Below are 57,671 nucleotides of genomic sequence, written 5' to 3' on the forward strand. Positions count from 1 at the left end.
CCCACCGACTCCCCAGCCTGTAATAGCGATGTATCGTTCTGAGGGATGGACAAACTTTTTAGTAAATATTCTGTAAAACTGGCTGACAGGTTCAGAATGAATCCCCCGCTGCGTATCGGTGTACCAGAGCTCACCTTCACAGTCCCAGCCTTTCAGTTCGAGATAACGATGGTCATCAAAGCGATAAACCACCTGCGTCGGCGGCTCTTTCGCCTGACAGCCTGAAGCCATCAGCAATATAGCCAAGACTGTTCCTGCTGCATTTTTCATTTCCATTAACTTCCCTGTTTTACTCAATAAGGGCGAATATCGAGTGCCGATATATGATTTTGTAAACCCAGTTCACGGTCACTTTTTGCTTTGGGCATATCCCATTGCAGATTTGCAACCTCCTGGTTACCTACTGCTAGATCGCGTGATAGCTTTACCTTAGTTGCATTGTTAAATTCATTTACCACGCCAAAATTCCCTTTAGGTAAAATGTCATCAGGTCTGTTCATAAACCATTTTGTAGTTTCATCAGGCAGTATCCCTGAACGGTAATACTCCACTGCCTGCAAATTTGTATTCAGCGGATCCCGCCAGTCCGCACGGTGCAGCAGGTCTTCCCAGAATTTGCCTGCCTTATAATCAAAGGACCGGCACTGGCCGATGGCCAGGTCAAAAGCCATCGCATGGGACGGGGCATATTCACTCATCACGATTGACGAGTGCTGGCTGTAACTTACTGGGTCGGATTTCGCCCATTCCTTTTCCAGCTCTTCGCGCGGGCGAAGCCAGGTTAATGTCACGGTCGGAAAATCCTTTGAACCTGCCACCACGCCGTTAATCACCTGGACACCGCGCTCATAGCTTTCCATTTTCAGCTCATCGGGCGTCAAGACATGGCCGGGACGCCAACTGAGGCTTTGGTATCTGCTAACACCGTATGTGGCGCTTTGCGTCCGTTTGATGGCGTAGGCTTTTGCTGAGTAGGAGATATAGGCGTCCGGGCTGTCCGGATCGATGGAGGCGGTATACGGCTTATTTCTCGTTTTTGGATCGTCGCCTTTATAATTATTTGCCCCCTGCAATGTGAATATAAACTTCACCGGTAGCTCTTCACCGTTCACCATCACGTCATGCGCGGTGTAAGAGGCGTTACCGACTGAACTGTAATCCGCATCACCCGTTCTCACGGGCGGCAGGCTAAACGGTTTCCCGTCCGGCGTCGTTCCCACCTCTCCATGTTGATAAAATACCCGCTGATACAGGTTTGGAATATGGCTGGCAATATCTTCAGGAATACCGCGCCAGCCGAACCCCTGTATGTTCTTGAGGGAGACGGTGCCGTCATTCGGACAAAAATAGTTATAGACCCGGCCGTTATTATCACGTCTGTATCTTGTATCCGTCCTTAACGGGTTGTCGGACGGTTTACGCAGCGTGCAGGCCGCTTCCATTGCCAGAATATCGGCTTCTGTTATCTCACCACCTTTGTAATGCGTCGCCATCAGTGCGCAAAAGTTCTTAAACGTCTGCACCCGCGCATCGGATGTCTGATGATGACCCGGTTGAATATCTTCAGCCAGCCGACTTTCGAGCGAGTAAGGGGAGTGATTGAGAATGACGCAGTTAACCGGTTCATATCCCGCCTGCTTTACCAGCATGTTTGCCAGCATGGTGATAATCGTCCCCTGACTGTGGGCCACGATATTTATGACATCATTTTCTGTTACCGGCTCACGCCGGATTGTGAGGATTAAATCCGCCAGGCGCTGTGCGGCAAAGAACTGGTAAATCCGGTGAGGATTAGAAAAAATAGGATGGGTAAAATCACCATCATTCGCATGCAACGTTATAATCCCTGCTGCGGACGTTGCTAAACCTCCCGCGCCTGGCCCCAGCATATCCGGAATATTGGTTGTCGCATTCGCAAAGGTGACGCCGCCCTTGGCATAGTTCACATCAAGCGCGTTACCAAAATTGTCGTTCTGGTATTTAAACGCCCCCTGGCCGTCATTACCCAAATCCGCTTTTTTCTTCGCATCATCCTCCTGGTAAGCGTCGAACGGCAGATGTGCCTCCGCCTTAAGCTTGCTGACTTCATTGCGATAGCGCAGCTGATCTGCGCGGTATTCTTCATGCGTTACGGGCTTATAGCCCCAGTAAAACGGGATAACAGGCGAGCGGCCCGGCGCCGCGATTTTCTTTTGCGCCTCTTCATTGTGCGTCATGATGAAGTGATTCCATTCATGCGCGTACATATCTGTCCGGTTAAGCCGTTTATTTAACCCGGCGATAATGCCTTTCTCCTGATTCTGATAAGCTTCACCCACATCGTTTACCCCATGAACCAGAATCACGATCCCCGGCATCGGACGAGGAATGCCCACCCTGCATGTCTGCGCCGTCAGGCTTAATGATTTGGGGACGGGGATATCGTTCTCAGAGACCACGCGCGGGCAATACGGGCTTTTCTTCTCATCAGCCATCAGAGTACCTCCAGTTTGTACGAATCAAGGTCGGCCGCATCCAGCAGCGGGGAACAGCCATTGCTGTCGGTCACGCCTTCAATCATTTGGCCCGCCGAGCTTTTAAGGCGGAACGCGCGGTTAGCGAGGATCTGCTCCGGGTCGTCAGACGCATGCAGCTGATAGCGCTGTGCAAACGCGCCCTTGTTAAATGCAGGCGGTTGCGTTTGCACGCTTTCCGCCCCTTTATAGGCAAAATTCGGCGCTTTAATGTCCACGCCGGTTGGCGAGAAAATTTCAACCAGCCCGCTGGGACTAATACGGATGCCACCACCACCGCATACCAGCTGTATTCCCTGCTTCGCACTGCCGTTAATTTTGCCTGCCGTGCTCGTGACGGTGAAATCATCCTGAGAAAGCATGTGCAGGGCTCCGCGCTGCGCCTCCGTTTTGATATCACCGGCACTGGCAATCAGCTGTATGCCAAGTTTGCGGGCGAACAGAGAGAGCCTTTCCCCTACGGCCAGCGAGAATTTTTTCACCACGTTTACGCTGCCGTTGCGGCCAGCGGTTGCAATCAGATCCTGACCTGCCGAAAGCTGCAGGCTTTGCGGCGTGACGTGGGCCTGTCCTTCTCCGGCATAGGTCAGCAGGCCCGAGCCCGAAAGCTTATTCAGCGTCTTAAGCAGGGCATTTTGTCGTTCGGTATCCACCTCATCGGCACCGGCCGTCATTGTGCACTGCTGCAGCGTTATGGCCAGCGAGAGTGCTTTTTCGAGCTGCGCGATGGCCGCCGTCATATCCAGCTGTTGTCCCTGGGCGCGCGGCTGCGCTTCAGTGCTGATCATTACGCCTTTTGCCGCTCGCAGCGCCATCCAGTCATCTGTTCGCGCTTCAAGACCTTCCCCGCGCGGCTTTCCTTCCGCATCGACAAGATGGCCCACGCTGAGCTGTCCCTTTCCGCGCTCTGTTGAAATCTTGATATGTTCCTGGCCCCGCTTGTCTTCCAGACGGATTTTATTCAGGCCTGCAGTACGGATGATGTTGCGGGTATCATTGCGGTTTGTGACTAAATCAGTGTGCGCGCCGTTATGCATGGAATGGGCGATGAACGGACGATCCGGATCGCCGCCTTCAAACGCAATGGCGACCTCCGTACCTTCGAGCAGTGGAAAATGAAAACCGTAAACATCTCCGGCGTACGGTCTGGCAAGGCGCACCAGCGCACTTTCAAAGCCTGAACGTTTCTCATCGAGATCAAAATCGAACTTCACCCGGTAGCGTCCGGTGGCATCAATCCCCGCATAGATTTTATTGCTGCCTATCGCCATTACCCGTGCGGGAACGGTACCTGCAATTTGTGGTCGGGGAAGAAATTCTGGCCTGAAACTATACTCATGCCGGCAAGGGATGCCTGACAGCAGGGCTTGATAATGCTCTGCGCGACTGCCCGTTATCGTCATTGACGTAACGAAAAAACCTTTCTTAAAGCCATCAGGAATTTGACCGGTTATATCGAACTTTATTCCCGGCTGCAGTTCCGCTGCGCTGGTTGTGGCACCGAGTACACACTGGGTATTTAGCAGGCGCTCATAGCGCAAACGTGCATAGAACGCAGCGGTTTCGCTTTCTTTTCCATAAAAATCCCCGCCCTCAAGAAAATGATCTGAATGGTGATACTCTCTGCCTGCCGTCATGCCACCGGGAATGTCGGTACTTACAATAGTTTTGTCCGCCTGTGGAGAGAGGGGGGCGCGGTAGTTATAGGCCCTCACCATTATATTTTCGGGTATTAACGCGTGTCGTTCTTCCAGTTTTGTCACGTACTCATCATGACTGGTCATCCCGGAGCGACGAACAAAGGGGAATTTCTTTTCGCTAATGATATAGCGACTGGCAGAGTCGCCAAATATAACCACTGTTTCCGTCGGCGTGGTGCTGTGATTTTCAAGACGGAACCATATTCCTACTTCGGCCAACAGGCGGCGAATAAACTGCAGGTCGGTCTCTTTCCACTGAATAATCATTTCCCTGCGGGGATAGCTACAGCTGAGGTTGTCGAAATCAATATTGAAGCCTTCAAAATAACGGCTCTCTTTCATCAACTGCGTGACGACCTCCGGCACGGAGACATCGGTGTACACTGCCGAACGGAAGTTTCTGTTCAGTAACGCAAGTTCATGTTCAAGCACGCATTCATAGAGCGCTTCATCTGAAGATGACTTAAGGCGGGAAAACGCAGTAATGGTTCCATTGATCTGGCGCACTGGCAGCCAGGTTGGCTGACCATGCCATGACGCCTCAGGGTTAGGAGCGCGAAGAAGAAATTCCGCCTTCTGATTCAAAACGGCGTCAGGTGAAATATTTGCATTGGGGCTGGTAAATCGGATGGTATAGCGATAGGGCTGGCTGAGTGCTTCTTCGCCTGTAAAGGAATGTACGTCGTTTAACGCGTTAGCGTTACGTGGGAAAAAAAGTAAATAGCGATTTAGCGTGTCATTTTGCTGAAAGTTTCCTGGGCGCACTGCCATGACAATATCCCTTTCAAGAGCAGTAAAATCATAAAATAATACTCTCTTAGCAAAGAAACGTAAGGGTAAAAATCATGTTGATGTATTTATTTTTGCCTGATGTATTTATTTTTCGTATATATAAAACATATTAATTCATAAATAAAATGTGATTTAAAATAATAATGAAAAAGTTCGATTTATTATTTTTCAGGATCGTCGGTTGCCAAACAGGGTTATATGCGCTCTGACTTTTCATTCAGAGCGACATTCGGCTATGGACTTGCAGTAGGGGTTTTCATCACTTTTGAAAAAATGGCGGAGGATTTATTCGTCCTCTGAGTGAAGGGGAGGGCATCAGACTGCCCTGATGCCCAGCAGTGAAGACGCGGTAGCTTTCCCCTTCAGCAATTCTTCTGTCTTCCCATCCCACGCAATTCGCCCTTCGGCAATCACCACCGATCGCGGCGCAATCCGTGCGGCATCCTCAATACTGTGCGACACCATCAGCATCGTCAGTTGCTGGCGCTGACAGACGTCCTGCACCAGCGCCAGCATCTCCTGGCGAAGCGCGGGATCGAGCGCAGAGAAGGGCTCATCCAGCAGCAGTACTGGCTGCTCTCGCACCAGACAACGCGCCAGCGCCACGCGCTGACGCTGGCCGCCGGAAAGCTCGCCCGGCAGCCTGTCGATGAACCCGGTGATCCCCATCTGTGCGGCAATGATCTCCAGCTTCTGGCGCTGGGCGTCGTTCAGCCTGAGCCCCGGATGCATTCCCAGAGCGATGTTTTGCCGCACCGTCAGATGGGTAAACAGGTTGTTTTCCTGGAACAGCATTGAGACCGGACGTTTTGCGGGCGGCGTGTGGGTATGATCGTGATTTTCAATGACGATCGCGCCGCTTGCCGGCTGAAGAAAACCCGCAATCAAATTAAGCAGCGTGCTTTTTCCCGCGCCGCTTGGGCCAAGTACGGCGATCATCTCCCCCTGGCGCACGGAGAGCGTGAAGCGCATCGGCAGATGCTGGTAAAGCCAGGTTACATCAGTCAGTGTTAACATCGCGCCCCGGAAGTTTTTCGATAACGGTAAATAAGGCAAAGCACAGCAGCAGCAGTAACAGTGCTGTGACCGCGCCATCATGACTGCGATAAGAGCCGATTTGCTGATAGAGCCAGAACGGCAGCGTGCGGAAATCTTCGTTGCCAAAGAGGGCTACCACGCCAAAATCGCCAATCGACAGCACGCAAGCAAACGCCAGCGCCTGGGCGAGCGGCCGTTTTAGCGCGCGGAGTTCGACCACCTTCAGTCGCTGCCAGCCCTGCATGCCCAGCGACTGGCACAGTAAACCGTAACGGCTGTTGACGTCGCGCATCGGGTTTTCCAGCACCTTAAGCGCGTAAGGGATGGCCATTAAGGCGTTGGTAAAAATGACGATGCCGTCGGCGCTTTCCGGCAGGCCGATGGTGCTATTGAACAGTAAAAAGAAGCCCGTCGCCAGCACGATGCCCGGCATCGCCAGAATCAGCATGCCCGTCAGCTCCAGCGCCTGTCCGGTTTTACGAGCATGACGCGCGTAGAGTTCACGGCTGCTCCAGAGCAGCATCATGGTCAGAAGTACACAGACCAGCCCGGCAGCCAGCGCGATGCGCAGCGAGGTCCACGTTGCTTCCCAGAGGACGGGCTGCTGCAGGACGGACGTGAGATTGAGGTTCAGTCCGTCAACGATAACGGCCAGCAGCGGCGGCAGCAGCAGCATGAGCGCCAGCGTAATCAGGATAAAATCGGCGACGCGGCTGTGCAGGCTGTCCTGCGGGTCGCGCCAGCCGGTTATTTGATTACTGCCAGCGGGAATGGCTTTACTCAGTCGCTGGCTCAGCAGCACCAGCACCAGACAGCACGCCATCTGCACCATAGCCAGCAGCGCGGCGCGGCCCGGATCGTAGTCGTAACTTAAGGCCTGATAAATCGCCAGCTCGATGGTGGTGGCCTGCGGCCCGCCGCCGAGCGAAAGCACGGTGGCAAAGCTGGCGAAGCAGAGCATAAAGATTAGCGCGGCCACCGGGGCAATCTGACGTCGCAGCCACGGCCATTCGACAAAGCGGAAGAACGACCAGCCGCGCATGCCGAGCTGAGCCGCAATCTGGCGTTGCTCGCCGGGAATGTTTTCCAGCGCCTGTAAAAAGAGGCGCGTCGCCATCGGCATATTGAAGAAAATGTGCGCCAGCAGGATGCCCTTCAGCCCGTAAGGGGAAAAGGTCCACTCCAGCCCCAAAGATGCAAAGAGCGAAGCCAGCCAGCCCTGACGACCGTAGACGCTCAGAATGCCAAAAACGGCCACCAGAACCGGCAGGATCAGCGTCATGGCGCACAGGCGCAGCAGAGCCTGCCTGCCGGGAAAACGCCGGCGGTACAGCGCTCGCGCGAGGAAAATGGCCGGGATCGCTGACAGCAGCGCAGAAAGAAACGCCTGCCAGAAAGAGAACCGGATAACGTGCCAGAGATAGCTGTCGTGCCAGAGCGCGAGCAGATCGCTCTCTGGCGCATTAAACCACAACGCAAGGAATGCCCCCAGGCTGACCACCACCATCAGCATGGCGGCGAGCAGGCCGGGAATTAACCAGCCGGGAATTAACGGCTGACGGCGCGTTGCCATTCACTTACCCATGCTGCACGCTGCGCGGCGACCTGCTGCGGCGTAAATTCCAGTGAGGTTGTTGGTTTGGTCAACTGCTCGAAACCTGCGGGCAGCGCAACGCTGGTGACCGGATACATCCAGTTCCCTGCGGGAATCGCATTCTGGAACGCCGGTGAAACCATGAACTTCAGGAACTTCTCGGCCAGCTCCGGCTGTTTGCTGGCGGCGGTACGCGCTGCCACTTCCACCTGCAGATAGTGCCCTTCAGCAAAATTCGCGGCGGCGTAGTTGTCTTTCTTCTCTGCGATGATGTGGTAGGCCGGAGAGGTGGTGTAGCTCAGCACCAGGTCGCTTTCCCCTTTCAGGAACAGGCCGTAGGCTTCGCTCCAGCCCTTGGTCACGGTGACGGTTTTGGCGGCCAGTTTCTGCCACGCTTCCGGCGCTTTATCTCCATAGACTTTCTGCATCCACAGCAGCAGGCCCAGACCCGGCGTGCTGGTACGCGGATCTTCATAGATCACGCGCCACTTCTGGTCACTTTCCACCAGCTCTTTCAGGCTTTTCGGCGGGTTTTTCAGCTTATTTTTGTCGTAAACAAAAGCAAAATAGCCGTAATCGAACGGCACAAAGGTGTCGTTTTTCCAGCCGCCCGGCACGTTGACGGCATCTGCCGCCACGCCGCTTTTGGCAAACAGTTTGGTTTGCGTCGCGGCTTCCAGCAGGTTGTTATCCAGCCCGAGCACCACGTCGGCCTTGCTGTTTTTCCCTTCCATGCGCAGACGGTTGAGCAGCGACACGCCATCTTCCAGCGCCACGAACTTCAGCTCACAGTTGCAGTCGGCTTCAAAGGCTTTTTTTACCACCGGGCCAGGGCCCCAGTCGGCGGAGAAGGAGTCGTAGGTGTAGACCGTCAGGACGGGTTTCGCGAAAGCAGGCAGCGCAAACAGCGCCAGCAGGGGGAAAACTTTTTTTAACACTTTGCACCTCAGAGTTGAGTGGCAAAGGATTTTGAGCGACAGCCTCAAATCCCTTCGCCGGCGTTATCCGGATCAGGTTCGACGGGTATTATCTCAGCGCACATCTGTGATGCAGCACCCCGTTGAGAACGGCGCTATTGTAATGATTTGGTGAATATTACGAAAGCGTTATGGTTCCGGCGGCGCAAACCAGGCGGATTTAAAATCAAACCAGCCCAGGGTGTTCATCCGCAGGCCGCGCATGCTGCGTTGTCCCTGGATCAGCAGCCAGTGGTGGATCAACGGTACGATCGTCTGCCCGGCCAGCAGCTCCTGGCACCATGCGGCCAGATCCATTTCGCCTGCCCGCCACTTCGCGGCGTCCTGCTGCCAGTCCCGGTTGATACAGTGCTGAATGAGGGGCACTTCATACAGGTGAGAAAAGAGCGAGAAATCAAGCGGCAGCGTGAAGTTGGCGCTATTGAGCCAGATATCGCTGACGACATCCCCGCGGTGCCATTCATCATAATCGACTTCCTGTATCGCCAGCGTTACGCCTTCGGCCGCCAGCAGCTTGCTCATAATCTTCGCGATAAAACGGTGCTCAATGTGATCGCGATAGTAGCTGAGGGTGATGGTCTCCAGCCCGGCAGGTTTTCCACTGCGCACCGGCTGAGCATGGTGCCAGCGCGGAAGCAGGCCATATGCCGGGAACCACCAGGTCTGGTATTGCTCCTCTGCGTGATAAATCAGGTTAGCCGGGGCCAGAACATGGCTGATCCACGTGCGGACGTCGTGGTTTGCTCCGCGGTGGCTGCGGCTGTCAAAGAGCAGGTAGTAACAGCCCTCCTCCAGGCGACTTTCGAACGCCTTTTCGCTTGTTGTGGGGCCTTCCAGCGTCAGGCCTGCGCTCAGCTCTTCGTTGAGATCCGGTAATACCCAGACGTTCACTTCGTCGATCAGCGCCCGATAGCCAAAATAGTCATCAAAGGCGCGGATCTTGAGCTGGTTGTTGGTATTGCGCGTCACGGAGTAGGGGCCCGTGCCAATCGGCAGGCTGGCAAAATTGTTCAGCGATCGCCATTCGCCGGGCAGGATCATTGAGGGCACATAGCCCAGCAGCCACGGCAGCCATCTGTCCGGCTGCGACAGTTCAATGTCCAGCGTCCAGGCCGTGGGGGAGTGGATCCGCGAGACGTGCGAATAGAGCGGAAGCGTGCGGGCGCGTTCCAGAGAGGCGATGACGTCACTCATCTCCAGCTCGCGTCCGTGGTGGAAGTGAATGCCCGGGCGTAAAAAGAAACGCCAGTGCAGGGGGGAAAGCTGCTGCCAGTGGTGCGCGATGTCCGCTTCCAGTTCCCCGTTTTCCTCATTTATTTTCGTCAGGCCGCTGAATATCTGCCGGGCCATATGGGTTTCAGAACGACGCAACGCGGTGCCGGGCAACAGGTTTTTCATTGGCCGATAGTAGAGCACCCGCATAATGTGGCGGCCCTGACGAAAGCTGCGCCCCAGATGCGAGACCAGCATCTGGCGCACGGCGGCCTTGTCGCCCACCAGCTGGACCAGCTGATCGATGCGATCCTGCTCCAGCAGATCCTCCGCCCGCTGTTGCTGCAGCGCCAGACCAGTATAGAGGAAGGTTAAGCGAGAGCGCTTGCCGCGTCCGGCCTCGGCCTCCCAGCTTAGCCAGCCCTGCTGCTGCATGGTGTTGAGCAACGTGCGCATATGGCGGCGAGAGCAGTTGAGAAGTTCTGCCAGCTCGTTAAGCGTGGTCTCCTGCGATTGACCCTCGCAGCACTGCCACAGGCGGATAAATTGTTGTTGCAGTCGACCGGATGGCATAAAAGAGGAACTCCTGACAAAAAATCAGCAATTTATTAATCCCTATATTAGGCCAATAATGCTTTCCGATGAAGTGAGGAGGTAAATTATGAAGAGGTCTACCGCACGTCAGTTTTATCAGCAGTACTTTTCAGCGACAAAAGGATCGTCCTGGCTGGCCCGCCAGTGTGCAGAGCAACGGCTGAAAATATTGGAAGAACTGATGCAGTGGGACGTTACGAAACCGACCTCTTCCCGCTAACTCGCCTCGATCATGTGTGACTGAGTATTGGTGTTTATCACCCGCCAGCAAAATGTTTTTGCTGGCTTTTTTCGTTTATTCTTTCACCCAATTTCGATTCGCTTTCACAAGGACTTGCGCATGCTGTGGTTGATGACGATGGGGCGCCGCCTGAATGGCGTATATGCCGCTTTTATGCTGGTGGCCTTTATGATGGGCGTGGCGGGGGCCCTACAGGCGCCGACGCTGAGCCTGTTCCTCAGCCGCGAGGTGGGCGCACAGCCGTTTTGGGTTGGCCTGTTTTATACCGTCAACGCCATTGCCGGGATCCTCGTTAGCCTGGGGCTGGCGAAACGATCGGACAGCCAGGGCGATCGCCGCAGGCTGATCCTCTTTTGCTGCGCGATGGCCGTGGGCAACGCGCTGCTTTTTGCCTTTAACCGTCACTACCTGACGCTCATCACCTGCGGCGTGCTGCTGGCCTCTCTTGCCAATACCGCCATGCCGCAGCTGTTCGCGCTGGCCCGTGAATACGCCGACAGCTCGGCGCGGGAGGTGGTGATGTTCAGCTCGGTGATGCGCGCGCAGCTCTCTCTTGCATGGGTCATCGGCCCGCCGCTGGCCTTCATGCTGGCGCTGAACTATGGCTTCACGGTCATGTTTTCGATCGCGGCAGGCATTTTTATTATTAGCCTGGCGCTGATTGCCTTTGCGCTGCCGTCCGTCGCTCGGATTGAGCAGACGACGGATAAGCCCATCACGCAGGTGAGCGGCTGGCAGGATAAAAACGTCCGCATGCTGTTTATCGCCTCCACGCTGATGTGGACCTGTAACACCATGTACATCATCGATATGCCGCTGTGGATCAGCAGCGATCTGGGCCTGCCGGACAAGCTTGCCGGGATCTTAATGGGCACAGCTGCCGGGCTGGAAATTCCAGCGATGATTCTTGCGGGGTATTACGTGAAGCGCTTCGGAAAGCGTCGGATGATGATCGTCGCCGTGGCGGCCGGGGTGCTGTTTTACGCGGGACTGATCCTTTTCCATTCGCGTGAAGCGCTGCTTGCGCTGCAGCTGTTTAACGCTGTGTTTATTGGTATCGTTGCCGGGATCGGCATGCTCTGGTTCCAGGATCTTATGCCCGGACGCGCAGGCTCTGCGACCACGCTTTTTACCAACAGCATTTCGACGGGCGTTATTCTGGCGGGGGTGATTCAGGGGGCGCTGGCGCAAAGCTATGGCCATGCCTCGGTTTACTGGGTGATTGCGGCGATTTCGGTGGTTACGCTTGGGCTGACCTGCCGGGTCAAGGATGTTTGATTCCGGGAGGTGGCTTCACGAAATGAGACGATTGTCTGACCGTTCTGGGAGGTAAGCCGTGGCCCGCCTCCTGCGGGCCACTGCTTTTAGCCCATAAACGCAGGCTGTTTTTTCTCGTACGCGGAGATGGCGTCCTCGTGCTGGAGCGTCAGGCCAATGCTGTCCAGACCGTTGAGCATGCAGTGGCGACGGAAGGCATCGATGCTGAAGCTGTAGGTCTTATCCCCGGCTTTCACCACTTCCCCTTCCAGATCCACCTCAAACGCCATGCCCGGGTTCGCCTTAACCAGCGCGAACAATTCATCGACCTGCTCGTCGCTCAGCGTCACCGGCAGCAGCTGATTGTTGAAGCTGTTGCCGTAAAAGATATCCGCGAAGCTCGGGGCGATAACTACCTTAAAGCCATAGTCGGTCAACGCCCATGGCGCATGCTCACGCGATGAGCCGCAGCCGAAGTTTTCCCGCGCCAGCAGAATGGAGGCACCTTTGTATTCCGGGAAGTTCAGGACGAATTCCGGGTTCGGCACTTCGCCTTTGTCGTCCAGAAAACGCCAGTCGTTAAACAGGTGTGCGCCAAAACCGGTGCGGGTCACTTTCTGCAAAAACTGCTTAGGAATGATCGCGTCCGTATCGACGTTAGCGGCGTCCAGCGGGACAACACGGCCCGTATGTTGGGTAAATTTTTCTGCCATGATTGTCTCCTTATTTCAGACTGCGAATATCGGCGAAATGGCCGGTAACTGCCGCGGCGGCGGCCATTGCCGGGCTGACCAGATGGGTGCGTCCACCGCGGCCCTGACGGCCTTCAAAGTTACGGTTGCTGGTAGAGGCGCAGCGCTCGCCCGGATTCAGGCGGTCGTTGTTCATCGCCAGACACATTGAGCAGCCCGGCAGGCGCCACTCGAAGCCTGCTTCGATGAAGATCTTATCCAGACCTTCCGCTTCCGCCTGGGCTTTCACCGGACCGGAGCCTGGAACCACCAGCGCCTGCACGCCCGGCGCCACTTTACGGCCTTTGGCAATCTCTGCCGCCGCGCGTAAATCCTCGATACGTGAGTTGGTGCAGGAACCGATAAAGACTTTATCAATGGCGACATCGGTCAACGGTACGCCTGGCTTCAGTCCCATATAGGCCAGCGCTTTTTCCGCACTGGCGCGCTCGACCGGATCGGCGAAGGACGCCGGGTCCGGGATGCTGTCGTTGACGGAAATCACCTGGCCCGGATTGGTGCCCCAGGTCACCTGAGGGGCGATCTCTTCCGCCTGCAGCGTGACAACGGTATCGAAGGTCGCGCCGTCGTCGGTTTTCAGGGTTTTCCAGTACGCCACCGCGTCGTCAAAATCCTGACCCTTCGGCGCATGCAGACGGCCTTTCACATAGTTGAAGGTGGTTTCGTCCGGCGCGACCAGGCCAGCTTTTGCGCCCATCTCAATAGCCATGTTGCACAGGGTCATACGACCTTCCATGCTCAGCGCCTGAATCGCGTCGCCGCAAAATTCCACAACGTGGCCGGTACCGCCCGCGCTGCCGGTTTTACCGATGATGGCCAGCACGATGTCCTTCGCGGTAATGCCCGGCGCGGCTTTACCCTTTACTTCAATTTTCATGGTTTTGGCGCGGCCCTGCTTCAGGGTCTGGGTCGCCAGAACGTGTTCCACTTCAGACGTGCCGATCCCGAAGGCCAGCGCGCCAAACGCGCCGTGGGTTGCGGTATGGGAGTCGCCGCAGACGATGGTCATGCCCGGCAGGGTAATACCCTGCTCAGGCCCCATCACGTGGACGATGCCCTGATACGGATGGTTCAGGTCATACAGCTCAACGCCAAACTCGTTGCAGTTCTTGATCAGCTCCTGCATCTGGATACGCGCCATCTCACCCGAGGCATTAATGTCTTTGGTCTGGGTGGAGACGTTGTGATCCATAGTCGCGAAGGTTTTACCCGGCTGACGTACCGGGCGCTTGTGCGCGCGCAGGCCGTCGAAGGCCTGCGGAGAGGTCACTTCGTGTACCAGATGACGGTCAATGTACAGCAGCGGGGTTTCGTTTGGTGCCTCGTAAACAACGTGCGCATCAAACAACTTTTCATATAACGTCTTAGCCATGATTACACCCCTTCAGCGACATAGCGGGCAATAATGTCGCCCATTTCATCGGTACTGATTGCTGCCGTGCCGCGCGCTAAGTCACCGGTACGGACGCCTTCTTCTAACGCCCGGTTAATGGCGTTTTCAATTGCGGTTGCTGCGTCGCCTGCATCGAGGCTATAGCGCAGCAGCAGGGCCAGGGAGAGGATCTGCGCAATCGGATTAGCAATGTTTTTGCCGGCGATATCCGGTGCGGAGCCGCCCGCCGGTTCGTACAGTCCAAAGCCTTCTTCATTCAGGCTGGCGGATGGCAGCATGCCCATAGAACCGGTGATCATCGCGCACTCGTCAGACAAGATATCGCCGAACAGGTTGGAGCAGAGCAGCACGTCAAACTGGGACGGATCCTTAATCAGCTGCATCGTTGCGTTGTCGATGTACATGTGCGACAGCTCAACGTCCGGGTACTGCTTAGCGACTTCACTGACGATCTCGCGCCACAAAATGGACGACTGCAGCACGTTCGCTTTATCAATGGAGGTCACCTTATGGCGGCGCTTACGTGCCGACTCAAACGCGATATGGGCGATACGTTCAATTTCGAAACGGTGATACACCTCGGTATCAAACGCTTTCTCATGCTGGCCGCTGCCTTCGCGACCTTTTGGCTGACCAAAGTAGATCCCACCCGTCAGCTCGCGCACGCAGAGAATGTCGAATCCGTTGGCCGCGATGTCCGCGCGCAGCGGGCAGAACTCTTCCAGCCCCTGATACAGCTTCGCCGGACGCAGGTTGCTGAACAGCTTAAAATGTTTACGCAGCGGCAGCAGCGCGCCGCGCTCTGGTTGCTCTGCCGGCGGGAGATGTTCCCATTTTGGGCCACCGACGGAGCCAAACAGCACGGCATCGGCATTTTCGCAGCCTTCAACGGTGGCTTTCGGCAATGGCGTTCCGTGATTATCAATCGCAATACCGCCCACGTCGTAGTGGCTGGTGGTAATTTTCATCGCAAAACGCGTGCGAACGGCTTCCAGTACTTTCAGCGCCTGTGCCATTACTTCCGGGCCAATACCGTCACCCGGCAACACAGCAATATGGTAATTCTTCGACATTACACGGTTTCCTTGTTGTTCTCTTTATTCTGAGCTTTGCGTTGCAACTCTTTTTCGACTTCAGCGGCGCGCCAGATGTTGTTCAGGACATGCACCATCGCTTTCGCGGAGGATTCGACAATATCCGTCGCCAGGCCCACACCGTGGAAACGGCGGCCGTTGTAGTTGACGACGATATCCACCTGACCCAGCGCATCTTTACCATGTCCTTTCGCCGTCAGGTCATACTTCACTAACTCAACGTCGTACTCGGTGACGCGGTTGATCGCCTGATAGATAGCGTCGACAGGGCCGTTGCCGTTTGCCGCTTCCGCTTTAATTTCATCACCGCAGGCCAGTTTGACCGAGGCGGTGGCGATGTCGCTGGAGCCGGACTGCACGTTGAAGTAATCCAGACGGAAGTGCTCTGGCTCTTCCTGCTGCTTGTTGATGAAGGCCAGCGCTTCCAGGTCGTAATCGAACACCTGGCCTTTCTTGTCGGCCAGCTTCAGGAACGCGTCGTACAGCTGATCCATGTTGTAATCGCTGTCCTGATAGCCCATCTCTTCCATACGGTGTTTCACCGCCGCACGGCCGGAACGGGAGGTCAGGTTCAACTGCACCTGGTTCAGGCCGATAGATTCCGGGGTCATGATTTCGTAGTTTTCACGGTTCTTCAGCACGCCGTCCTGGTGAATGCCGGAGGAGTGTGCGAAGGCGCCGGTGCCGACAATCGCCTTGTTGGCCGGAATCGGCATGTTGCAAATCTGGCTGACGGTCTGGCTGGTGCGCCAGATTTCGTTGTGATTGATGCGGGTGTGCACGTCCATGATGTCTTTGCGCACCTTGATTGCCATAATCACTTCTTCCAGCGAACAGTTGCCCGCGCGCTCGCCGATACCGTTCATCGCGCCTTCTACCTGACGCGCGCCGGCGTGCACCGCGGCGATGGCATTGCCTACGGCCAGGCCCAAATCATCATGGGTATGCACTGAGATGATCGCTTTATCAATATTCGGTACGCGCTCATACAGGCCGGTGATGATGTTGGAGAACTCAAACGGCATGGTGTAGCCGACGGTGTCCGGGATGTTGATGGTTTTCGCGCCCGCGTTGATGGCGGCTTCCACTACGCGTGCCAGGTCTTCGATTGGCGTGCGGCCCGCATCTTCACAGGAGAATTCAACGTCATCGGTGTAGTTGCGTGCGCGCTTAACCATATATACCGCGCGTTCAATGACCTCATCCAGCGTGCTGCGCAACTTGGTTGCGATATGCATGGGGGAGGTGGCAATAAAGGTGTGAATACGGAAGGCTTCGGCCACTTTCAGCGACTCAGCAGCTACGTCGATGTCTTTCTCTACGCAGCGCGCCAGACCGCACACGCGGCTGTTTTTAATGGTGCGGGCGATAGTCTGGACGGATTCGAAATCACCCGGAGACGAGACCGGGAAGCCGACCTCCATCACGTCGACGCCCATACGTTCGAGAGCCAGCGCAATCTGCAGTTTCTCTTTTACACTCAGGCTTGCCTGTAATGCCTGTTCACCGTCACGTAAAGTTGTATCGAAAATAATGACTTGCTGGCTCATGGGTTAGGTCCTTGTCAGTCTTAGGGCGCCTTGCTACGAGCATAAAAAAACCCGCGCAGTGGCGCGGGTTTTTAGTCTTACTGGTGACGATTCAACGCTGAATTTCGCCCGCCAGTCTACCGCGCACAGTGGATGCGTTTAGTAGTAGTAGACCGGTGAAACGAATGGTGCGTGTCATGAATCGTGCTCCGTTAAATTCAATATGCTTTTAGTGGTACTGGATACGACTGTGCATGTCAACCCCTGATGGTAAAAACGGCCCCGGAAGGTCGAGCAGGGAGGATGTGTGCTTTAGCTTATTGTGCTGGATTTTTCTTGTCTGGCTTTACAAATTGTCTAAATTTGGACTTAAAAAACATTTGCAGAAACAAATAAAATTAATAGGTATTTTTCAGGCGATCGTTTTGTTATGTAAGTGTCCTTTTAAAAATTCTTTAATATCACTTATTTATCATTCTGGTAAGTGTGTTTTGACTTTACTGAAACGAAAGGTGATAACAGATTATTAACTTAGTACTGAGCAACAGCGATAACAGTTTAATTATACTTAAGTCATCCTTAACTGGATGGTTGTTGTATATTGATTCGGTTTATGGTTTCATTCCAGCACTAAAGTTAAACATATCTTTTGCGTCTATTTTTATTTTAACGTTATTACGTGATCTTTATATATTCCGATTTTTAAACAATTTTCTTTCGCTGGTCGTATTTGCATGGTAAATCATATTTTCTGAAATTATTACAGTGCGTTGGCGAAGGGAGTGTAGCGTGACAGTGGAGTCAGAAGTGCCAGAAAATAATATTAAACAACCACAAGTTACTGATGGGATTAAACCGCAGTTGCGCACGGTGGATCTTAATCTATTGACGGTGTTTGATGCCGTCATGCAGGAGCAGAATATCACCCGGGCGGCACAATCGTTGGGAATGTCACAACCTGCGGTAAGCAACGCGGTTGCCAGGCTTAAAGTGATGTTCAACGACGAATTATTCGTTCGTTATGGCAGAGGGATCCAGCCGACAGCGCGGGCTTTCCAGCTTTTCGGCTCCATCCGCCAGGCGCTGCAGCTGGTGCAAAATGAGCTGCCAGGCTCGGGCTTTGAACCCTTAAGCAGTGAGAGAGTATTCCATCTCTGCGTCTGCAGCCCATTAGATAATTATCTGACATCAATTATTTATAATAAAGTTGAAGAGATCGCACCTAATATTAATCTTGTCTTTAAATCGTCCTTAAATCAAAACACTGAACACCAGTTACGTTACCAGGAAACCGAATTCGTCCTGGGTTATGAAGAATTCCGCCGTCCTGAATTTTCATGTGTACCGCTGTTTAAAGATGAAATGGTGCTGGTTGCCAGCAAAAAACATCCACGACTGAATGCTCCGCTACGTGAAAGTGACGTTTATGGCGAACAGCATGCCGTTGTCGCGCTCGACAGATATGCCTCCTTTAGCCTGCCGTGGTACGACACTGCGGAGAAACAGGCGAGCGTGGCTTATCAGGGAATGGCCATGGTCAGCGTATTAAACGTCGTTTCCCAGACGCAGCTGGTGGCAATTGCGCCACGCTGGCTGGCAGAAGAGTTCTCTGGCGCATTAAATCTGCAAATTCTGCCCCTGCCGCTCAAGCTAAATAGCCGTACCTGCTATCTCTCCTGGCATGAAGCCGCTGGACGGGATAAAGGACATCAGTGGATGGAAGAGCTACTTATTAGCATCTGCCGTCGATAATCGAGTCAGGATAAATTGCATCTCTGCATGTGATTTATCCTGGTTTTATTTCATTTATTGATATTTTGTTCTGTTGTGTATTTTGTCTGGCGGCTGCCAGGCCTGTAAAAATAGATGATTTTCTGGATCGCCGCGCTTTTCAGCGATGATTTATCATCTCGTCCTCTAATTTCAGATGAATTAACCATATCCTCTGACAATGTTTGTTTTTTCTGCTTTCACGGCCTCTTCTCTCTCCTGGTTTGCGAATTGCCTGCCTCATAACGAGCGGTTAAGGTAAGTATCACTCTGCAAAATAGAAGACGGGTTCATCCCGATCGCAAGACGGTGCGGAAATGAATTCGGCGGTCCGTCTATAACAAAATGCCTGGAGGCAAAGCATGGAGATGTTGTCTGGCGCGGAAATGGTCGTCCGGTCGCTGATCGATCAGGGCGTAAAGCAAGTGTTCGGCTATCCTGGCGGTGCGGTTCTTGATATTTATGATGCGCTGCATACGGTAGGGGGCATTGACCATGTGCTGGTACGCCATGAGCAGGCGGCGGTGCACATGGCCGATGGCCTGGCGCGTGCGACGGGTGAAGTGGGCGTGGTCCTGGTCACATCGGGGCCCGGTGCGACAAACGCCATTACCGGCATTGCGACCGCGTACATGGACTCTATTCCGCTGGTGATCCTTTCCGGACAGGTCGCGACATCACTGATTGGCTATGACGCGTTTCAGGAGTGCGACATGGTCGGGATTTCGCGTCCCGTTGTGAAGCACAGCTTCCTGGTCAAGCAAACCGAAGACATTCCTGGCGTGCTGAAGAAGGCGTTCTGGCTGGCGGCAAGCGGGCGCCCGGGGCCGGTGGTGGTCGATCTCCCTAAAGATATCCTGAACCCGGCAAACAAGCTGCCTTATGTCTGGCCGGAATCGGTGAGCATGCGTTCTTACAACCCAACAACGCAGGGCCACAAAGGTCAGATCAAACGCGCGCTGCAAACGCTGCTGGCTGCTAAAAAACCGGTGGTCTATGTCGGTGGCGGGGCTGTCAATTCAGCGTGTGAGGCACAGCTTCGTGAACTGGTTGAAAAGCTCAATCTTCCTGTTGCGTCATCGCTGATGGGGCTCGGAGCGTTTCCCGCCACCCACCGTCAGGCGCTCGGCATGTTAGGGATGCACGGTACCTATGAAGCCAACATGACAATGCATCATTCTGACGTGATCTTTGCCGTCGGCGTGCGTTTTGACGATCGTACTACCAACAACCTGGCGAAGTACTGCCCGAATGCCACCGTGCTGCACATTGATATTGATCCAACCTCAATTTCAAAAACAGTGTCGGCTGATGTACCTATCGTCGGTGACGCTCGTCAGGTCCTTGAACAAATGCTGGATCTGCTGGCCCTGGAGAACACAGCTCAGCCGCTGGATGAGATCCGCGACTGGTGGCAGCAAATTGAGCAGTGGCGCGCGCGGCAGTGTCTGAAATATGACACCCAAAGCGAGCATATTAAGCCGCAGGCGGTCATCGAAGCGGTCTGGCGACTGACGAAAGGCGATGCATATGTAACCTCTGACGTGGGTCAGCATCAAATGTTTGCCGCCCTCTATTATCCGTTTGATAAACCGCGTCACTGGATCAACTCGGGTGGTTTAGGCACGATGGGCTTTGGCTTGCCTGCCGCGCTGGGCGTTAAGCTGGCGCTGCCAAATGAAACCGTTGTCTGCGTGACCGGTGACGGCAGTATCCAGATGAACATTCAGGAACTCTCCACCGCGCTGCAATATGAGCTGCCGGTGCTGGTGCTCAACCTCAACAACGGCTATCTCGGCATGGTGAAGCAGTGGCAGGATATGATCTACTCAGGCCGCCACTCTCAGTCGTATATGGAATCGCTGCCGGATTTTGTTCGTCTTGCTGAAGCTTACGGTCATGTGGGGATGCGGGTGACCGACCCGGCTGAACTGGAAACGAAGCTTGCAGAAGCGCTTGAGCACGTTAAAAACAACCGCCTTGTCTTTATGGATGTCATCGTTGATGGGACCGAGCACGTTTATCCGATGCATATTCGCGGCGGCGGTATGGATGAGATGTGGTTAAGCAAAACGGAGAGAACCTGATATGCGCCGGATATTATCGGTATTACTGGAAAACGAGTCTGGCGCACTGTCGCGCGTCATTGGGCTTTTTGCGCAGCGCGGCTATAACATTGAAAGCCTGACCGTAGCGCCAACGGACGATCCGACGCTGTCGCGTATGACGATTCAGACCGTTGGCGACGCCAAGGTGATTGAGCAGATCGAGAAACAGCTGCATAAGCTGGTCGACGTGCTGCGCGTGAGCGAGCTGGGGCAGGGCGCTTACGTTGAGCGTGAGGTTATGCTGGTAAAAATTCAGGCCAGCGGTTACGGGCGGGAAGAGGTCAAACGCAATGCGGATATCTTCCGCGGGCAGATCATCGACGTCACGCCTTCTCTTTATACGGTTCAGCTGGTCGGAACCAGTGACAAGCTGGACGCTTTCCTGGCGTCCGTGCGGGATGTAGCAAAAATTGTTGAGGTGGCGAGATCGGGGATCGTTGGTCTGTCACGCGGCGAGAAAATCATGCGGTAGTTATTAAAAAGGTTCGCCTCTTTCAGCCCGGTCACCAAAGCCGGGCTTTTTTTTGCGTAATCAGCCGACAACGCAGATAAAAGCGGTTGCCGCGAAGGCTTTTCTGCGTTTAGATGTTAAAAGATTTAACCATAACCTTGACAGGGCCATGGACTCTTTTCTTTTTTTAAGGGGCAATTGTGAAACTGGATGAAATCGCCCGGCTAGCCGGCGTGTCACGAACAACGGCCAGCTATGTGATTAACGGCAAAGCAAAGCAGTACCGTGTCAGCGATAAGACCGTTGAAAAAGTTATGGCGGTGGTTCGTGAGCATAACTACCATCCGAATGCTGTCGCTGCCGGCCTGCGCGCCGGGCGCACCCGCTCTATTGGTCTGGTGATCCCGGATCTGGAAAACACCAGCTATACCCGTATCGCCAACTATCTTGAACGTCAGGCTCGTCAGCGCGGTTACCAGTTGCTGATCGCCTGTTCTGAAGACCAGCCCGATAACGAGATGCGCTGCATTGAGCATCTGCTCCAGCGTCAGGTTGATGCCATCATCGTCTCGACCTCCTTACCGCCGGAGCATCCGTTCTACCAGCGCTGGGCGAACGATCCTTTCCCCATCGTTGCGCTGGACCGCGCACTCGATCGTGAGCATTTCACAAGCGTAGTGGGTGCCGATCAGGATGACGCGGAAATGCTGGCCGCTGAGCTAAGAACTTTCCCCGCTGAAACGGTGCTGTATCTTGGCGCGCTGCCTGAGCTTTCCGTGAGCTTCCTGCGTGAGCAGGGGTTCAGAACCGCCTGGAAAGACGATCCGCGTGAAGTCCACTATCTCTATGCCAACAGCTATGAACGCGAAGCCGCTGCGCAGCTGTTCGAAAAATGGCTGGAGACGCACCCGATGCCCCAGGCGCTGTTCACCACGTCGTTTGCTCTTCTGCAGGGGGTGATGGATGTCACCTTACGTCGTGAAGGCAAGCTTCCCTCCGACCTGGCGATCGCCACGTTTGGGGATAACGAGCTTCTCGATTTCCTTCAGTGCCCGGTGCTGGCGGTGGCTCAGCGTCACCGCGATGTAGCTGAACGCGTTCTGGAGATTGTTCTGGCGAGCCTGGATGAGCCGCGAAAACCGAAGCCGGGTCTGACGCGTATCAAACGTAATCTCTATCATCGCGGAATTTTGAGCCGCCATAAATGAAATGACGGGGCGGCGAAAACCGCCCCTTTTTACTGAAATAATTTGCCGAGTTAATTCCCGCAATGAAATTAGGATAATTCTTGAGAGATCATAATCTACTATTTTTCCTAATTCATTTTGTCGTTTAAAATGGTCCTTAAAGAATCATGAAGCCATTTTAAAAGCCTATCTTTGTATTATTTTGTTACAAACCCTCTTCGGTCGATGAATATTCAGCCGTTTTTCCTTCCCCCTTGACCGGCCAGCAACGCAGCCGCTGCCTTCACCGTCCGCTTGCGTGAATCTGGCGCTGTTATCCCCAGAGAATCTGTCATAAAATGCTGCCCGCGTCGCAAACTGACACTTTATATTTATCTGCGATGATATTGAGTGAGCCTTAACGCTAGTGTGCATATTCGGTTTTTTTCTTACAAATATTCATAACGTTAATTTTGCCTCGCCAGTTGTGCAGTTATTAGCCAGGTCTGTTTATCTCTGTAAATAGCGGCCTTTCGGGTCCTTATAGGGAGAGTCCTGGCTTGACAAGCTTTTCCCTCGCTCCGTAAACTCCTTTAGGTGGGAATTTGTGGGTTAAAGTGGTGAGGAGGGGTGAGACTGGCATGTTCCGTGGAGCTACGTTAGTCAATCTCGACAGCAAAGGGCGTTTATCGGTCCCAACCCGATATCGCGACCAGCTGATTGAGAACGCTTCGGGTCAAATGGTTTGCACCATTGACATCAACTCCCCCTGCCTGCTGCTTTACCCCTTACCTGAATGGGAAATTATTGAGCAAAAGCTGTCGCGACTGTCGAGCATGAACCCGCAAGAGCGCCGCGTGCAGCGGCTGTTATTGGGACATGCCAGTGAGTGTCAGATGGATAGCGCCGGGCGATTACTGATTGCGCCCGTGCTGCGGCAACATGCCGGTCTGACCAAAGAAGTGATGCTGGTCGGACAGTTCAACAAGTTTGAACTGTGGGACGAAACGACCTGGTATCAACAGGTCAAGGAAGATATCGACGCTGAGCAGTCTGATTCCGCCACTTTATCGGAACGGCTGCAGGACTTGTCTCTATAAATATGATGGAAAATTATAAACACAAAACGGTGCTGCTGGACGAGGCCGTAAACGGCCTGAACATTCGTCCGGATGGCATCTACATTGATGGCACGTTTGGTCGCGGTGGTCACTCGCGTTTGATCCTCTCCCAGCTTGGAGAGGAAGGGCGTCTGCTGGCAATCGATCGCGATCCGCAGGCGATTGCCGTTGCACAGACCATCAATGACCCACGCTTTTCCATCGTGCATGGACCTTTCTCTGCGCTCGCGGATTACGTTGCCGAGCGCGATCTTACGGGCAAGATCGACGGGATTCTTCTCGATCTTGGCGTCTCTTCACCCCAGCTTGATGATGCAGAACGCGGCTTCTCCTTTATGCGTGACGGTCCGCTGGACATGCGTATGGACCCGACGCGTGGCCAGTCTGCCGCCGAATGGCTGCAGACCGCTGACGAAGCGGATATTGCCTGGGTGATCAAAACCTTTGGCGAAGAACGTTTTGGCAAGCGCATTGCGCGCGCCATCGTTGAGCGCAACCGCGTTGAGCCAATGACCCGCACCAAAGAGCTGGCCGAAGTGATTGCGGCGGCGACGCCGGTGAAGGATAAACACAAACATCCCGCGACCCGTACCTTCCAGGCGGTTCGCATCTGGGTAAACAGTGAACTGGAGGAAATAGAGCTGGCGCTAAAAAGCTCGCTCGACGTGCTGGCCCCGGGTGGGCGGTTATCCATCATCAGCTTCCATTCGCTGGAAGACCGCATTGTGAAACGCTTCATGCGTGAACAGAGCCGCGGTCCACAAGTGCCAGCAGGGCTGCCGATGACGGAAGAACAACTCAGGAAGCTGGGTGGCCGTCAGTTGCGAGCATTAGGCAAGTTGATGCCGGGCGAAGAAGAGGTGGCAGAGAATCCACGCGCCCGTAGTTCAGTGCTGCGAGTAGCAGAGAGGACGAACGCATGATCGGCAGAGTGACAGAGACCCTAAGCAAAGTTAAGGGATCGTTAGGAAGCAACGAGCGCCATGCTTTGCCTGGCGTGATCGGCGACGATCTTTTGCGGTTTGGGAAGCTGCCACTCTGCCTGTTCATTTGCATCATTGTTACGGCAGTTACGGTGGTGACCACGGCTCACCATACACGTTTATTGACTGCGCAGCGCGAGCAGCTGGTTCTGGAACGCGATGCGCTGGATATTGAATGGCGAAATCTGATCCTTGAAGAAAACGCGCTCGGCGATCACAGCCGGGTTGAACGGATCGCAACGGAAAAGCTGCAACTGCAGCATGTTGATCCTTCCCAGGAAAATATCGTAGTACAAAAATAAGGGAAAACGCGACGCATGAAAGCAGCGGCAAAAACGCTAAAACCAAAACGTCAGGAAGAACAGGCCAACTTTATCAGTTGGCGTTTTGCGTTGCTTTGCGGCTGCATTTTACTGGCGCTGGGTTTCCTGCTGGGGCGCGTGGCGTGGCTGCAAATCATCGCCCCTGACATGCTGGTACGCCAGGGGGATATGCGCTCCCTTCGCGTTCAGGAAGTGTCGACTTCTCGCGGAATGATAACCGACCGTTCAGGCCGCCCGCTGGCGGTGAGCGTGCCGGTGAAAGCGATCTGGGCCGACCCGAAAGAGCTGCACGATGCCGGTGGCATCACGCTTGATAACCGCTGGAAAGCGCTGTCAGATGCGCTCAAAATGCCGCTGGATCAGCTTGCCTCCCGCGTCAACGCGAACCCGAAAGGGCGTTTTATCTATCTGGCGCGCCAGGTTAACCCTGACATGGCGGACTACATTCGAAAACTGAAGCTGCCGGGCATTCATCTGCGCGAAGAATCCCGTCGTTACTATCCGTCCGGTGAAGTAACCGCTCACCTCATTGGCTTCACCAACGTCGACAGCCAGGGGATTGAGGGCGTTGAAAAAAGTTTCGATAAGTGGCTTACCGGCCAGCCGGGCGAGCGAATTGTGCGTAAGGACCGCTACGGGCGCGTCATCGAAGATATCTCCTCTACGGACAGCCAGGCGGCGCACAACCTGGCCCTGAGTATTGACGAGCGCCTGCAGGCGCTGGTCTACCGCGAGCTCAACAACGCCGTGGCGTTTAACAAGGCCGAGTCAGGCAGCGCCGTGCTGGTGGATGTCAGTACTGGCGAAGTGCTGGCCATGGCCAACAGTCCGTCCTACAACCCGAATAACTTTACCGGCACCGCAAAAGATGCGATGCGTAACCGGGCGATTACTGACGTGTTCGAACCCGGCTCCACGGTGAAACCGATGGTGGTGATGACGGCGCTTCAGCGCGGTATCGTCAATGAAAACACGGTCCTGAACACGATCCCTTACCGTATTAACGGCCACGAGATTAAAGACGTGGCGCGCTACAGCGAATTGACCCTGACCGGGGTGTTACAGAAGTCGAGTAACGTCGGTGTTTCAAAGCTGGCGTTAGCGATGCCGTCCTCAGCGTTAGTAGAGACTTACTCACGTTTTGGACTGGGAAAGGCGACCAATTTGGGGTTGGTCGGAGAACGCAGTGGCTTATATCCTCAAAAACAACGGTGGTCTGACATAGAGAGGGCCACCTTCTCTTTCGGCTACGGGCTAATGGTAACCCCGTTACAGTTAGCGCGAGTCTACGCAACGATTGGCAGCTACGGCGTCTATCGCCCGCTGTCCATCACCAAAGTTGATCCACCGGTTCCGGGCGAGCGTATCTTCCCGGAATCCATCGTTCGTACCGTTGTGCACATGATGGAAAGCGTGGCGCTGCCGGGTGGCGGCGGCGTGAAGGCGGCCATTAAAGGCTACCGCATCGCCATTAAAACCGGTACGGCGAAAAAGGTGGGGCCAGACGGTCGCTACATCAACAAATACATTGCCTATACCGCAGGCGTTGCGCCTGCAAGCAATCCGCGTTTTGCGCTTGTGGTCGTCATTAACGATCCACAGGCGGGTAAATACTACGGCGGCGCCGTTTCTGCGCCTGTGTTTGGCGCCATCATGGGCGGCGTGTTACGCACCATGAACGTTGAACCGGATGCGCTGGCGACGGGCGAAAAAAGTGAATTTGTAATTAATCAAGGCGAGGGTACAGGTGGCAGATCGTAATTTGCGCGACCTTCTCGCTCCGTGGGTGCCTATGCTACCTGCGCGAGCACTACGAGAGATGGTACTGGACAGCCGCGTGGCTGCTTCTGGCGATCTTTTTGTGGCGGTGGTCGGTCATCAGGCGGACGGGCGTCGTTATATCCCGCAGGCGATTGCGCAAGGTGTTGCTGCCATTATTGCTGAGGCCAAAGACGAAGCAACCGACGGTGAGATCCGTGAAATTCACGGGGTGCCGGTTGTCTATCTCAGCCAGTTGAATGAGCGTCTCTCTGCACTGGCAGGACGTTTTTATCACGAACCTTCCGACCAGCTGCGTCTGGTTGGCGTGACGGGCACGAACGGAAAAACCACCACCACGCAGCTGATGGCGCAGTGGGCTCAACTGCTGGGTGAAACGGGGGCCGTGATGGGCACCGTAGGCAACGGCCTGCTGGGCAAAGTGAGCCCGACGGAAAACACCACCGGCTCGGCGGTTGACGTACAGCATGTGCTTGCCGGTCTGGCAGGGCAGGGGGCAACCTTTGCTGCGATGGAAGTCTCTTCGCACGGTCTGGTTCAGCACCGCGTCGCGGCGCTGAAATTTGCTGCTTCAGTGTTCACGAACCTGAGCCGCGATCACCTTGATTACCATGGTGATATGGAGCACTACGAAGCCGCGAAATGGCTGCTGTTCTCTACTCACCATTACGGCCAGGCTATCATCAACGCCGATGACGAAGTGGGCCGCCGCTGGCTTGCGAAGCTGCCGGACGCGGTTGGGGTGTCGATGGAAGACCATATCAATCCGAACTGCCACGGCCGCTGGCTGAAGGCCGTTGACGTTAACTATCACGACAGCGGCGCAACGATCCGCTTTGCCTCTTCCTGGGGGGAAGGTGAAATTGAAAGCCGCCTGATGGGGGCGTTTAACGTCAGCAACCTGCTGCTGGCTCTGGCGACGTTGCTGGCGCTGGGTTATCCGATGGCGGAGCTGCTGGAAACGTCAACGCGTCTGCAGCCGGTTTGCGGCCGTATGGAAGTGTTCAGCGCGCCGGGTAAACCGACCGTAGTGGTTGATTATGCCCACACCCCGGATGCGCTGGAAAAAGCACTGGAAGCAGCGCGCCTGCACTGCACCGGTAAGCTCTGGTGCGTGTTTGGCTGCGGCGGCGATCGCGATAAAGGCAAACGCCCGCTGATGGGGGCTATTGCCGAGCAGTTCGCGGATATTCCGGTTGTGACCGATGACAACCCGCGTACCGAAGAGCCGCGCGCCATCATCAACGATATTCTGGCGGGAATGCTGGACGCCGGTCGTGCCCGCGTGGTGGAAGGCCGTGCGGAAGCCGTGACCAACACCATTATGCAGGCGCAGGAGAATGATGTTGTTCTGCTGGCGGGCAAAGGGCATGAAGATTATCAGATTGTTGGCAATCGCCGTCTGGACTACTCGGACCGCGTAACGGCAGCACGCCTGCTGGGAGTAGTGGCATGATTAGCATCACGTTACGTCAGGCCGCTGCCATCCTGCAGGGCGACCTGCACGGGCAAGACCTGACCATCGATGCCGTGACGACTGACACCCGCAAAATTACTGCGGGCTGTCTGTTTGTGGCGCTGAAAGGCGAGCGTTTTGACGCGCATGATTTTGCAGAACAGGCCAAAGAGAACGGCGCCGGTGCGCTGCTCGTCAGCCGCAGGCTCGATATCGATCTGCCGCAGATTGTGGTGAACGATACGCGTCTCGCGTTCGGCGAGCTGGCCGCCTGGGTGCGTCAGCAGGTGCCTGCTCGCGTTGTCGCACTGACCGGGTCATCAGGCAAAACGTCGGTGAAAGAGATGACGGCGGCGATCCTCAGCCAGTGCGGCAATACGCTCTATACCGCGGGCAACCTCAATAATGACATCGGCGTGCCGATGACATTACTTCGCCTGACCAAAGAGCATGAATTTGCGGTGATCGAGTTAGGGGCAAACCACCAGGGCGAAATCGCCTGGACCGTAAGCCTGACTCGCCCGGAAGCGGCGCTGGTGAATAACCTGGCGGCGGCGCATCTTGAAGGCTTCGGCTCGCTGGAAGGTGTGGCGAAAGCGAAAGGTGAGATTTACACCGGCCTGCCGGATGACGGTATTGCCATTCTTAACGCCGATAACAACGACTGGCTGAACTGGCAAAGCATCATTGGTTCACGTAAAACCTGGCGCTTCTCGCCGAATGCGGCCAACAGTGACTTTACCGCGACCAATATCCATGTGACGTCGCACGGTACGGAGTTCACCCTCACCACCCCGACGGGTGGCGTAGACGTGCTGCTGCCGCTGCCGGGACGCCATAACATCGCCAATGCGCTTGCGGCAGCGGCGTTATCGACGGCGGTGGGCGCGTCGCATGAGGCGATCAAAGCGGGGCTGGCGAACCTGAAAGCCGTGCCGGGACGTCTGTTCCCGATTCAGCTTTCGGAAAACAAGCTGCTGCTGGATGACTCCTACAACGCGAACGTCGGCTCGATGACGGCGGCGGTGCAGGTATTATCTGAAATGCCGGGCTACCGCATCATGGTGGTTGGCGATATGGCCGAGCTGGGCGATGAAAGCGAAGCCTGTCATACCCAGGTCGGTGAAGCGGCAAAAGCGGCGGGGCTGGACTGCGTGCTGAGCGCAGGAAAACTGAGCCAGGCGATTAGCCGTGCCAGCGGCGTTGGCGAACATTTTGCCGATAAAGCCGCCTTAATTGAGCGCCTTAAGGCATTAATTACAGAAAAACAAATTGTGACAGTGTTAGTGAAAGGTTCACGTAGTGCCGCCATGGAAGAGGTTGTGCACGCATTACAGGAGAACGGGACATGTTAGTTTGGCTGGCCGAACATTTGGTCAAATATTATTCTGGCTTTAACGTCTTTTCGTATCTGACGTTTCGCGCCATCGTCAGCCTGCTGACTGCGCTGTTCATCTCGTTGTGGATGGGCCCGCGCATGATTGCCCGTCTGCAAAAACTCTCTTTCGGCCAGGTCGTACGTAACGACGGTCCGGAGTCGCACTTCAGCAAGCGCGGTACGCCGACGATGGGCGGGATCATGATCCTTACCGCGATCGTTGTTTCCGTGCTGCTGTGGGCCTACCCGTCCAACCCGTACGTCTGGTGCGTGCTGACCGTGCTGGTGGGCTACGGCATTATCGGGTTTGTGGATGATTACCGCAAAGTCGTCCGCAAAGACACGAAGGGCCTGATCGCCCGCTGGAAGTATTTCTGGATGTCAGTGATTGCGCTGGGCGTGGCCTTCGCGCTGTATCTGGCCGGGAAAGACACGCCTGCCACCGAGCTGGTGGTGCCGTTCTTTAAAGACGTGATGCCGCAACTGGGGCTGTTCTACATCCTGCTGGCCTACTTTGTGATTGTTGGCACAGGCAACGCCGTTAACCTGACCGACGGTCTGGATGGCCTGGCCATTATGCCAACCGTCTTTGTGGCCGCCGGTTTCGCGCTGGTGGCGTGGGCGACCGGTAACATGAACTTTGCGAACTACCTGCACATCCCTTATCTGCGCCACGCGGGTGAGCTGGTGATCGTCTGTACGGCGATTGTCGGCGCGGGGCTGGGCTTCCTGTGGTTCAACACCTACCCGGCGCAGGTCTTTATGGGCGACGTCGGTTCTCTGGCTTTAGGCGGTGCGCTCGGCATTATCGCCGTACTGCTGCGTCAGGAGTTCCTGCTGGTGATCATGGGCGGCGTGTTTGTGGTTGAGACCCTGTCGGTGATTTTGCAGGTTGGCTCCTTCAAGCTGCGCGGTCAGCGCATCTTCCGTATGGCGCCGATCCACCACCACTATGAACTGAAAGGCTGGCCGGAGCCGCGCGTGATTGTGCGCTTCTGGATTATTTCGCTGATGCTGGTGCTGATTGGCCTGGCAACGCTGAAGGTACGTTAATCATGGCAGATTACCAGGGCAAAAAAGTCGTTATCATCGGGTTAGGCCTCACAGGCCTCTCCTGCGTGGACTTTTTCCTTGCGCGCGGCGTTACGCCGCGCGTGATGGATACGCGTGTCTCTCCGCCGGGTCTGGACAAGCTGCCGGAACAGGTTGAACGCCACCTTGGTGGTCTGAATGATGACTGGCTGCTGGCAGCCGATCTGATTGTCGCCAGCCCGGGAATGGCGCTGGCGCACCCTTCATTGAGCGCTGCCGCGGATGCGGGCGTTGAGATTGTCGGCGATATCGAACTGTTCTGCCGCGAAGCGCAGGCGCCGGTTATCGCGATCACCGGTTCTAACGGCAAAAGCACCGTTACTACCCTGGTGGGTGAAATGGCGAAAGCCGCAGGCATGAACGTAGGGGTAGGCGGCAATATCGGTCTGCCCGCGCTGATGCTGCTGGACAAAGGCTGCGAGCTGTACGTTCTGGAACTTTCCAGCTTCCAGCTTGAAACCACCTCCAGCCTGCATGCGGCGGCGGCAACAATCCTCAACGTGACTGAAGATCATATGGACCGGTATCCATTTGGTCTGCAGCAGTACCGCGCGGCCAAGCTGCGCGTATACGAAAACGCCAAAGTCTGCGTGGTTAACGCCGATGACGCGCTGACCATGCCCGTGCGTGGCGCGGACGAGCGCTGTATCAGCTTTGGTATCACCATGGGTGATTATCATCTGAACCGTCAGTTGGGAGAAACCTGGCTGCGCGTGAAAGGCGAGAAAGTGCTGAACGTGAAAGAGATGAAGCTTTCCGGCCAGCACAACTACACCAATGCCCTGGCGGCGCTGGCGCTTGCGGATGCCGTAGGGCTGCCGCGCTCTTCCAGCCTGAAAGCGTTGACTACGTTTTCCGGCCTGGCGCACCGTTTCCAGCTGGCGCTGGAGCATAACGGCGTGCGCTGGATTAACGACTCCAAAGCGACCAACGTGGGAAGCACGGAGGCCGCGCTGAACGGTCTGCACGTTGACGGTACCCTTCATCTGCTGTTGGGTGGAGACGGCAAATCCGCAGATTTCTCCTCCCTGAAGCCGTATCTCACCGGCGATAACATCCGCCTGTACTGCTTTGGCCGCGACGGCAGCGAGCTGGCTGAACTACGCCCGGAAATTGCCGAGCAAACTGAAACCATGGAACAGGCGATGCGGCTGATCGCCCCGCGCGTGCAGCCTGGCGATATGGTTCTGCTCTCCCCGGCGTGCGCCAGCCTCGATCAGTTTAAGAATTTCGAACAGCGTGGCGATGTCTTTACCCGCCTTGCGAAGGAGTTAGGCTGATGCGTTTATCTCTCCCTCGCCTGAAAATGCCGCGCCTGCCAGGATTTGGGATCCTGGTGTGGCTGTTTGCGGCGCTGAAAGGCTGGGTGATGGCTTCACGGGATAAAGATTCCGATAGCCTGATTATGTACGACCGCACCCTGTTCTGGCTGACGCTGGGGCTGGCGGCGATCGGCTTTATCATGGTGACCTCGGCTTCCATGCCCGTCGGGCAGCGTCTGGCGAACGATCCCTTCCTGTTCGCCAAGCGTGACGGGCTGTACATCATTCTGGCGTTTTGCCTGGCGCTGGTGACGCTTCGTCTGCCGATGGCGTTCTGGCAGCGGCACAGTACCGCGATGCTGATCGCTTCTATCATCATGCTCTTGATCGTGCTGGTTGTCGGGAGCTCCGTTAACGGGGCATCGCGCTGGATCGCCTTCGGCCCGCTGCGTATTCAGCCGGCGGAATTTACCAAGCTTTCATTGTTCTGCTATCTGGCGAACTACCTGGTCCGTAAGGTCGATGAGGTGCGTAATAACCTTCGCGGGTTCTTAAAGCCGATGGGCGTGATTCTGGTGCTGGCGATCCTGCTGCTGGCGCAGCCTGACCTCGGTACTGTGGTAGTGCTGTTCGTGACGACGCTGGCGATGCTGTTCCTGGCAGGGGCCAAGCTGTGGCAGTTCATTGCCATTATCGGAATGGGGATATCAGCGGTGGTGCTGCTGATCCTCGCTGAGCCTTACCGTATCCGCCGCGTTACCTCATTCTGGAACCCCTGGGAAGATCCGTTCGGCAGCGGTTATCAGCTGACGCAGTCGCTGATGGCGTTTGGCCGCGGTGAAGTCTGGGGGCAAGGCCTGGGCAATTCGGTTCAGAAACTGGAGTATTTACCGGAAGCGCATACTGACTTCATCTTCTCCATTATTGGGGAAGAACTGGGTTATATCGGTGTGGTATTAGCGCTATTAATGGTATTCTTCGTCGCTTTCCGTGCTATGTCCATCGGCCGGAAAGCGCTGGAGATCGATCACCGCTTCTCAGGCTTCTTAGCCTGCTCAATTGGTATCTGGTTTAGCTTCCAGGCGCTGGTTAACGTCGGGGCCGCAGCGGGTATGCTGCCGACCAAAGGTCTGACGTTGCCGCTGATCAGCTATGGTGGTTCGAGTCTGTTGATCATGTCGACGGCCATTATGTTTTTGTTACGCATAGATTATGAGACGCGTCTGGAGAAAGCCCAGGCGTTTACACGAGGTTCACGATGAATCAACCGAAGCGGTTAATGGTGATGGCGGGCGGTACCGGCGGACACGTGTTCCCGGGACTGGCGGTTGCGCACCATTTAATGGATCAGGGCTGGCAGGTACGCTGGCTGGGAACCGCAGACCGCATGGAGGCCGACCTGGTACCGAAGCACGGTATCGAGATCGACTTTATTCGAATTTCTGGCCTGCGGGGAAAAGGCCTCAAGGCCATGCTGCTGGCACCGGTGCGTATTTTCAACGCCTGGCGTCAGGCGCGCACCATCATGAAGCGCTTTAAGCCCGATGTGGTGTTGGGCATGGGCGGCTATGTCTCTGGTCCCGGCGGGCTGGCCGCATGGTCATTGGGTATTCCCGTTGTGCTGCATGAGCAGAACGGTATTGCCGGCCTGACCAACAAGTGGCTGGCGAAAATCGCGACCAAAGTGATGCAGGCGTTTCCCGGCGCGTTCCCGAAAGCGGACGTGGTGGGCAACCCGGTGCGCGTGGACGTGCTGGCGCTACCGCTGCCGGATGCCCGCCTGGCGGGACGTGAAGGTCCGGTTCGTGTGCTGGTTGTCGGTGGGTCTCAGGGGGCGCGTATTTTAAACCAGACGATGCCGCAGGTGGCGGCAAAGCTGGGGGATGCCGTGACGATCTGGCACCAGAGCGGAAAAGGCGCTCAGCAGACCGTTGAGCAGGCTTATGCCGAAGCGGGAAAACCGCAGCATAAAGTGACGGAATTTATTGACGATATGGCCGCAGCCTATGCCTGGGCCGATGTCGTGGTCTGCCGCTCGGGGGCGCTGACGGTGAGCGAAATTGCCGCCGCCGGTTTACCCGCGCTGTTCGTGCCGTTCCAGCACAAAGACCGACAGCAGTACTGGAATGCGCTGCCGCTTGAGAAAGCCGGCGCGGCGAAAATTTTTGAACAGCCACAATTTACCGCCGATGCGGTCGCCACCACCCTGGCGGGCTGGAACAGAGACGCACTGCTGGAGATGGCACAACGCGCGCGCGCGGTTGCTATCCCGGATGCGACAGAACGGGTGGCAAAAGAAGTGAGCCTGGCAGCCCAGGCTTAACCCTCGCAGCGCGTGAAGCGCGGCACGAATTTTAAGTAGTCGATGGCGTTTAGAGAATGAATACACAACAACTGGCAAAACTGCGTTCAATCGTGCCCGAGATGCGTCGCGTCCGGCACATTCACTTTGTTGGCATCGGTGGTGCTGGCATGGGCGGTATTGCCGAAGTGTTAGCTAACGAAGGCTATCAGATCAGCGGGTCTGACCTGGCGCCAAACCCTGTAACGCAGCAGCTGGCGTCGCTTGGGGCGACTATCTATTTCAACCATCGCCCGGAAAACGTGCGCGATGCGAGCGTGGTGGTGGTCTCAAGCGCCATCTCCTCTGACAACCCGGAAATCGTTGCCGCGCATGAAGCGCGCATTCCCGTGATCCGCCGTGCTGAAATGCTGGCGGAACTGATGCGTTTCCGTCACGGCATCGCGATTGCCGGCACCCACGGTAAAACCACGACCACGGCGATGGTCTCCAGTATTTATGCGGAAGCCGGGCTCGATCCGACGTTCGTCAACGGCGGTCTGGTGAAAGCGGCAGGCGTGCATGCGCGTCTGGGCCACAGCCGTTATCTGATTGCGGAAGCGGATGAGAGTGACGCGTCGTTCCTGCATCTGCAGCCGATGGTGGCGATTGTCACGAACATCGAAGCTGACCATATGGATACCTACCAGGGCGACTTCGAGAACTTAAAGCAGACCTTTATCAACTTCCTGCACAACCTGCCGTTTTATGGGCGTGCGGTAATGTGCGTCGACGACCCGGTGATCCGCGAGCTGCTGCCGCGCGTCGGTCGTCAAATCACCACCTATGGTTTCAGCGAAGACGCTGACGTTCGCGTGGAAGCGTACAAACAGATTGGTGCGCAGGGCCATTTCACTCTGGCGCGTCAGGACAAAGAGCTGCTGCACGTCACGCTGAATGCGCCTGGGCGCCATAACGCGCTCAACGCCGCTGCGGCAGTGGCTGTTGCGACGGAAGAAGGCATTGACGATGAAGCGATCCTGCGCGCGCTGGAAAGCTTCCAGGGCACGGGGCGTCGCTTCGACTTCCTCGGTGAATTCCCGCTGGATGCGGTGAATGGTAAGCCAGGCACCGCGATGCTGGTAGACGACTACGGTCACCATCCGACCGAAGTGGACGCGACCATCAAAGCCGCACGCGCGGGCTGGCCGGAGAAGAATCTGGTGATGATCTTCCAGCCGCACCGCTTCACGCGTACCCGCGATCTGTATGACGATTTCGCCAGCGTCCTGTCGCAGGTGGATACCCTGCTGATGCTGGATGTTTACGCCGCAGGCGAAACGCCGATTCCGGGCGCGGACAGTCGTTCCCTGTGTCGTACCATTCGCGGGCGCGGTAAAGTTGACCCTATTCTGGTATCTGATCCGGCGCAGGTGGCGGAAATTCTGGCACCGGTCCTGACCGGTAACGATCTGATTCTGATTCAGGGTGCGGGAAATATCGGCAAAATCGCCCGTACTTTAGCCGAAATCAAACTGAAGCCGCAAACCCAGGAGGATGAGCATCATGGCTGATAAGATTGCAGTCCTCTCTGGCGGCACCTCCGCCGAGCGCGAGGTTTCCCTGAATTCCGGGGCTGCCGTGCTGGCGGGCCTGCGTGAAGGCGGCGTAAACGCGCACCTGGTCGATCCAAAAGAGGTCGACGTGACGCAATTAAAAGCGATGGGCTTCGATAAGGTCTTTATCGCGCTACATGGTCGTGGCGGTGAAGACGGAACCCTGCAGGGGCTTCTGGATCTGATCGGCATGCCTTACACCGGCAGCGGCGTGATGGCTTCCGCCATCTCTATGGATAAACTGCGCAGTAAGTTACTCTGGCAGGGCGCGGGGCTACCTGTTGCACCTTGGGTGGCGCTGACCCGTCGCGAATTTGAATTGGGCCTGTCGGACAGCGTTAATACACGCATTGCGTCACTGGGCTTACCGGTTATTGTAAAGCCGAGCCGGGAAGGGTCGAGCGTCGGGATGTCAAAGGTCGATAAAGCTGAAGATTTGTCATCTGCTTTAGCGCTGGCATTTCAACATGATGAAGAAGTTCTGATTGAAAAATGGCTCAGCGGGCCGGAATTTACCGTCGCGATGCTTGGCGAAGAAATTTTACCGTCAATTCGCATCCAACCCGCCGGAGTCTTCTATGATTATGAGGCGAAGTATCTCTCTGATGAGACGCAATATTTCTGCCCTTGTGGTCTTGAAGGTGAGCGTGAAGCCGAATTACAGTCCCTGGTGGTAAAAGCCTGGAATGTTCTCGGGTGTCGTGGCTGGGGACGCATTGATGTGATGCAGGACAATGACGGGCAGTTTTATCTGTTGGAAGCCAATACCTCGCCGGGAATGACCAGCCACAGCCTTGTGCCGATGGCGGCGCGTCAGGCGGGAATGAGCTTCTCTCAGTTAGTCGTACGTATTCTGGACCAGGCGGGCTGATATGTCTCAGGCTGCATTGAACACGCGCAACCGCGATGACGAAGAAGAATATACTTCTTCACGCCGGAGTAATGGAACGCGTCTTGCAGGGATTATTTTCCTGCTCGGGGTGCTGTGCACCGTGTTTATCAGCGGCTGGATGGTGCTGGGATGGATGGAAGATGCGCAGCGGCTGCCGCTGTCGAAGCTGGTGGTGACCGGTGAGCGTCACTACACGCGTAACGATGATATTCGCCAGTCAATTTTGGCGCTGGGATCGCCCGGCACCTTTATGACGCAGGACGTCAATATTATTCAGAGCCAGATTGAACGTCTGCCATGGATAAAACAGGCGAGTGTCAGAAAACAATGGCCTGATGAATTGAAGATTCATCTGGTTGAATATGTGCCCATTGCGCGTTGGAATGATCAGCACATGGTTGACGTAGACGGAAATTCCTTCAGCGTCCCGAGCGATCGTGTCAACAAGCAAAATTTACCGATGTTGTATGGCCCGGAAGGCAGCGAAAACGAAGTATTGCAGGGTTTTCGTGAAATGGGCCAGGTGCTGGCGAAGGACAGGTTTACGTTAAAAGATGCTGCGATGACGGCGCGCCGCTCCTGGCAGCTGACGTTGACGAACGGCATTAAGCTCAACCTGGGACGCGGCGACACAATGAAACGTCTGGCGCGTTTTGTAGAACTTTACCCGGTTTTACAGCAGCAGGCGCAGACGGACGGCAAACGGATAAGCTACGTTGATTTGCGCTATGACTCAGGCGCAGCAGTCGGTTGGGAGCCGGCTCCGGTCGAGGAACCTAATCAGCAACAGAATCAGGCACAGGTACAGGCAGAACAACAATGATCAAGGCGACGGACAGAAAACCGGTAGTTGGACTGGAGATTGGCACCGCGAAGGTTGCCGCTTTAGTAGGGGAAGTTCTGCCCGACGGTATGGTCAATATCATTGGCGTGGGCAGTTGCCCGTCCCGTGGTATGGATAAAGGTGGGGTAAACGACCTTGAGTCGGTGGTGAAGTGCGTACAGCGCGCCATCGATCAGGCTGAATTAATGGCAGATTGCCAGATTTCTTCTGTCTATCTGGCCCTTTCTGGCAAGCACATCAGCTGCCAGAACGAAATTGGTATGGTGCCTATTTCCGAAGAAGAAGTGACGCAGGAAGACGTTGAAAACGTTGTGCATACGGCGAAGTCCGTGCGCGTTCGCGATGAGCATCGCGTGCTGCACGTGATCCCGCAGGAGTATGCGATCGACTACCAGGAAGGGATCAAGAACCCGGTTGGTCTGTCTGGCGTGCGTATGCAGGCAAAAGTGCACCTGATCACATGTCACAACGATATGGCGAAGAACATTGTAAAAGCCGTTGAACGTTGTGGCCTGAAAGTTGACCAACTTATTTTCGCCGGTCTGGCGGCAAGTTATTCCGTGCTGACCGAAGACGAACGTGAACTGGGTGTCTGTGTGGTCGATATTGGTGGTGGTACAATGGACATGGCCGTGTATACCGGCGGTGCGCTGCGCCACACCAAAGTGATCCCATACGCAGGGAACGTTGTGACCAGCGATATTGCTTACGCTTTCGGTACGCCACCGAGCGATGCAGAAGCGATTAAAGTACGCCACGGCTGTGCGCTGGGGTCTATTGTTGGCAAAGATGAGAGCGTTGAAGTGCCGAGCGTGGGCGGTCGTCCGCCGCGTAGCCTGCAGCGCCAGACGTTGGCAGAGGTGATTGAGCCACGCTATACCGAGCTGCTCAACCTGGTCAACGAAGAGATTTTACAGTTACAGGAACAGCTTCGTCAGCAGGGCGTGAAACATCATCTTGCGGCGGGGATTGTATTAACCGGCGGTGCAGCGCAAATTGAAGGTCTTGCGGCCTGCGCTCAGCGCGTGTTCCATACGCAGGTGCGTATTGGTGCGCCGCTGAATATTACCGGTTTAACGGATTATGCCCAGGAGCCGTACTATTCAACGGCAGTGGGCCTGCTCCACTACGGGAAGGAATCTCATCTCAGTGGTGAAGCAGAAGTGGAAAAACGCGTCTCAGTGGGGTCGTGGGTCAAACGACTGAACAACTGGCTGCGAAAAGAGTTTTAATTTTTTAAAGAGACCGGAGAGAATTAGCGGTCTCGGGCGACAGGCACAACGGAGAGAGAAATTATGTTTGAACCTATGGAACTGACCAACGACGCGGTGATTAAAGTCATCGGCGTCGGTGGCGGCGGCGGTAACGCCGTAGAGCATATGGTGCGTGAACGCATTGAAGGTGTTGAATTCTTTGCAGTTAACACCGATGCGCAAGCACTTCGTAAGACGGCAGTTGGCCAGACTATCCAGATCGGCGGTGGTATCACCAAAGGCCTGGGGGCTGGAGCTAACCCGGAAGTCGGCCGTAACGCGGCTGAAGAAGATCGTGAAGCCCTGCGTGCTGCACTGGAAGGTGCGGACATGGTCTTCATCGCAGCAGGCATGGGCGGCGGTACTGGTACCGGTGCAGCACCTGTTGTGGCTGAAGTGGCAAAAGATTTAGGTATCCTGACCGTTGCTGTCGTGACCAAGCCTTTCAACTTCGAAGGCAAAAAGCGTATGGCCTTCGCGGAGCAGGGTATCACCGAGCTGTCCAAGCATGTGGACTCGCTGATCACTATCCCGAACGACAAGCTGTTGAAAGTGCTGGGTCGCGGTATCTCCCTGCTGGACGCCTTCGGCGCAGCAAACGACGTGCTGAAAGGCGCGGTTCAGGGTATCGCTGAACTGATTACCCGTCCTGGCCTGATGAACGTTGACTTTGCAGACGTTCGCACCGTGATGTCCGAAATGGGCTACGCGATGATGGGCTCTGGCGTGGCGAGCGGTGAAGACCGTGCAGAAGAAGCGGCTGAAATGGCTATCTCTTCTCCACTGCTGGAAGATATCGATCTGTCTGGTGCGCGCGGCGTGCTGGTCAACATTACCGCTGGCTTTGACCTGCGTCTGGATGAGTTCGAAACCGTGGGTAACACCATCCGTGCGTTCGCCTCTGACAACGCGACCGTGGTAATCGGTACGTCTCTTGACCCGGAAATGAACGACGAGCTGCGTGTTACCGTTGTTGCGACCGGTATCGGTATGGACAAGCGTCCTGAGATCACCCTGGTGACCAACAAGCAGACTCAGCAACCGGTAATGGATCGTTACCAGCAGCACGGTATGTCTCCTCTGACTCAGGAGCAAAAACCGGCCGCGAAAGTGGTGAACGACCCAACGCCGCAAACGGCAAAAGAGCCAGATTATCTGGACATCCCGGCGTTCCTGCGTAAGCAAGCTGACTAAGAATTGGCTGGAATTTGGGGATTTGCGCTCTTTGTGCTAAACTGGCCCACCGTTAGTGATATACACTCTCGGTTGGATAGTTAATTTGGCGAGATTATACGATGATCAAACAAAGGACACTTAAACGTATCGTTCAGGCGACGGGTGTCGGTTTACATACCGGCAAGAAAGTCACACTGACGTTACGCCCTGCGCCGGCCAATACCGGGGTCATCTATCGTCGCACCGACTTGAATCCACCGGTAGATTTTCCGGCCGATGCCAAATCTGTGCGTGATACTATGCTCTGTACTTGTCTGGTGAACGAGCATGACGTGCGGATTTCTACCGTAGAGCACCTGAACGCCGCCCTGGCGGGTCTGGGTATCGACAACATTATTGTTGAAGTCGATGCGCCAGAAATCCCGATTATGGATGGTAGTGCTGCGCCGTTCGTTTATCTGTTGCTGGATGCTGGCATCGAAGAACTGAACTGTGCGAAGAAATTTGTTCGCATTAAAGAGACCGTTCGCGTCGAAGATGGCGACAAGTGGGCTGAATTCAAACCGTACAATGGTTTCTCGTTGGACTTTACCATCGACTTTAACCATCCGGCGATTGATGCCAGCACCCAACGCTATGCGATGAACTTCTCTGCTGATGCGTTTATGCGCCAGATCAGCCGCGCACGTACGTTTGGCTTCATGCGTGATATCGAATATCTGCAGTCCCGCGGCCTGTGCCTGGGCGGCAGCTTCGATTGTGCCATCGTTGTTGACGATTATCGCGTACTGAACGAAGACGGCCTGCGTTTTGAAGATGAATTCGTTCGTCACAAAATGCTGGACGCGATCGGCGACCTCTTCATGTGTGGTCACAACATCATTGGTGCATTTACCGCGTTTAAATCCGGTCATGCACTGAACAACAAACTGTTGCAGGCCGTCCTGGCAAAACAGGAAGCCTGGGAATATGTGACCTTCGAAGACGAAGCTGAGCTGCCGCTGGCGTTCAAAGCACCGACTATGGTCCTGGCGTAACGGTTAACGCCGTTTCGTAAGAAAAGCGACTGGTTCACCTGGTACTCTCTCCGACCAGGGAAGCCAGTCGTTTTTATTTCTGCCCTTCTTTGATTTGTCCCTCTATTCCCTGGCCTTTGTCGGGTGCCGAATAACGGTGTGTTCGCTGCATTATTGACCGTTTTTACCTGCTACAAGGTGTCATTCCTGCTGCTGTGTAGTGGCTTTAGTGGTAATATCTGGGCGCTAAAAAAAGAATAACTGAACTCAGCCTGCACTGGCGGGCGAATGTGGTGGAGCAAGTGAGCGGAATACTGACGCGCTGGCGACAATTTGGCAGACGTTACTTCTGGCCGCATCTCTTATTAGGGATGGTCGCGGCAAGTTTCGGCTTGCCTGCGCTCAGCAACAGTGCGGAAGCGGCGACACCAGCACGTTCCACTACGACTAAACACGATCTCTCGACGCGGGTTAATTTTACGAATCTCGCGTGGCTAGAAGCCAGCCGTCGTCCTAATTTCTCCGTTGATTACTGGCAGCAGCACGCCATCCGCACGGTTATCCGTCATCTGTCGTTCGCGATGGCGCCGCAGACGATGCCTGTTGCTGAAGAAACGCTGCCGGTTCAGGCTCAGCATCTTGCCCTGCTCGATACGCTTAATGCGCTTCTGACGCAGGACAACCAGCCGCCTGTGAACGTGAGTCAGACGGCGCAAACCGGGTTTGTCTCCCCTGTATCATTCTCCGTTTCGACATGGATTAGCCAGGTTCACGGCATCCGCGCCGGGCCACAACGCCTCAGCTAAATTAACTTTTTCAATACCTTAATTTATCTGCCCGTCTGGGGCGTTTGAGAATTTATTATGCTAATCAAATTATTAACCAAAGTTTTCGGTAGTCGTAACGATCGTACCCTGCGCCGTATGCGCAAAGCTGTAAACGTCATCAACGGTATGGAACCGGCGATGGAGAAGCTCTCTGATGATGAGCTCAAAGCGAAAACGGCGGAATTCCGCGCGCGCCTGGAAAAAGGCGAAACCCTGGAGAGCCTTATTCCGGAAGCTTTCGCGGTTGTGCGTGAAGCGAGTAAACGCGTATTTGGCATGCGTCACTTCGACGTTCAGCTGCTGGGTGGTATGGTGCTTAACGAGCGCTGCATCGCGGAAATGCGTACCGGTGAAGGTAAAACACTGACCGCAACGCTGCCGGCTTACCTGAATGCACTGACCGGTAAGGGCGTTCACGTCGTTACCGTCAACGATTATCTGGCCCAGCGTGATGCCGAAAACAACCGTCCGCTGTTCGAATTCCTCGGCATGACCGTCGGCATCAACATGTCCGGCCTGCCGGCGCCCGCCAAGCGTGAAGCGTATAACGCTGATATCACCTACGGTACCAACAACGAATACGGCTTCGACTACCTGCGTGACAACATGGCGTTCAGCCCGGAAGAGCGCGTCCAGCGCAAGCTGCACTATGCGCTGGTGGATGAGGTTGACTCCATTCTTATCGATGAGGCGCGTACCCCGCTGATCATCTCCGGCCCGGCCGAAGACAGCTCTGACATGTACCGTAAAGTCGACAAAATCATTCCACACCTGCTGCGCCAGGAGAAAGAAGACTCCGATACCTTCCAGGGTGAAGGCCACTTCTCCGTTGATGAGAAAGCGCGCCAGGTGAACCTGACCGAACGTGGTCTGGTGAAAATTGAAGAGCTGCTGGTGGCTGAAGGCATTATGGAAGAAGGCGAGTCTCTGTACTCTCCGAGCAACATTATGCTGATGCACCACGTAACCGCCGCGCTGCGTGCGCACGCGCTGTTCACCCGCGACGTCGACTACATCGTCAAAGACGGTGAAGTCATCATCGTCGATGAACACACCGGTCGTACCATGCAGGGCCGTCGCTGGTCTGACGGTCTGCACCAGGCCGTTGAGGCGAAAGAAGGCGTGGATATCCAGAACGAAAACCAGACGCTGGCGTCTATTACCTTCCAGAACTACTTCCGTCTGTACGAGAAGCTGGCAGGGATGACCGGTACTGCAGATACCGAAGCGTTTGAATTCAGCTCCATCTACAAGCTGGATACCGTGGTTGTGCCAACCAACCGTCCGATGATCCGTAAGGATATGCCGGACCTGGTGTACATGACCGAAGCGGAAAAAATTCAGGCGATCATCGAAGATATTCGTGACCGTACTGCCAATGGTCAGCCGGTTCTGGTGGGGACCATCTCCATCGAGAAATCTGAAGTGGTTTCTAACGAACTGACCAAAGCTGGCATCAAGCACAACGTTCTGAACGCCAAGTTCCACGCTAAAGAAGCAGACATTGTTGCTCAGGCTGGCTATCCGGCAGCCGTGACCATCGCCACCAACATGGCGGGCCGTGGTACCGATATTATGCTGGGCGGTAGCTGGCAGGCTGAAGTTGCAGAGCTGGAAAACCCAACGCCAGAGCAGATCGCGCAGATCAAAGCCGACTGGCAGGTGCGCCACGACGCGGTGCTGGCATCCGGTGGCCTGCACATCATTGGTACCGAGCGTCACGAATCTCGTCGTATCGACAACCAGCTGCGTGGCCGTGCGGGTCGTCAGGGGGACGCCGGTTCTTCCCGCTTCTATCTGTCTATGGAAGATGCGCTGATGCGTATTTTCGCCTCCGACCGCGTGTCCGGCATGATGCGTAAGCTGGGCATGAAGCCAGGCGAAGCCATTGAGCACCCGTGGGTGACTAAAGCGATCGCTAACGCCCAGCGTAAAGTGGAAAGCCGCAACTTCGATATTCGTAAGCAGCTGCTGGAATACGATGACGTTGCCAACGATCAGCGTCGTGCAATCTACACCCAGCGTAACGAACTGCTGGACGTGTCCGACGTGAGCGAAACCATCAACAGCATCCGCGAGGATGTGTTCAAAGCCACCATCGACGCGCATATTCCACCGCAGTCTCTGGAAGAGATGTGGGATGTTGAAGGCCTGCAGGAACGCCTCAAAAACGACTTCGATCTCGATCTGCCAATCAAAGAGTGGCTGGACAAAGAGCCTGAGCTTCATGAAGAGACCCTGCGCGAACGTATCTTTGAAACCGCGCTGGAGGTTTACAAGCGTAAGGAAGAAGTGGTTGGCGCTGAGATGATGCGACACTTCGAAAAAGGCGTGATGCTGCAGACGCTGGACTCCCTGTGGAAAGAGCACCTGGCGGCGATGGACTACCTGCGTCAGGGTATCCACCTGCGTGGCTATGCACAGAAAGATCCGAAGCAGGAGTACAAGCGTGAATCCTTCTCCATGTTTGCCTCTATGCTGGAGTCGCTGAAGTATGAAGTGATCAGCACCCTGAGTAAGGTTCAGGTGCGTATGCCGGAAGAAGTGGAAGCGATGGAGCAGCAGCGTCGTGAAGAAGCTGAGCGTCTGGCGCAGATGCAGCAGCTGAGCCACCAGACCGACGAAAGCGAAGCCGCAGCAGCGATCGCCGCGCAGACCGGCGATCGTAAAGTGGGTCGTAACGATCCATGCCCATGTGGTTCTGGTAAAAAATACAAGGCCTGCCACGGCCGTCTGAACTAAGTTCATAAAAAAAGAAAAGGCGCAGACATCTGCGCCTTTTTTATGGAAGTGAAACTATGAAAATACTGCAAATTGCCGTCGGGATTATTCGCAACCCGCAAAACCAAATCTTCATCACCCAGCGCGCTGCCGACGCCCATATGGCGAACAAGTGGGAGTTTCCTGGTGGGAAAATCGAATCAGGAGAAACGCCGGAAGAGGCGCTGGTGCGTGAGCTGCAGGAAGAGGTGGGGATTACCCCGCTTGGCGCCACGCTGTTTGATAAGCTGGAATACCAGTTTCCCGACAGGCACATCACGCTGTGGTTCTGGCTGGTGGAAAGCTGGGAAGGTGACCCATGGGGAAAAGAAGGACAGCCGGGTAACTGGGTGGAACTTCAGGCCAGTGATGCCGATAAATTCCCGCCAGCCAATGAGCCTGTGATCCGCCGCTTAGCGGCAAATATGTAGGCCTGCCGGACGAAGCGCCAGCAGGCTTTGAACGTTACTGCTGGCTTTCGCTCCAGTCATCGCTATCCGAGAGGTCCCCTTCGCTCGGAATACGTTTCTCTTCCGCCGCCCATTCGCCCAGGTCAATGAGCTGACAGCGCTTGCAGCAGAATGGGCGAAATGGACTCACTTCGCCCCAGACAACGGTTTTGCCACAGGTTGGGCAGTTTACGGTGGTGACGTCAGACATTGGCACTCCTTAACAACAGGCCAGTTCAAAATCGAGGCGTTCCGGCACGGTGCCATTTTCACTGTCCAGCGGCATAAAGCGGATCGCGAAACGGCTTTTATGCCCGGAAATTTGTGGATAAAGCTGCTCGCCAAGAGACAGATTTAGACGCAGAAGATCGGCGTCGTCGCCGTTGTCCTGATAAAAACCGTTGAGACTGGTTTGCTTGCGGAATGGGGCAGAGTTACGCACAAGATCGAGGATCAGCGATAACGTCTGATTCATCGGCTCCAGGCTGCCCAGCCAGCTGTTTACCTGACGATCGCGCTGTTCCTGCGGCATATGCAGCCACATATGCAGCGTTGGCAGGTCAAAGCTACAGCAACCGCCCGGTATGCTCAGGCGCTGGCGCACCAGCGCAATCAAACGGTCTTCTCGTAAATATTGCCCAACGCGCGGCGCTGCCATCAGCGTTGTGCTGCTGTTTTTCAATTGCTGACGTAAGGCGTCAATCCGGCTTTGATCCACGCCCGGCACTTCGGCCCAGGCCTGTAATTTACGCTGCTGGCGCTCCAGCTCTTTCAACAGCTCCGTACGGACATCGCCACGCTCAATCACATCCAGCAGATCGCCTACGTTGCGAAAGAAGTGCAACGCCGTGGCATGATCGTTAACAGGAAGATGTTGTGAAAGCTGTTGGATAAGAAATTCAATGCGCAGCCAGGTACGCATTTTTTCATTAAGCGGGTGCTCAAAAAGAATGTGAGTGGACATTATGGTTTTTCCTGTGCAACGGCCTGCGCGGCGAACGTCAGATACTGCGCGTGCAGACGGGCAACATCCGATGCAATGGCATCTGGTGCGCCGTTATTATCAATAACATCATCCGCAACGGCAAGGCGCTGAGCGCGCGTGGCCTGAGCGGCAAGAATTTGTTCAGCATGTTCACGCGAGACGTGATCGCGCGTCATGGTTCGCTGGATTTGCGTTTCGGGTGTGACATCAATCACCAGTACCCGATTGGCTTTCTTATACAGCTGATTTTCCACCAGGAGCGGAACCACCCACAGGACATAGGGCGAGCGGGCTGCGGCTATCTGACGCTGAGTTTCCTGGTGGATAATGGGGTGGAGCAGGGCATTAAGCCAGGCTTTTTCCGCAGAATCAGAAAAAATATATTCGCGAAGCTGACGGCGGTTCAGCGTGCCGTCGGCATTGATGATTGCCTGACCGAAATGGTCTGCGATGGCCTTTAGCGCGGGTGTATCGGGCTCTACCACCTGACGGGCAATAATATCGGCATCAATAATCGCGATGCCGAGACGAGAAAACGCGTCCGCAACGGTACTTTTGCCACTACCGATGCCGCCGGTTACTGCGACGATATACCCCATTAAATCAAATCCTGGGAATTATTCATTATGAAAATCAGTTGCTTAAAAAACAAACGTGCGACAGTAATTGTTTGATTCTCTTTACCCGCTTTTTACCAGGTAAATTTATAGGATTGTAGCGTAAAAAAAGAGAATTTCGCAGTCTTGCGGAGCAGGTATTAGTGCGTATGATAGCGTCACTGGAGTTGTGCTTTTAACATATTTGCCTCTAACCCCAGGAATCCGCACATGCGTATCGAAGAAGATCTGAAGTTAGGTTTCAAAGACGTTCTTATCCGCCCTAAACGCTCTACACTGAAAAGTCGCTCAGACGTTGAACTCGAACGTCAATTCACCTTTAAACACTCCGGTCAGACCTGGTCTGGCGTGCCAATCATTGCTGCCAACATGGATACGGTCGGTACCTTTGAGATGGCAACGGCGCTGGCTCAGTTCGATATTCTTACTGCAGTCCACAAGCACTACACTCCTGAAGAGTGGAACGCGTTTGTTGCGTCCGCCTCTGCTGATGTGGTGAAGCACGTGATGGTCTCCACGGGTACCTCCGATGCAGATTTCGAAAAGACCAAACAGATCCTGAATGCCAACCCAGCGCTTAGCTTCGTTTGTATTGATGTGGCGAACGGTTACTCCGAGCACTTCGTACAGTTCGTCAGCAAGGCGCGCGAAGCCTGGCCGAACAAAACTATCATCGCGGGCAACGTGGTGACCGGTGAAATGTGTGAAGAGCTGATCCTTTCCGGTGCCGACATCGTGAAAGTGGGCATTGGCCCGGGCTCCGTATGCACCACGCGCGTTAAGACCGGAGTTGGTTATCCGCAGCTTTCCGCGGTCATTGAATGTGCCGATGCGGCGCACGGCCTGGGCGGCCAGATTATCAGCGACGGCGGTTGCACCATGCCGGGCGATGTCGCAAAGGCCTTTGGCGGCGGCGCGGACTTCGTGATGCTCGGCGGTATGCTGGCAGGTCACGAAGAGAGCGGCGGCACCGTAGTGGAAGAGAACGGCGAGAAATTCATGCTGTTCTACGGTATGAGCTCTGAGTCCGCGATGACCCGTCACGTCGGTGGCGTGGCTAAATACCGTGCGGCAGAAGGCAAAACCGTGAAGCTGCCACTGCGCGGTCCGGTTGAAAACACCGCGCGCGATATTCTCGGTGGCCTGCGCTCAGCCTGCACCTACGTAGGTGCATCCCGCCTGAAAGAGCTGACGAAACGCACGACGTTTATTCGCGTTCAGGAGCAGGAAAACCGCGTTTTCAATAGCCTGTAATGGCTTTCGCTGGCGCATGCCCGTGCGCCAGCGCTGTTGCACTACCCCGCGCTCATCGCATCTCCCAGATGGAAAATCGGCAGATACATTGCCACCACCAGCGTGCCGATGATGACTCCAGTAACAACCAGCAGCAGCGGCTCCAGAAGCGCCGCCAGGTTGTCTGCCCGTTGAAAGGTCTGTTCCGTGTGATGGCGGGCAAGGTTTGCCAGCATGACGTCCAGCGAACCTGACATCTCGCCGGTTCGTAAGAGCTGGATGCAGAGCGGGGTAAACATCGCCGCTTTCTGGAAGGAAGACCAGACGGGGAGACCTTTTTCGATGTCCTCCCTTATGCTGCTGAGTATCCCTTGCCAGTACCGGCTTTCAGCGGTCTCTTCTGCGCTCTCAAGACCCTGTAAGAAGGCAATGCCCGCCTGCTGCGTAAGTGACAGCACGGTGAAGATCTGCCCCAGCTTTTGCCCTTTCGCCAGCGCTCCCATTACGGGAAAACTCAGCAGAATACGCTGCCAGCGAGGATGGTGACGCAGAGCCCAGGCAGCGGTTACGGGAACAAGTAGCATCGCGAACAGCACGAGGGCATATGACTGCATAAACGCGGCTATCCCCATCACTATTCGCGTCAGTGCCGGAAGCGGGGTGTTAAACGTTTTGTAAATCGCGGCAAACTCGGGCAAAACCAGGGTGACCATTGCCAGCACGACGAGCACCGCCAGCGTCAGGACGATCGCCGGGTAGCGCAGCGCTTTTTTCACTTTCGCGTTGAGTTGCTGCTGCGCTTTTTGCTGCTCTGCAAGCTCCCGGCAGCACGCTTCAAGCTTCCCTGTTAGCTCTCCGGTTTTCACCATTGAGATATGCAGTGGGCTAAAGACTGCTGGCCACCGTTTAAGCGCCTCAGAAAAAGGACGCCCTTCGCTGAGTTCATCGGCAACGCTTTGCAGTAGCCCCCGCCACGGTTCTACTGGATGCTGGTCTGCCAGCATTTGCAGACTATGTGCGAGCGTCAGGCCGGCCTGCAGAAGCGTTGCGAGCTGACGAAACATCTCGTAGCAGTGATGTGGACGCCAGCGGTGTCTTTGAGCGCATCGGGTCAGGGCCAGGGGATGGAGGTCGTTACGCATCAGCCTGGTGAAGGCCGCGCTGCGGTCTGTGGCCCAGAGAACCCCGCTTCGGGGTTCTCCTTCAGCGGAGATTGCTCGCCAGCGCCAGAGTTGATTAACGGCCATCGGGCATTCCCAGAACACGCACTAACTCTTCAAGCGTAGTGAGCCCTTGCTCGACGGCCATGCAGCCGTGTTCAAACAGCGAGATGAGTCCCGCCTGCCGTGCACTGGCTTCTATCACCTCAATGCCTGCCCCGCTGGCAATCGCCTGGCGCAGGGGATTATCGATCGCAAGCGCTTCAAAAATGGCCACGCGGCCGTAAAAACCGTGATAACAACGATCGCAGCCTGCGGGCTGCCAGCGAGGAAGTTGCCGCGTCCAGGCCGAGCGCGGTAAGTCCGTATGCTCCCCTGTTTTCTGTCGGCAGTGCGGGCAAAGGCGTCGAACCAGCCGCTGGGCAATCACCATCGAGAGCGCGGAAGAGATCATCCAGCGTGCAATGCCCATCTGCTCCAGACGAATGAGGGTTTCCATCGTCGAGTTGGTGTGCAGCGTCGACAGCACCAGGTGTCCGGTCTGTGCGGCTTTGATGGCAATTTCTGCCGTTTCACCATCACGAATTTCCCCAACCATAATGATGTCCGGATCCTGACGGAGCAGCGCCCTCAGTACGCTCTGGAATGTTAAGCCCGCGCGGGGGTTAATCTGAGTCTGATTTAACCCTACAAGCGGGATCTCAATGGGATCCTCAACGCTGCAGATGTTGACGTCAGGGGTGTTACGCGCCTGCAGCGCGCTGTAGAGCGTTACGGTTTTGCCGCTGCCCGTCGGGCCGGTGACCAGAATTAGCCCCTGAGGCTGGTGGAGTACCTCATTAAAACAGGCCAGCTGTTTAGCGCTCATGCCAAGCGCGCTCGGTTCCAGCGCCTGCTGAACCTGGTGCAGCAGGCGCAGCACAATCTTTTCCCCGCCGCTGCAGGGAAGCGTGGAGATACGAAACGAGACTGGCTCGTTTGTCAGCTCAATCGTAAACTGACCGTCCTGCGGTAAGCGGCGTTCTGCAATATCCAGATTACCCAGCACTTTTAACCGGGCGCTGAGCATCGTCGTCAGCGCGGCGGAAAGGGGAGGCTGCGGGTAAAGTACCCCGTCGATACGCAAGCGGATCTGGCACGCGTGTTCCATCGGTTCGATATGGATGTCAGACGCGCGCTGGTTTATTGCCTGCTGCAGCGTGTGGTTGAGGATATCCACCGCGGAGTGGGGTTGTGAAACGACAGGCAGATGCGATTGCGCGGTTAACTGCCGGTGCTTTTCCATGCGTTCAGCGCTCCAGCATTCGATATCAATCCGCTTCTGGGTCGCGAAGCGCAGGGCCTCCATCAGTTCAGGCGCGGGGTTTCCCACGACGGCGATGCTAATCATGTCGCTGTCGCTGGTGAGCAGCAGCGCATGGTGGCGAAGACAAAGTGCCACGAGTTGATCGGTGTTCATTATCCGCTCCTCAGTGAGTGTCGAAGCGGAAGACGTCTTCGCAGGCCTGCTTAAGCGCGCTGTCAGCACTGATGTTGCAGTCACGCGTCCAGCCCGTCATACCGTTGCCGTTGTTCCACTGTGGCGTCATGGTTACCGTCAGCCCGTTCAGGCTTTCCTGGCCCGTTAAGGCCACGACCCCTTTCGCTACGCTCATTCCTGAAACGTAACGCGTCGTGGCAGGAGAGGGAATACCGTTACTGCCGGCATCGCAGCTTTCCACGCCGCCGCGATCGAGCGCGCAAAGCTCAATGGCGGTACGGTAAGGCACGAAAGTTTGCAGCATATCGGTGAGGGCTGCTTTACGCAGGTAGTTCTGATAGGCGGGAACGCCGATGGCGCTCAGAATCGCAATAATGCCAATAACCACCATCAGCTCAATGAGCGTGAATCCTTGTTGTCTGTCCATATCTGCTCCTTATGCAAAGTGGCGCTACTTTGTCAGCGGGACAGGGCAGAAACGAGGGGCAAATAAGGGAACGGGAAAGAGGCTTCAGAGAATTCATTCCGTGTTGCAGGAAGAGACAATGGATTTGCGAGCAGAGCTGAAATTCCCCCCTCCGGGCAGAGAGGGGAGCGCGCGTTATTTGAAGCGCATTGAGAGGTCGAGGGCGCGAACGTGCTTGGTCAGCGCGCCGACGGAGATGTAATCCACGCCGGTTTCAGCGAACTCACGGATCGTGTCGAAAGTGACGTTTCCGGAGACTTCAAGCTGGGCCCGGCCGTTGGTCAGTTTCACCGCCTCGCGCATCTGCTCCGTCTCGAAGTTATCGAGCATGATGATATCGGCCCCGGCCTTAATCGCCTGCTCCAGCTCTTCCAGGCTTTCAACTTCCACCTCAACCGGCACATCCGGGTGCAGCCAGAAGGCTTTCTCCACCGCCTGACGTACGGAGCCAGAAGCAATTATGTGGTTCTCTTTAATCAGGAAGGCATCGGATAAACCGAGACGATGGTTTGCGCCGCCGCCGCACAGTACCGCATACTTCAGGGCGGTGCGCAGACCTGGCAGCGTTTTGCGGGTATCCAGCAGCTGGGTTCGGGTGCCGGCCAGCAGGTCAACGTAGCGGCGAGCTTCACTGGCGACGCCAGAGAGCGTTTGGACAAAATTGAGCGCGGTACGCTCGCCGGTCAGCAATACGCGGGATGGCCCGTCCAGCTCGAAGAGTGGCTGATTGGCGGTCACCGCATCACCATCTTCAACGTGCCATGTCACCTGCACATCGTCGCCCGCCAGCTGAGTAAAGACCTCTTCAACCCAACGCTTGCCGCAAAAAACGCCCTCCTCACGGGTGATAATGACCGCGTGCGAGCGTGTCTCTTTTGGCAACAATTGTGCGGTAATGTCTTTATCGGCGTTAACGTCACCCCCCAGGTCTTCTTTCAACGCATGGGCGACGCTTGCCGGAATATCCATATTAATACGTTCCAGAAGCGCTTCACGTCGGTGGTCGGGGTTGTAGCGGCGAGGCGGCATGATAAAACTCCAAATTGGTAACGAATCATAATATTGAAACATGCTACTCTGAACCGAGTCATTGCACCATACAGAAGGAGTTCCAGCATGTTGTTAGAAAACGGATGGCTGGTGGATGCGCGGCATGTGCCCTCGCCGCACCACGACTGCCGCCCGGAGGATGAAAAGCCCACACTGCTGGTGGTTCATAATATTAGCCTCCCGCCGGGTGAGTTTGGCGGCCCGTGGATCGATGCGTTATTCACGGGAACGATAGATCCCAATGCCCATCCTTTCTTCGCTGAGATTGCGCATTTGCGCGTGTCGGCTCACTGCCTGATTCGCCGTGATGGTGAGGTGGTTCAGTATGTTCCTTTTGATAAGCGTGCCTGGCATGCCGGTGTGTCGATGTATCACGGGCGCGAACGGTGCAACGATTTCTCAATAGGGATCGAGCTGGAAGGCACGGACACGACCCCCTACACCGATGCTCAGTATCAGCAGCTGGTTGCTATTACCCACACGCTTATCGGACTCTACCCGGCAATCGCCGACAATATTACCGGGCACAGCGATATCGCTCCGGCGAGAAAAACCGATCCCGGCCCGGCATTTGACTGGTCACGGTTTCGCGCCATGCTTGCCGCGTCGTCAGAATAAGGAGATACCATGACGTTGTTTACCATGCTGCTGGTTATCATCGCTGAACGCCTGTTCAAGCTCGGCGAACACTGGCAACTGGATCATCGGCTGGAAGTGTTATTCCGCCGCATCAAGCACTTTTCCATGCTGCGCACGCTGCTGATGATGGCGGGCGTGATGGCGATTACCTTCCTGCTTCTGCGCTCGCTGTACGGACTGTTTTTCAACGTGCCGCTGCTGGTGGTGTGGATCCTGCTCGGCGTGCTGTGTATTGGTGCGGGCAAGGTGCGCTTGCACTATCATGCCTACCTGAAAGCTGCCTCCCGTGACGATGCCCACGCGCGCGGCGCGATGGCGAGCGAGCTGACGATGATCCACGGCGTGCCGCCGGACTGCGACGAGCGCGAGTTCCTGCGCGAGCTGCAAAACGCGCTGCTGTGGATTAACTTCCGCTACTACCTGGCACCACTGTTCTGGTTTGTGGTGGGCGGCCCGTGGGGGCCGGTACTGCTGATGGGCTATGCGTTTCTGCGCGCCTGGCAGACCTGGCTTGCCCGTTATCTGACGCCGCATGAGCGTTTGCTGTCCGGCATTGATGCCATCCTGCACGTGCTCGACTGGCTTCCGGTGCGCCTGGTGGGCGTGGTGTACGCGTTAATTGGCCACGGTGAAAAAGCGCTGCCCGCATGGTTCGCTTCTCTTGGCGACCGCCATACGTCGCAGTACCAGGTGTTAACGCGCCTGGCGCAGTTCTCGCTGGCGCGTGAGCCGCATACCGACAAGATTGAAACGCCAAAAGCGGCCGTTTCAATGGCGAAGAAAACGTCGTTTGCGGTGGTCGTGATTGTGGCGCTGCTGACCATTTACGGCACGCTGGTGTAACCCAGCGCGCCGCAAACGCTACAGCGTATCCGCAGGCGGGATGCCGAAATCAGGCATCCCGTTTTCGTCCCTGCGGACAAGCTTCAGGCGGGTATGACGGTTCGGATCGTACAGCGGATCGCCCTCAATTTCGGTGTAATTACGCGCGTGATACACCAGTACATCTTCCCCTTCCGGCGTTTGCGTAAAGCTGTTGTGTCCTGGCCCGTACTGGCGGTTCTCAAAGCTGGTGACGAAAACAGGGCGAGGGGATTTGTGCCAGTTTGCCGGGTTTTGCGGATCGGCGTTCATATCTATCCACAGTAATCCCATGCAGTAGTTCTCATCGGTGGCGCTGGCAGAGTAGCTGATAAACAGCTTATCGTCATGGAACAGCACCGCAGGGCCTTCGTTGACCCAGAAACCGCGGCATTCCCAGTCGTATTCCGGTTTGCTGAGCATCACCGGCTCGCCTTTCAGCGTCCACGGATTCTCCATTTCGCACAGATAAAGATTGGAGTTGCCGGTGATATTCGGCGCTTTCTGCGCCCATAAATACCAGCGTTTCCCCTGATGAACAAAGGTAGTGGCGTCCAGGGCGAAGGTGTCGAACTGCGTTTTTATCTGACCTTTTTCCGTCCACGTACCGGTGAGCGGATCGCCGTCAGCACATTCAATGGCGAACATGCGGTGCTGGAACATCCCGAGCGCGTCGAGCGCCTGGGTGTGCGTCGCGGCAAAATAGATGTACCACTTGCCGTCGACGTGGTGCAGTTCGGGCGCCCAGATTAGCTGGCTCATCGGGCCGGTGTCGGGTTTGCGCCAGACTACCACCTCTTCAGCGTCGCGTAGCCCTTCCAGCGAGTCTGCGCGGCGGATCGCCAGCCTGTCGTACTCCGGCACGGAGGCGATAAAATAGTACTGCCCCTCATGGCGTAAAATGTACGGGTCGGCGCGTTGTTCGATAAACGGATTTGGCCAGGTTTGCATTCGGCTTTCCTTATTTAGTCTCAGCGGCTTTAAGTTCCTGATAGTCGTTCAGCTCGCGGTAGTTGGTGCGGCGCTTCTCCAGATCGGCCTGAATCTGCTTCATGGTTTCGCGATCCACCTTCAGCAGACGTACCACGCCCGCGGTAATTAAGTATCCAATGCCGGGAATAACGGTAAAGAGCAGCACGATCCCGTTAATGGCGTCCGCGCTCTGTGCTTTCGCGCCCGCGTCATAACCGTACCAGGAGAGCAGGAAGCCGACCATCGCACCGGCAATCGCAAGGCCCAGCTTCAGGAAGAAGATGTTGCCGGAGAAGCTGATCCCGGTGATGCGTTTCCCGGTCTTCCACTCGCCGTAGTCGTCCACGTCGGCCATCAGCGACCAGTGCAGCGGAGACGGGATCTGGTGCAGGATGTTCAGCAGGACGTAGAGCACCACAATGGTGACGGTGGCTTTCGGGTCGAAGAAGTAGAAGGCGCAGGAGAAAATCGCCAGCACGATGTTGGTCCAGAAGAAGACCTTCAGCTTGCACCAGCGGTCAGTCAGCACTTTTGCCAGCACGCTGCCGAGCATCATGCCGACAACGCCCAGGCTGATAAACAGGGTGGCGAAATGGGTGCTCTGGCCCATCACCCAGGTGACGTAATACATGGTCGCCGCCATGCGGATAAAGCCCGGGCAGACGTTGCACAGCGTCAGCAGCAGAATGCGTACCCACTGGTCGTTCTTCCACACGTCTTTCAGGTCATTTTTCAGCTCGTCGTTGGTCTGTACCGCCGGGCGTACGCGCTCGCGCACGGTGGCGAAGCAGAACAGGAACATACAGGTACCTGTCAGCGCCAGGACGGTCATTGCCATCTGGTAGCCCTTGGCTTTGTTATCCCCGCCAAACCAGTCGGCCATCGGCAGCAGCGTTAATGAGAGCAGCAGCGTGGCGATGCCGACCAGCACGAAGCGATACGACTGGCAGGCCACGCGCTCTTTTGGATCGTTGGTGATTACCCCACCTAACGAGCAGTAGGGGATGTTGATGGCGGTATAGGTGAGAGACAACAGGAAGTAGGTGACAAACGCATAGATAACTTTGCTGTTATAGCTCCATTCCGGGGTGGTGAACATCAGGATGCTGAACAGCGCGTAGGGGAAGGCAATCCACAGCAGCCATGGACGAAACCGGCCATATTTACTGCGGGTACGGTCGGCAATCGCCCCCATGATCGGGTCCGTTACGGCGTCAATCACGCGGACGGAAAGCAGCAGTACGCCGACCAGCGCAGGCGCCAGGCCAAAAATATCCGTGTAGAAATAGTTAACAAACAACATGATGGCGCCGAAGATAATGTTGCATCCCGCGTCGCCCATCCCATAGCCGATCTTTTCTTTTACTGACAGTTTGTTGTTATCCATCGACAGCTCTCCGGTTTACGGTATGGAGAGAATTATTTGCTGGCAAAGGAATATATGCGTTGCAGTATCAGGGCGGTGATATGGATAAATGCGCTATGGGCGTGAAAGTGTGAGGGAGGTAACAACGCGCGGCACCCGCAAAAGCAAGGTGCCGCGGTGGGAGGCTTAGTGCGCCTTCATGGCATTACGGCTTTTCTGGCTGAAGAGATAGCCAACGCCAAGGATCGCAATCCAGACCGGGATCAGGTAGACGGAAATCGCCATACCCGGCGTGATCAGCATGATCACCAGCACGGCCGCCATAAACAGCAGGCAGATCCAGTTACCCAGCGGATACAGCAGGGCAGGGAAGCGCGTAGTGACGCCCTGCTGCTGCTTCGCGCGGCGGAACTTCATATGCGCCAGGCTGATCATTGCCCAGTTGATGACCAGCGCAGAGACCACCAGCGCCATCAGCAGGCCAAACGCCGATTCCGGTGCCATATAGTTAATCAGCACGCACAGCGCGGTCACGATGGCTGAAACAATGATGGTATTGACCGGCACGCCGCGTTTATCAACGTTGAGCAGCATCTTAGGCGCGTTGCCCTGCTGGGCAAGGCCGAACAGCATGCGGCTGTTGCAGTATACGCAGCTGTTGTAAACGGAGAGCGCTGCAGTCAGCACCACGATGTTAAGGGCGTTTGCGACGAAGGTGTCGCCCAGCTCATGGAAGATGAGAACAAACGGGCTGGTGTCAGCGGTCACGCGCGTCCACGGCAACAGGGAGAGCAGCACGGCCAGCGAGCCCACATAGAAGATCAGGATGCGGTAGATAACCTGGTTAGTGGCTTTCGGAATGCTCTGCTCCGGATTGTCGGCTTCTGCGGCGGTGATGCCCACCAGCTCCAGGCCGCCGAAGGAGAACATAATGATCGCCATCATCATCACCAGACCGGTCATGCCGTGAGGCAGGAAGCCGCCCTGTTCCCAGAGATTACGCACGGTAGCCTGCGGGCCGCCGTTGCCGCTGAACAGCAGCCAGCCGCCAAAGATGATCATCGCCACAACGGCAATCACTTTGATGATGGCAAACCAGAACTCCATCTCGCCGAACACTTTCACGTTGGTCAGGTTAATGGCGTTGATAATCACGAAGAATGCCGCTGCGGAGGCCCAGGTGGGGATCTCGGGGTACCAGAACTGAATGTACTTCCCGACGGCGGTCAGTTCTGCCATTGCAACCAGAACGTACAGCACCCAGTAGTTCCAGCCGGAGGCAAAACCCGCGAAGCTGCCCCAGTATTTATAGGCAAAATGGCTGAATGAGCCTGCTACCGGCTCTTCAACGACCATTTCTCCCAGCTGGCGCATAATCAGAAAGGCAATAAAACCGGCAATCGCGTAACCCAAAATAATGCCGGGACCGGCTGACTGGATAACGGATGCGCTGCCCAGAAACAGGCCGGTACCAATCGCACCGCCCAGTGCGATGAGCTGTATATGGCGGTTTTTAAGCCCGCGCTTTAGCTGATCGCCGTGCTGTTGAGCTTCCATTTGAAACCTCGTGTGTGGTTGTTATGTTCACGCTGAGCGTGTGTAATTATGAAAGTCCATATTCTGTATTTATTTCTTTACGGTTAAACAAACCGAAAAAAGCGGTGATGACTTCCGTACGCGCCAGAATAGTGGTAAGCGCCTGCGAATGCACCTGCTTTATGAAGGGATGCTGACGACTTGAATAAAAAGAAAGCATTTGTAAATCGGCCCGCTTATTCTTCCTAACCCAACCTATAGAATAGAAATGCTTATTAAGTGGACGAATTTTCATTATTTGCCCTGTTGAATCGCTTCAGATTGCAAAAACCCTCGTTTCATTATGGTTAAAACTCCCTCTTTGGGAGTAATCAACTCATTTGTGCAAAGTTACATTTCTGAAACGTTATTTCTGTAAGGTTGTTAAAATGTGCAGGGTTTACTGATTTCAATCAAAACCAATATGGACAGAAGGTGAATACTTTGTTACTTTAGCGATACGAACCAGAAACTGGTAAGACCAATTGACTCCGGGCAAAAAGGCGTAAGACAGGGAATATGGCCTACAGCAAAATTCGCCAACCAAAACTATCTGATGTGATTGAGCAGCAGCTGGA

The 57,671-nt window shown here is 55.4% G+C and carries 51 protein-coding genes, 1 pseudogene and 1 riboswitch (1 of these 53 running past the window's edge); of the genes and pseudogenes, 29 read left to right on the forward strand and 23 right to left on the reverse strand.

Going from position 1 to position 57,671, the window contains the following annotated elements; all coding sequences use genetic code 11:
• The 7 genes and pseudogenes from URZ40_RS18230 to sgrR all read right to left on the reverse strand — a co-directional run.
• A pseudogene (locus URZ40_RS18230) lies at nt 1-231 on the reverse strand (hypothetical protein); the annotation flags it as partial.
• 62 nt (nt 232-293) lie between these two features.
• Nucleotides 294-2,474: a DUF3274 domain-containing protein gene (locus tag URZ40_RS18235; protein WP_320720959.1), complete on the reverse strand. Its 2,181-nt coding sequence runs from the start codon at nt 2,472-2,474 to the stop codon at nt 294-296.
• Nucleotides 2,474-4,984, reverse strand: a complete 2,511-nt coding sequence (locus URZ40_RS18240; RefSeq protein ID WP_320720960.1) for a type VI secretion system tip protein VgrG — start codon at nt 4,982-4,984, stop codon at nt 2,474-2,476. Before URZ40_RS18240 ends, URZ40_RS18235 begins: the two co-directional genes overlap by 1 nt.
• 336 nt (nt 4,985-5,320) lie before the next feature.
• Complete coding sequence (gene thiQ, locus URZ40_RS18245; protein WP_233002950.1) at nt 5,321-6,022, reverse strand: thiamine ABC transporter ATP-binding protein ThiQ; 702 nt, start codon at nt 6,020-6,022, stop codon at nt 5,321-5,323.
• Entirely contained in the window at nt 6,006-7,616 is a 1,611-nt protein-coding gene (gene thiP, locus URZ40_RS18250; RefSeq protein WP_320720961.1) for a thiamine/thiamine pyrophosphate ABC transporter permease ThiP, read from the reverse strand. The genes thiQ and thiP overlap by 17 nt, the downstream gene beginning before the upstream one ends.
• Nucleotides 7,592-8,575: a thiamine ABC transporter substrate binding subunit gene (thiB, locus tag URZ40_RS18255; RefSeq protein WP_116342476.1), complete on the reverse strand. Its 984-nt coding sequence runs from the start codon at nt 8,573-8,575 to the stop codon at nt 7,592-7,594. Before thiB ends, thiP begins: the two co-directional genes overlap by 25 nt.
• Before the next feature lie 31 nt (nt 8,576-8,606).
• A riboswitch (TPP riboswitch) is annotated at nt 8,607-8,707 on the reverse strand.
• 36 nt (nt 8,708-8,743) lie between these two features.
• A complete protein-coding gene (gene sgrR / locus URZ40_RS18260; protein WP_163330307.1) occupies nt 8,744-10,399 on the reverse strand; it encodes an HTH-type transcriptional regulator SgrR in 1,656 nt (551 codons plus the stop codon).
• Nucleotides 10,400-10,487: 88 nt separating this feature from the next.
• On the opposite strand from sgrR, the gene sgrT reads away from it, so the two are divergent.
• Nucleotides 10,488-10,640 carry a glucose uptake inhibitor SgrT gene (gene sgrT, locus URZ40_RS18265; protein ID WP_116342480.1) on the forward strand — a complete coding sequence of 51 codons (153 nt, stop codon included), beginning with the start codon at nt 10,488-10,490 and terminating at the stop codon, nt 10,638-10,640.
• A gap of 120 nt (nt 10,641-10,760) precedes the next feature.
• Nucleotides 10,761-11,939, forward strand: coding sequence for a sugar efflux transporter (locus URZ40_RS18270; RefSeq protein WP_116342482.1), 1,179 nt, complete (start codon nt 10,761-10,763; stop codon nt 11,937-11,939).
• Between the two features lie 86 nt (nt 11,940-12,025).
• Here the strand turns inward: URZ40_RS18270 and leuD are convergent, their stop codons facing one another.
• The 5 genes from leuD to leuL form a co-directional block, all read right to left on the reverse strand.
• On the reverse strand, nt 12,026-12,631 hold the full coding sequence (gene leuD, locus URZ40_RS18275) for a 3-isopropylmalate dehydratase small subunit (protein WP_023345432.1): 606 nt from the start codon (nt 12,629-12,631) through the stop codon (nt 12,026-12,028).
• A gap of 10 nt (nt 12,632-12,641) precedes the next feature.
• Entirely contained in the window at nt 12,642-14,042 is a 1,401-nt protein-coding gene (gene leuC, locus URZ40_RS18280; RefSeq protein ID WP_163330309.1) for a 3-isopropylmalate dehydratase large subunit, read from the reverse strand.
• Nucleotides 14,043-14,044: 2 nt separating this feature from the next.
• Nucleotides 14,045-15,136, reverse strand: a complete 1,092-nt coding sequence (gene leuB / locus URZ40_RS18285; protein ID WP_320720962.1) for a 3-isopropylmalate dehydrogenase — start codon at nt 15,134-15,136, stop codon at nt 14,045-14,047.
• Nucleotides 15,136-16,707 carry a 2-isopropylmalate synthase gene (leuA, locus tag URZ40_RS18290; protein WP_116342492.1) on the reverse strand — a complete coding sequence of 524 codons (1,572 nt, stop codon included), beginning with the start codon at nt 16,705-16,707 and terminating at the stop codon, nt 15,136-15,138. The genes leuB and leuA overlap by 1 nt, the downstream gene beginning before the upstream one ends.
• A 91-nt stretch (nt 16,708-16,798) precedes the next feature.
• On the reverse strand, nt 16,799-16,885 hold the full coding sequence (gene leuL / locus URZ40_RS23210; RefSeq protein ID WP_071786497.1) for a leu operon leader peptide: 87 nt from the start codon (nt 16,883-16,885) through the stop codon (nt 16,799-16,801).
• Nucleotides 16,886-17,475: 590 nt separating this feature from the next.
• Between leuL and leuO the strand changes: the two genes are divergently transcribed.
• From leuO to mutT, 23 genes are all read left to right on the forward strand, one after another.
• A complete protein-coding gene (gene leuO / locus URZ40_RS18295) occupies nt 17,476-18,438 on the forward strand; it encodes a transcriptional regulator LeuO (RefSeq protein WP_302219616.1) in 963 nt (320 codons plus the stop codon).
• A 380-nt stretch (nt 18,439-18,818) separates the two neighbouring features.
• A complete protein-coding gene (gene ilvI, locus URZ40_RS18300; protein ID WP_166710107.1) occupies nt 18,819-20,543 on the forward strand; it encodes an acetolactate synthase 3 large subunit in 1,725 nt (574 codons plus the stop codon).
• A gap of 1 nt (nt 20,544) precedes the next feature.
• Complete coding sequence (gene ilvN, locus URZ40_RS18305; protein WP_045259452.1) at nt 20,545-21,036, forward strand: acetolactate synthase small subunit; 492 nt, start codon at nt 20,545-20,547, stop codon at nt 21,034-21,036.
• A gap of 179 nt (nt 21,037-21,215) precedes the next feature.
• Nucleotides 21,216-22,223: a catabolite repressor/activator gene (gene cra / locus URZ40_RS18310; protein ID WP_014168621.1), complete on the forward strand. Its 1,008-nt coding sequence runs from the start codon at nt 21,216-21,218 to the stop codon at nt 22,221-22,223.
• A gap of 599 nt (nt 22,224-22,822) precedes the next feature.
• The gene (gene mraZ / locus URZ40_RS18315; protein WP_014882537.1) at nt 22,823-23,281 is read left to right on the forward strand and encodes a division/cell wall cluster transcriptional repressor MraZ; all 459 of its coding nucleotides are present in this window, start codon (nt 22,823-22,825) and stop codon (nt 23,279-23,281) included.
• Between the two features lie 2 nt (nt 23,282-23,283).
• The gene (gene rsmH, locus URZ40_RS18320; protein WP_028015503.1) at nt 23,284-24,225 is read left to right on the forward strand and encodes a 16S rRNA (cytosine(1402)-N(4))-methyltransferase RsmH; all 942 of its coding nucleotides are present in this window, start codon (nt 23,284-23,286) and stop codon (nt 24,223-24,225) included.
• The gene (gene ftsL / locus URZ40_RS18325) at nt 24,222-24,587 is read left to right on the forward strand and encodes a cell division protein FtsL (RefSeq protein ID WP_006173860.1); all 366 of its coding nucleotides are present in this window, start codon (nt 24,222-24,224) and stop codon (nt 24,585-24,587) included. The genes rsmH and ftsL overlap by 4 nt, the downstream gene beginning before the upstream one ends.
• A gap of 15 nt (nt 24,588-24,602) precedes the next feature.
• Complete coding sequence (locus URZ40_RS18330; protein ID WP_028015504.1) at nt 24,603-26,369, forward strand: peptidoglycan glycosyltransferase FtsI; 1,767 nt, start codon at nt 24,603-24,605, stop codon at nt 26,367-26,369.
• Complete coding sequence (murE, locus tag URZ40_RS18335) at nt 26,356-27,843, forward strand: UDP-N-acetylmuramoyl-L-alanyl-D-glutamate--2,6-diaminopimelate ligase (protein ID WP_316379692.1); 1,488 nt, start codon at nt 26,356-26,358, stop codon at nt 27,841-27,843. Before URZ40_RS18330 ends, murE begins: the two co-directional genes overlap by 14 nt.
• Entirely contained in the window at nt 27,840-29,198 is a 1,359-nt protein-coding gene (murF, locus tag URZ40_RS18340; protein WP_116342502.1) for a UDP-N-acetylmuramoyl-tripeptide--D-alanyl-D-alanine ligase, read from the forward strand. The genes murE and murF overlap by 4 nt, the downstream gene beginning before the upstream one ends.
• A complete protein-coding gene (gene mraY, locus URZ40_RS18345) occupies nt 29,192-30,274 on the forward strand; it encodes a phospho-N-acetylmuramoyl-pentapeptide-transferase (protein WP_008501985.1) in 1,083 nt (360 codons plus the stop codon). The genes murF and mraY overlap by 7 nt, the downstream gene beginning before the upstream one ends.
• A gap of 2 nt (nt 30,275-30,276) precedes the next feature.
• Entirely contained in the window at nt 30,277-31,593 is a 1,317-nt protein-coding gene (murD, locus tag URZ40_RS18350; RefSeq protein ID WP_166710111.1) for a UDP-N-acetylmuramoyl-L-alanine--D-glutamate ligase, read from the forward strand.
• On the forward strand, nt 31,593-32,837 hold the full coding sequence (gene ftsW / locus URZ40_RS18355; RefSeq protein WP_028015508.1) for a cell division protein FtsW: 1,245 nt from the start codon (nt 31,593-31,595) through the stop codon (nt 32,835-32,837). Before murD ends, ftsW begins: the two co-directional genes overlap by 1 nt.
• Nucleotides 32,834-33,898, forward strand: a complete 1,065-nt coding sequence (gene murG / locus URZ40_RS18360; protein ID WP_116342506.1) for an undecaprenyldiphospho-muramoylpentapeptide beta-N-acetylglucosaminyltransferase — start codon at nt 32,834-32,836, stop codon at nt 33,896-33,898. The genes ftsW and murG overlap by 4 nt, the downstream gene beginning before the upstream one ends.
• Before the next feature lie 56 nt (nt 33,899-33,954).
• Nucleotides 33,955-35,430, forward strand: a complete 1,476-nt coding sequence (murC, locus tag URZ40_RS18365) for a UDP-N-acetylmuramate--L-alanine ligase (RefSeq protein ID WP_116342508.1) — start codon at nt 33,955-33,957, stop codon at nt 35,428-35,430.
• The gene (locus URZ40_RS18370) at nt 35,423-36,343 is read left to right on the forward strand and encodes a D-alanine--D-alanine ligase (RefSeq protein WP_192981997.1); all 921 of its coding nucleotides are present in this window, start codon (nt 35,423-35,425) and stop codon (nt 36,341-36,343) included. The genes murC and URZ40_RS18370 overlap by 8 nt, the downstream gene beginning before the upstream one ends.
• 1 nt (nt 36,344) lies before the next feature.
• The gene (gene ftsQ / locus URZ40_RS18375; RefSeq protein WP_116342512.1) at nt 36,345-37,187 is read left to right on the forward strand and encodes a cell division protein FtsQ; all 843 of its coding nucleotides are present in this window, start codon (nt 36,345-36,347) and stop codon (nt 37,185-37,187) included.
• Entirely contained in the window at nt 37,184-38,440 is a 1,257-nt protein-coding gene (gene ftsA / locus URZ40_RS18380; protein WP_320720963.1) for a cell division protein FtsA, read from the forward strand. The genes ftsQ and ftsA overlap by 4 nt, the downstream gene beginning before the upstream one ends.
• Nucleotides 38,441-38,503: 63 nt before the next feature.
• Entirely contained in the window at nt 38,504-39,655 is a 1,152-nt protein-coding gene (ftsZ, locus tag URZ40_RS18385; RefSeq protein ID WP_008501978.1) for a cell division protein FtsZ, read from the forward strand.
• Nucleotides 39,656-39,756: 101 nt separating this feature from the next.
• Nucleotides 39,757-40,674: a UDP-3-O-acyl-N-acetylglucosamine deacetylase gene (gene lpxC, locus URZ40_RS18390; protein ID WP_061099229.1), complete on the forward strand. Its 918-nt coding sequence runs from the start codon at nt 39,757-39,759 to the stop codon at nt 40,672-40,674.
• Nucleotides 40,675-40,955: 281 nt separating this feature from the next.
• Entirely contained in the window at nt 40,956-41,459 is a 504-nt protein-coding gene (gene secM / locus URZ40_RS18395) for a secA translation cis-regulator SecM (protein ID WP_163330317.1), read from the forward strand.
• Between the two features lie 57 nt (nt 41,460-41,516).
• Nucleotides 41,517-44,222, forward strand: coding sequence for a preprotein translocase subunit SecA (secA, locus tag URZ40_RS18400; RefSeq protein ID WP_116342514.1), 2,706 nt, complete (start codon nt 41,517-41,519; stop codon nt 44,220-44,222).
• 56 nt (nt 44,223-44,278) lie between these two features.
• Nucleotides 44,279-44,671 carry an 8-oxo-dGTP diphosphatase MutT gene (gene mutT, locus URZ40_RS18405; protein ID WP_116342516.1) on the forward strand — a complete coding sequence of 131 codons (393 nt, stop codon included), beginning with the start codon at nt 44,279-44,281 and terminating at the stop codon, nt 44,669-44,671.
• A 34-nt stretch (nt 44,672-44,705) separates the two neighbouring features.
• On the opposite strand, the gene yacG is transcribed toward mutT, so the two are convergent.
• From yacG to coaE, 3 genes are read right to left on the reverse strand one after another with little or no spacing between them, the layout of a single operon-like run.
• A complete protein-coding gene (gene yacG / locus URZ40_RS18410) occupies nt 44,706-44,900 on the reverse strand; it encodes a DNA gyrase inhibitor YacG (RefSeq protein ID WP_028015516.1) in 195 nt (64 codons plus the stop codon).
• A 9-nt stretch (nt 44,901-44,909) separates the two neighbouring features.
• The gene (gene zapD, locus URZ40_RS18415; protein ID WP_028015517.1) at nt 44,910-45,653 is read right to left on the reverse strand and encodes a cell division protein ZapD; all 744 of its coding nucleotides are present in this window, start codon (nt 45,651-45,653) and stop codon (nt 44,910-44,912) included.
• Entirely contained in the window at nt 45,653-46,273 is a 621-nt protein-coding gene (coaE, locus tag URZ40_RS18420; protein ID WP_116342518.1) for a dephospho-CoA kinase, read from the reverse strand. Before coaE ends, zapD begins: the two co-directional genes overlap by 1 nt.
• A gap of 228 nt (nt 46,274-46,501) precedes the next feature.
• Here coaE and URZ40_RS18425 point away from each other — a divergent pair, with 228 nt between their 5' ends.
• Entirely contained in the window at nt 46,502-47,545 is a 1,044-nt protein-coding gene (locus tag URZ40_RS18425; RefSeq protein ID WP_166710124.1) for a GMP reductase, read from the forward strand.
• Nucleotides 47,546-47,586: 41 nt separating this feature from the next.
• On the opposite strand, the gene hofC is transcribed toward URZ40_RS18425, so the two are convergent.
• The 4 genes from hofC to nadC all read right to left on the reverse strand — a co-directional run bounded on the left by hofC (nt 47,587) and on the right by nadC (nt 51,659).
• Nucleotides 47,587-48,771 carry a protein transport protein HofC gene (gene hofC / locus URZ40_RS18430; protein ID WP_320720964.1) on the reverse strand — a complete coding sequence of 395 codons (1,185 nt, stop codon included), beginning with the start codon at nt 48,769-48,771 and terminating at the stop codon, nt 47,587-47,589.
• On the reverse strand, nt 48,761-50,143 hold the full coding sequence (gene gspE / locus URZ40_RS18435; RefSeq protein WP_320720965.1) for a type II secretion system protein GspE: 1,383 nt from the start codon (nt 50,141-50,143) through the stop codon (nt 48,761-48,763). The genes hofC and gspE overlap by 11 nt, the downstream gene beginning before the upstream one ends.
• A 10-nt stretch (nt 50,144-50,153) precedes the next feature.
• Nucleotides 50,154-50,591 (reverse strand): prepilin peptidase-dependent pilin, encoded by a 438-nt coding sequence (gene ppdD / locus URZ40_RS18440; RefSeq protein ID WP_163330323.1) that lies wholly within the window; start codon nt 50,589-50,591, stop codon nt 50,154-50,156.
• 174 nt (nt 50,592-50,765) lie between these two features.
• A complete protein-coding gene (gene nadC / locus URZ40_RS18445) occupies nt 50,766-51,659 on the reverse strand; it encodes a carboxylating nicotinate-nucleotide diphosphorylase (RefSeq protein ID WP_320720966.1) in 894 nt (297 codons plus the stop codon).
• Between the two features lie 87 nt (nt 51,660-51,746).
• Here nadC and ampD point away from each other — a divergent pair, with 87 nt between their 5' ends.
• Complete coding sequence (gene ampD, locus URZ40_RS18450) at nt 51,747-52,298, forward strand: 1,6-anhydro-N-acetylmuramyl-L-alanine amidase AmpD (protein ID WP_116342530.1); 552 nt, start codon at nt 51,747-51,749, stop codon at nt 52,296-52,298.
• 9 nt (nt 52,299-52,307) lie between these two features.
• Nucleotides 52,308-53,162 carry a beta-lactamase regulator AmpE gene (gene ampE / locus URZ40_RS18455; protein WP_116342532.1) on the forward strand — a complete coding sequence of 285 codons (855 nt, stop codon included), beginning with the start codon at nt 52,308-52,310 and terminating at the stop codon, nt 53,160-53,162.
• Nucleotides 53,163-53,180: 18 nt separating this feature from the next.
• Here the strand turns inward: ampE and URZ40_RS18460 are convergent, their stop codons facing one another.
• From URZ40_RS18460 to URZ40_RS18475, 4 genes are all read right to left on the reverse strand, one after another.
• Nucleotides 53,181-54,131 (reverse strand): family 43 glycosylhydrolase, encoded by a 951-nt coding sequence (locus URZ40_RS18460; RefSeq protein WP_320720967.1) that lies wholly within the window; start codon nt 54,129-54,131, stop codon nt 53,181-53,183.
• Nucleotides 54,132-54,141: 10 nt separating this feature from the next.
• The gene (locus URZ40_RS18465) at nt 54,142-55,539 is read right to left on the reverse strand and encodes a glycoside-pentoside-hexuronide (GPH):cation symporter (protein ID WP_116342536.1); all 1,398 of its coding nucleotides are present in this window, start codon (nt 55,537-55,539) and stop codon (nt 54,142-54,144) included.
• 165 nt (nt 55,540-55,704) lie between these two features.
• A complete protein-coding gene (gene aroP, locus URZ40_RS18470; protein WP_028015528.1) occupies nt 55,705-57,075 on the reverse strand; it encodes an aromatic amino acid transporter AroP in 1,371 nt (456 codons plus the stop codon).
• Between the two features lie 46 nt (nt 57,076-57,121).
• Nucleotides 57,122-57,349 carry a hypothetical protein gene (locus URZ40_RS18475; protein WP_116342538.1) on the reverse strand — a complete coding sequence of 76 codons (228 nt, stop codon included), beginning with the start codon at nt 57,347-57,349 and terminating at the stop codon, nt 57,122-57,124.
• Nucleotides 57,350-57,612: 263 nt separating this feature from the next.
• Here URZ40_RS18475 and pdhR point away from each other — a divergent pair, with 263 nt between their 5' ends.
• A protein-coding gene (gene pdhR, locus URZ40_RS18480; protein WP_014882565.1) for a pyruvate dehydrogenase complex transcriptional repressor PdhR crosses the window boundary here: on the forward strand, nt 57,613-57,671 show its 5' portion. 706 nt of this gene lie beyond the right edge of the window; 59 of the gene's 765 nt are visible here — the first part of the coding sequence; the start codon lies at nt 57,613-57,615; its stop codon lies off the right edge, out of view.

The sequence above is a fragment of the Enterobacter sp. 296B2 genome, assembly GCF_034106185.1.
In the GTDB taxonomy this organism is placed as follows: domain Bacteria; phylum Pseudomonadota; class Gammaproteobacteria; order Enterobacterales; family Enterobacteriaceae; genus Enterobacter; species Enterobacter cloacae_N.

Bases quoted from the DNA above. Each gene is read 5' to 3' on its own strand.
- URZ40_RS18235 (WP_320720959.1), bottom strand. From the start codon at position 2,474: ATGGCTGATGAGAAGAAAAGCCCGTATTGCCCGCGCGTGGTCTCTGAG.
- URZ40_RS18240 (WP_320720960.1), bottom strand. From the start codon at position 4,984: ATGGCAGTGCGCCCAGGAAACTTTCAGCAAAATGACACGCTAAATCGC.
- thiQ (WP_233002950.1), bottom strand. From the start codon at position 6,022: ATGTTAACACTGACTGATGTAACCTGGCTTTACCAGCATCTGCCGATG.
- thiP (WP_320720961.1), bottom strand. From the start codon at position 7,616: ATGGCAACGCGCCGTCAGCCGTTAATTCCCGGCTGGTTAATTCCCGGC.
- sgrR (WP_163330307.1), bottom strand. From the start codon at position 10,399: ATGCCATCCGGTCGACTGCAACAACAATTTATCCGCCTGTGGCAGTGC.
- sgrT (WP_116342480.1), top strand. From the start codon at position 10,488: ATGAAGAGGTCTACCGCACGTCAGTTTTATCAGCAGTACTTTTCAGCG.
- URZ40_RS18270 (WP_116342482.1), top strand. From the start codon at position 10,761: ATGCTGTGGTTGATGACGATGGGGCGCCGCCTGAATGGCGTATATGCC.
- leuD (WP_023345432.1), bottom strand. From the start codon at position 12,631: ATGGCAGAAAAATTTACCCAACATACGGGCCGTGTTGTCCCGCTGGAC.
- leuC (WP_163330309.1), bottom strand. From the start codon at position 14,042: ATGGCTAAGACGTTATATGAAAAGTTGTTTGATGCGCACGTTGTTTAC.
- leuB (WP_320720962.1), bottom strand. From the start codon at position 15,136: ATGTCGAAGAATTACCATATTGCTGTGTTGCCGGGTGACGGTATTGGC.
- leuA (WP_116342492.1), bottom strand. From the start codon at position 16,707: ATGAGCCAGCAAGTCATTATTTTCGATACAACTTTACGTGACGGTGAA.
- leuL (WP_071786497.1), bottom strand. From the start codon at position 16,885: ATGACACGCACCATTCGTTTCACCGGTCTACTACTACTAAACGCATCC.
- ilvI (WP_166710107.1), top strand. From the start codon at position 18,819: ATGGAGATGTTGTCTGGCGCGGAAATGGTCGTCCGGTCGCTGATCGAT.
- ilvN (WP_045259452.1), top strand. From the start codon at position 20,545: ATGCGCCGGATATTATCGGTATTACTGGAAAACGAGTCTGGCGCACTG.
- mraZ (WP_014882537.1), top strand. From the start codon at position 22,823: ATGTTCCGTGGAGCTACGTTAGTCAATCTCGACAGCAAAGGGCGTTTA.
- rsmH (WP_028015503.1), top strand. From the start codon at position 23,284: ATGATGGAAAATTATAAACACAAAACGGTGCTGCTGGACGAGGCCGTA.
- ftsL (WP_006173860.1), top strand. From the start codon at position 24,222: ATGATCGGCAGAGTGACAGAGACCCTAAGCAAAGTTAAGGGATCGTTA.
- URZ40_RS18330 (WP_028015504.1), top strand. From the start codon at position 24,603: ATGAAAGCAGCGGCAAAAACGCTAAAACCAAAACGTCAGGAAGAACAG.
- murF (WP_116342502.1), top strand. From the start codon at position 27,840: ATGATTAGCATCACGTTACGTCAGGCCGCTGCCATCCTGCAGGGCGAC.
- mraY (WP_008501985.1), top strand. From the start codon at position 29,192: ATGTTAGTTTGGCTGGCCGAACATTTGGTCAAATATTATTCTGGCTTT.
- murD (WP_166710111.1), top strand. From the start codon at position 30,277: ATGGCAGATTACCAGGGCAAAAAAGTCGTTATCATCGGGTTAGGCCTC.
- ftsW (WP_028015508.1), top strand. From the start codon at position 31,593: ATGCGTTTATCTCTCCCTCGCCTGAAAATGCCGCGCCTGCCAGGATTT.
- murG (WP_116342506.1), top strand. From the start codon at position 32,834: ATGAATCAACCGAAGCGGTTAATGGTGATGGCGGGCGGTACCGGCGGA.
- murC (WP_116342508.1), top strand. From the start codon at position 33,955: ATGAATACACAACAACTGGCAAAACTGCGTTCAATCGTGCCCGAGATG.
- URZ40_RS18370 (WP_192981997.1), top strand. From the start codon at position 35,423: ATGGCTGATAAGATTGCAGTCCTCTCTGGCGGCACCTCCGCCGAGCGC.
- ftsQ (WP_116342512.1), top strand. From the start codon at position 36,345: ATGTCTCAGGCTGCATTGAACACGCGCAACCGCGATGACGAAGAAGAA.
- ftsA (WP_320720963.1), top strand. From the start codon at position 37,184: ATGATCAAGGCGACGGACAGAAAACCGGTAGTTGGACTGGAGATTGGC.
- ftsZ (WP_008501978.1), top strand. From the start codon at position 38,504: ATGTTTGAACCTATGGAACTGACCAACGACGCGGTGATTAAAGTCATC.
- lpxC (WP_061099229.1), top strand. From the start codon at position 39,757: ATGATCAAACAAAGGACACTTAAACGTATCGTTCAGGCGACGGGTGTC.
- secA (WP_116342514.1), top strand. From the start codon at position 41,517: ATGCTAATCAAATTATTAACCAAAGTTTTCGGTAGTCGTAACGATCGT.
- mutT (WP_116342516.1), top strand. From the start codon at position 44,279: ATGAAAATACTGCAAATTGCCGTCGGGATTATTCGCAACCCGCAAAAC.
- yacG (WP_028015516.1), bottom strand. From the start codon at position 44,900: ATGTCTGACGTCACCACCGTAAACTGCCCAACCTGTGGCAAAACCGTT.
- zapD (WP_028015517.1), bottom strand. From the start codon at position 45,653: ATGTCCACTCACATTCTTTTTGAGCACCCGCTTAATGAAAAAATGCGT.
- coaE (WP_116342518.1), bottom strand. From the start codon at position 46,273: ATGGGGTATATCGTCGCAGTAACCGGCGGCATCGGTAGTGGCAAAAGT.
- URZ40_RS18425 (WP_166710124.1), top strand. From the start codon at position 46,502: ATGCGTATCGAAGAAGATCTGAAGTTAGGTTTCAAAGACGTTCTTATC.
- hofC (WP_320720964.1), bottom strand. From the start codon at position 48,771: ATGGCCGTTAATCAACTCTGGCGCTGGCGAGCAATCTCCGCTGAAGGA.
- gspE (WP_320720965.1), bottom strand. From the start codon at position 50,143: ATGAACACCGATCAACTCGTGGCACTTTGTCTTCGCCACCATGCGCTG.
- ppdD (WP_163330323.1), bottom strand. From the start codon at position 50,591: ATGGACAGACAACAAGGATTCACGCTCATTGAGCTGATGGTGGTTATT.
- nadC (WP_320720966.1), bottom strand. From the start codon at position 51,659: ATGCCGCCTCGCCGCTACAACCCCGACCACCGACGTGAAGCGCTTCTG.
- ampD (WP_116342530.1), top strand. From the start codon at position 51,747: ATGTTGTTAGAAAACGGATGGCTGGTGGATGCGCGGCATGTGCCCTCG.
- ampE (WP_116342532.1), top strand. From the start codon at position 52,308: ATGACGTTGTTTACCATGCTGCTGGTTATCATCGCTGAACGCCTGTTC.
- URZ40_RS18460 (WP_320720967.1), bottom strand. From the start codon at position 54,131: ATGCAAACCTGGCCAAATCCGTTTATCGAACAACGCGCCGACCCGTAC.
- URZ40_RS18465 (WP_116342536.1), bottom strand. From the start codon at position 55,539: ATGGATAACAACAAACTGTCAGTAAAAGAAAAGATCGGCTATGGGATG.
- aroP (WP_028015528.1), bottom strand. From the start codon at position 57,075: ATGGAAGCTCAACAGCACGGCGATCAGCTAAAGCGCGGGCTTAAAAAC.
- URZ40_RS18475 (WP_116342538.1), bottom strand. From the start codon at position 57,349: ATGAAAATTCGTCCACTTAATAAGCATTTCTATTCTATAGGTTGGGTT.